Source organism: Pseudomonas trivialis, from assembly GCF_001439805.1.
GTDB classification, from domain to species: Bacteria; Pseudomonadota; Gammaproteobacteria; order Pseudomonadales; family Pseudomonadaceae; genus Aquipseudomonas; species Aquipseudomonas trivialis.
The window spans coordinates 222,943-280,613 of sequence record NZ_JYLK01000007.1 but is presented as its reverse complement, the minus strand read 5'-3'; the positions used below and the strand labels follow the sequence as shown (position 1 = coordinate 280,613).

Here is a 57,671-nt window from a genome sequence, read left to right as displayed (position 1 = left end):
CAACGTGCATATGAAACACGCTGCGGATAAATAACTTCCGGCCAGTAACCAGCTCGACAGAAATTGTAAGCGGATAACGCTGTTGTCCGTCGCGCCCAGGTGATTGGCGATGAGTACGATGGGAAACATCAGCATCAGGACAATACCGCACACGAACCAGGCGGCCAGGAATTTGCCGAACACACGTTCGAATGGAGTGATGGGCAGGGTTTTCAGCAGCGTGCGAAAGCTTGTGTCGTGCTCATCCGCCCATAGCTGGATCGATAGCGCTGGAACCAGCATCAGGTACAGCCAGGGATGCAACTGGAAAAAGACCTGCAAGTCGCTGCTGTCCCGCTCAAGCCACTGGCCCACTTGCAACCCCAATGCCGCGCACAGTACCAGAAAAACCGCGGCACTCAGGTAAGTGCCGGGCGAGCAGGCATACCGGGTGAGCTGATGCATAAAAATAACCGGAAGCTGTTTCAAGGACGGACCTCCTGAGTCAGGTGGTGAACCACATCATTCAGGCGACCCTGCTCCAGGCTCAGTGACGTGATATTCCAGCCGCGGCTGGCAATGAGCGCGTTGATATGGGGATAGATGGTTTGCCCCGGCAGCGCGAGAACGGTCACCGTACCGGGTGCATGCTGGTCTTCTTCGATGCCCGCAACACCGGGTAAAACGGCGAGCGCCAGTAAGTCCAGCGGTGCTTGCGCAGCCAGGGTGACCGCATGGTAGTGCCGGGAGTTGCGCTGCAACTCTGGCAGCGGTGTGTCCGCCACCAGTTGGCCGTCCGCCATAACCAGCGCGCGGGTGCAGAGGGTGGACAGTTCGTCGTAGCGGCGAGAGGCAATGATGATGGTCATCTCGTCGCTCAAGGATTTGATGAGCATTTTGAAGTTGAGCAGTTGGTCCGGCGACATGCCCTCGGTCGGCTCATCCAGCAGCAACAGAGCAGGCGTGTGCAGGACGGCTTGGGCGATGGCGACCTTGCGCTTCCATGGCATGGACAGTTCGGCCAGGGGAGCGTCCATCACTGGGAATAACTCCAGGCGCGTGGCGGCTTTATTTATCCGCTCGCGCTTTTCCGCGCCGCTGAACCCGCGAAGGGCCGCAATGAAGTTGAGGACGCTTTTGACCGACATACGGTGATGATTGAGGCCACGCTGAAGTTGATAGCCGAGGGCTGCCTGGGCTTGATACGGGTGGGTTTGCGTATTGAAACCGGCAACGCTGATTCGCCCGCCCGACAGATTCGATAAGCCGGCGATTAAATTCAACACTGTCGTCTTTCCCGCACCACTGTCCCCGAACAGGCCAATGCATTCCTGGCGTTGCGCGGAAAAAGAAAGGTTATGAATCAGTTTTCTTTTGCCCAAGTACTTTGTAATACCGTCTATCTCGAGCATGTTCTTACCGAATAGTTTTACAAAAGCTAATGTAGGTAATGCCGTTCAGGCATTGTCCAGCGCCCGAAAAAGGGTACGGTTAAACCTGATGCTTGGGAACGTGGGGGTGGATCAATAAGACAAGTCCTACGCTCGGCTGCCTGGCTAACTGAAACAATAAATTGACTGTTGGCTTGTCCATGACCGGACGTCTGTCTGGTGTTTGTTTATATAAGGTGTGCCCTTTTTCAGTGAGGCCTGATTATCATGATGTTGTTACGTACCCTTGTTCTTGAACATGGCGATCAGGGAGCGCCGGTCAACGGCGCACTCCTGTGTGGGTTTGCCGTGGCGCAGATTCAATCCAACTTCCTGGTCTACAGTCTCGACGAAGAGGTGGAGCCCGGAAATTCCAGAGTCTATATTGCAGCGTTGCGTAAAAAAGCTGATCGGCACTTCCTGAGTGGCGTCGAGTCCACTGACGACCTGCAAGTGGCTATGCAGGCGTTCAAACAAATTCTAATGACGGCAGCGGCCTCTGGAGCCAAGGCTGCGTCTGTCGAGGCTACGGTCCCGTATCATTTCATTGATATGAAAGGTTGCAAGTTGCCTCCCGCCAGGCCTGAGGATCATCACTCGATGATCATCAAGAAGGCTCTGGTGATGAAGGTCATCACCTTGGGTATCTCTGCGCCGGTGTTGCCAGCGATCGAAAGTGCTTCGTTGATCGTGCCGTCCATTCGTTTTTCGTCACAAATGGTCTCGCCTCCCAGAGTCGCAAAACCCTCGAGGCAGGCGGAAGAGCCGTTGAGCGAGCCTGCCGTTAACATGCCGTTGCAGGCTATCCCCGCATTGGCGCAAGTCTCGACCCGCGTTGAGCCCACACCGGTCAGTCAGTTTGAGCCAGAGGAGTCGGCATCGCAGCAACCTGCGGCCCAAACGGAGCACGCCACGCTGGTTGAGGTGGACAATACGCTGACGAATCTGGCAAAGGTCGCTCAGGAGTTGGCGCAGAAGCAGCTCGCCGTTGTCGAGCGAGAGCAGATGCTTGAGCAGTGGGAAGCTCGATTGCAGCAGGCTCAGGTCGCGCATGATGAGAAGAACCGTGAGCTGGAGCAGCGCGAAACGCAACTGCACCAGCGAAATTTGCAGGTTGACCAGAAAGCCGGGCGACTTTCGCAGGCGACAGCGCAGGTGTCGGATATGCGACAGCACCTTCAGGAAGTGCTTCTTGAGCTGGACCGATCCCTGGAGGGCTAGTCTGGAGCCAAGATGTTCTCTCACGTGTTTTCCACGGTTCATTTATCATCAGCCCTTGCTGGTCGACGTCAGGGCATGAAGCTGTGGCGTATCGGCACCATTGGACACTGCCTGGGGATGCAAGGGTTTGAGCACCAAGCTGATTACCAAAGAAGGCCACGAAGCGCTGAAGAAAGAACTGGATTACCTCTGGCGGGAAAAGCGCCCGGACACCACGCGAAAGGTGACCTGGGCCGCTTCCCTCGGGGATCGCAGCGAGAACGCGGACTGGCGCGAAACTCCCCTCAGGCGGTACTGAAACCAACTGCACCCCTTACCTCTCTTGGCCTCCAGTTTCAGTACCGGTACCAAATCACTAGTACTGAAACGATAGGCGTTTTCCATCTTCGATCAGCTAGATTCTGGTGAGAGATCCGAGATGCTGGGCGGTGACGTCGACGATCAATACAGTCATCAGAGGGAGATTGACGTCGCTCGTGAGAATGAAATTTTTGCCTTGATCTTTGTTCGCAAAATTCGACTTTAGGAGGCTAAAGAAGGCTCCGTCATCCTGCCAAGAAAATGACAGGTATTTGAGAGCGATGGTGTCCCGGACGCGAGGCGTGAGGATTTCCTATCCCACTGCTGCATGCAAAATTTCGTTTGCGGCCAGCGTAAGGCTGGCACGTTTTTTGTGCGAGACTGTAAACCCTCGATCCCAAGGCATTACAACCGGTAATTTTTCATACTATCTAGACCCTCCCTGCAACTCCTACCCCCTGAAACGGCGAAAAAGTAATCAACTCCTCTCGTGATCATGAGTTTCCAAGCGAGGTTGCCCTCGCTGCCTCGACCCAATCTCCACAAACTATGTACTATGTACTAACAGTTCCAGCACCCCATTAACTATTACCAGGCTCTCCTGAACGTAATCGCTCAGGGGTACCCCAGGAGCGTATTGCCAGAATAGCTCCAAGCGCTCACTCAGGCAGGCATGGTTCACCCCAGTGAAAATGGTTCATCAAAGAGTAGGTTGGTACCCAACGCCCTCTATGTGTTTCAAAGAGCTCCACCAGTGCGCGCAATACAGACCAAAATTTATCGAGTCATGCATTGATTTTTGCAATAAAATTCTAGGGATTTAAAAGGCTTGAATGGTTATGAAGGAAGCAGAACTGCAGGACGCTGTGGTAAGAATATTGCAAGATCAAGATCTCGCGAGTCGTATAACCAATCTGGGCTATTTCAGGGGTCGAAAGAAAGGCAGCAGGCCAGGCTATAGAGAGTACTCCTATAGAAATATTCTGACAGACCGCTATGACTCGTCAGTTATTTGGATTTGCGATAGATTTGCGAAGTGGGAGATTTCTTTGGTGGGGGGTATCAATCCCACCAATATATCGCTGGATAAATCAGATCGACTTTATCCAGATATCATAGCTTACGATGAGTGTAAAAATTTCTTCTTATTCGAGTTGAAAGTTGGATCAAAAACTGAACGGGAAGCGGTGACTGAGCTTTTTGCATATGTTTTTGAACTCCGTACTCTCATGCCGACATTAAATAATCATGAGATATCACTGATAATTATAAGTGATGAATTCGGCGTCTTGCTTTCGCATGCTGTACTACAGGTTTTGAGTTTTTTTGGAATGAAGGTCTTGTGTCTCAGACCGAAAAATAAAATATACTTAAACTTTGAAATCGTTGATCCACTAAAATCCCTAGGGATGAAAGACTATAGGCTGTCGGATAAAGCAATTTCCGTTTATTCTCTTAGTCTATATCAGCATAAGAAAGTCAGTCTAAAAGCAAATGAAAATATCGAGATGATTCTCAAAGTCGTCGACGACATGCTGTTGGATAGAGCTAATAGACTCGGGTCAAATGGCTTTTATTTCCTGCATAAAAATGAATACACAGAAAATACATGTGGCCCGGTCGCTACGTACTTTATAACCATCGGTCTGCTTGATCCGTTCAAGCTATTAGATGTGCCATCCTTGCTATCGAGGAAAACCAATATTTCTTCTTTTTTACTCGACATAGCAAGCGACCATGATAGCCATCTTCAGAATCATTTTTATGAACTGGTGAGCGAGGCGGAGCAGTTTCTTAAAAAATTTTACCATGTCACATATGAAACGCCTGCATCCTATCGTCAATTTTCAAGGGCGTTTGAGTCATGGCAAAATGTATGTGCTGTTTCTTGCAATGTTTGGGGTGAGTTTGGAGAGTTTGTCAGGGAGATATTGTATTCGAATAAAACTGGAGAGGATTTTTTCAATGAGGAACTCGATCACACCAACCCGTTTTGCCTCTGGGAAGCACTGGAGGTAGTGTTTTCGGGTAGCAATGGTATAGATTTTGATGACTCATAAGTTCATGGTCTTTAGAGAAAAGCAGGTTGCTGCAAATATCATCAATGTATATGAACGTCAAGGAATATAGCTGATGCCATTGGCTTGAGGTTTCTACAAAGTCTCGGTGTGCGAACGGCGGCGATTAGCTTCATCAGGATTTCGTATTGAGTTTAGACGTCTAACCCTTTCGCTTCGAAAGGATGCGGGATGCCACACACAGCATCCCGCGCCCAAATCACGGGTAGAGCTTGAAGGAACTATCGGGATAGCGCTGGTCAGCCCGTAGCTTCCGGGTATCCAGGCCGTAGGTACGCAGCAGCCACCGTGAGTCACCACCTGCCTCGCCGCCTACTACGCCGCGCCCATGCAGCCCAATGCGATTGTTTACGAGCAGGATATCGCCAGGCGCAATGACCACCGACGCGGAGCATTCCTGGCAGGCCTGCTCGAAGCGCGTTATCGCTTGGCTCGCAAGCTCGGAGTCAAAATCGGTTTCCGACGCACTGTGGCTGTAGCGAATCCAATATCCATCCTCGGTTTCGAACAGCAGTTGGATGCCAGCCATTACCTCCAGCAGCGGACTGTCCTTGCCGAAGAGTTTGCGCAGCCCACGCTTGAAGGTTTTCTGAGGGCGTAGGATGTACTGAGGCTTCGTCAGCTCATTGATCTCCTCGCTTGTCAGCCTCTGCAGGACAGCAGAGAGTGGCATGACCGTGGTGGTAGTGCTGTTGGGATTACGAAGACCGCTCAGGCAAACGAAGTCAGGGGAGGGTGCTACGCGCTGGTCGAACTCATGCGGCTGTCCGCGAACGGGGAACGACACACCGTCGGTGTGGCCGCGCATATTGCTCTTCGATTTGTCAGCAAAGTCACCATCGCCCGGAAGCACCACTAGGTTCACGAACAGGTGGCCGTCATTCTCGGAGCCATATGAAATGGTGTCCGAATTGAGCGCGGCAATGCAGACCACTGCGCTGGCCCTGGCGGAGACAGTGGTGGCAACGTCAGGCACGGGGATGAACGCAGTTGGCGTTTCTGGCAGATCGTGAATGTCAAAAACAGCGCGCAGATGGATCAACGGATTCGTCCAAGCACTGCGCTGAACGTCGTATAGATCGACGTCGACATCCGTGAGAGCAGCGATGACCTGGGGTAACAGGTGCGCACCAAGCTGCACTGGATTGTCGAGCGCTGCGAGGCAGTATTCGAGCGAGTTATCGCGCATCCATTGGCTCACTGAACCTCGGATAGCCTTGGAAAAATGAGCGTCAATCAATTGTGTCCCTACCATCGAAAGTGATATAAAGATGATATACGAGCGCCTTTTGGCGCGCCACTGCTTCCGTCCAGATGCCCAGAGTCTACCATGAAACGTAATGTCAATTTGCCGCCTCCAGCCCTCAACGCTCCGCTCAGGGCGTGGTCGGATTACCTTGGATGGGTGTCTGCGGCGGCGGATTTTCAGATGGTAGGGGACATTTGTCAGTGTACGGTTGCTATGGCACAGGGACAGATCCTAGAGGTGCAGGCGGCGACCCCAGATCTTCTTGCCAAGCAGGTCATGGCCGACCTGACTGCCAACATGGTTGTACCGCCGACCATGGATCGCTCAGCAACATCATCCCTTCAAGATGCACCGAAGCAGCAACCGAAGCAGCACCAGAAGCAACAGCAACTGCAGCAAGGTGAGCTCGGGCAAGATAAACCCAAGCCCGTGATTCCCGAAGGTCTACAAACCCAAGCGTCGCCACAGGAGGTGTCTATGCGCAGTCATTATGAACCCGCTTTGCCTCGTGCATCGCAGGCGCCGCGATCTGCACCCGTGACCAGCACCAAGGGCACATTGCAGACGGTAGGTGTATATGTGCCGGTAGCTATGCATAAAGTGCTAAAGGCCGTTGCGGAGGAGCAGGGCAAGAAATTCTCTGTGCTCGTTCGAGAGATGGTTGAGAGTGGCTACGAGCGTTTTGAAGATGCGATCGAAGAGCGTAGCGGGAGAAAGGTGCTCGATAGCTATGAGCAGAAGGTGGCGAGCTATGATGGCCAGCCCGAGCAATGGATGGCCCGACTTGATCGCAAGCTCAGTCTGGAGCTCAAGTTGACCGCGAAGGAATACGGACGGTCGGCTTCTCAAATCGTCGGTGGGCTATTGGCTGAGGAGCTTTCTCATTGCCCACAAGCCCAGACGGTTGCTTCACCCATCTCTGCCACTGCCCAGGCAGTCTCTACTACCGCTGCCCGAGTAATCGCTGATCCAGCTGAAGTGGCACGTGCTCAAGCCGAGATCGCAGGTCTTGTAGGCCCGAAAGCCAACGAGCTGGCCAATCACCTGGGCCTTCCCGGCAAGCGAAAATTGGTCAACGAGGTGCTGGTTGGGATAGTTCGTGCACCGGGTGTCTTGATGAGAAATGTCGCCGAGTATTTCCAAGTTTCGCCAGAAGCTATGAATGAAGCGGTGAGTCTGAATTTCCGTCAGCTAGCGGCACCTTCCTTTAAAGCGCCCAACGGCCAACCAAGGGTGCTAACAGAGCCTGTTTCTTGGGAGGAGGCGGTGAAATCGCTCCACTTACCTCATGACGAAGAGGCGCAACTGTTGGCCTTAGGGGACTGATATGAATCCTTTCGACCGTGCACGAATTCAGGCTATCAATGCACGGGCGAAACTCATCGCTGCGTGCGGTGAACAGTATCCGACCAGCCAGCAACTGATTGACGTTGCTGAAGCGACGTTGGGCATTGCGATCGAGTGGGAGTCACCCGATGACTATGCGTTGGGCGGGGCAGATGCGCTCCTGCAGCGGTCGATGCACACGATCCTGATTCGTGATGACGTTCGACAGGAGGCGAAGGCTTATCTATTGGCTCACGAACTGGGGCATTGGTATCTCGACTCACCCCAACCTGCTCCTGGTACTTCTACCGTGTCTTTCATCGCCGCCCCCGACGATGAAGCTGATACCACCACTGCTGCTAGCACTCCCAGCAGCACCAGTCCCGTAAGTGCGGTGGTGGAAGGGTATGGTGCATGGGAGCGCAACGAGCTCCAGGCAAACGTCTTTGCACGAGAGCTGTTGCTACCCAGGACGGCGGCCAGAGCATTGTGGTCAGCAGGATGGCGTTCTCGATCGATAGCGTCGCATTTTCTGCTGCCTCTAGAAGTCGTAAGGCAGCAATTGGCTGACGCACTGCTGCTCTCAGATGTCCCTCCAGTTCCTCCGGCGCCTGCACATCCCCCGAGCGATGCCCAGCGTCTTGCGGCTGAGGCCCCAGAGAAATTCGTCAATGTGGTTGCGGGGCCAGGAACGGGTAAAACCACGACGTTGGTACATCGAGTAGCCCATTTGATCGCCAGTGGGGTTCCCGCCAATAGAATTTTGGTGATGACCTTTACCAACCGCGCCGCCCAGGAGCTTGTGGAGCGGTTGACTGCAGCCAATGTTCCGAATGCTTCACAGGTATGGGCTGGTACCTTCCATTCGTTCGGACTTGAGCTCCTGCGAAAGCACCACCTTCTCTTCGGTCTGACATCTCAGATCAAGATCGCAGACGCGCTGCAGCAAGTCAGAATGATGGTCGAAGAACTGCCCACCCTGCAGCTCGAATATTTCTTCAGGTTGAGCAACCCGTATGACTGGTTGCCTGATGTGTTGAGAATCATCCATCGTCTGAAAGAAGAATTGGTCACCCCGGACGAATACGCTGCGATTGTTCGAGCATTGCCAGCGGTTGAGCCCGATGTTGAACGAGAGCGGAACGACATAGTGACCCTCTATAGGGCCTACGAAGCCGTACTACGGCGAGAAGGGTGGGTGGACTATCCAGACCTTCTGGTTCGACCCACTGTGCAGGCACGTGATGATCGTCCGTCTCTTGCGCCTTTCCTAGAACAGTACGACCACGTCCTGGTGGATGAGTACCAGGACGTCAACCATGTGATGATCGAGTTCGTCAAAAAGATCGGATCGCCGCAACGTTGCCTATGGGTAGTCGGTGATATTCGTCAGGCTATTCATCACTGGCGTGGTGCGTCGATTCAAAGTCTGCTCAAGTTTGACGAGGCGTACGTTGCCAGAGGACAGGCTGCCTCTATCAGGCGATATAGCTTGGACATCAACCGGCGCAGCTCTCCAGAGATTCTTCGTCTGGTTGAACGGGCTGGAACCGACCATGTGTTGCAGCCACTTGTGCCGCTGGATCGCGTATCACCTTCTCGCTCCGTGAGCGGAGTTATGCCAGCTTTACTCCACACCCAAAAGGATGCTCAGAGCAGTGTCATCGTCGGCGAGATTACTCAGTGTCGAGCGGCAGGGCACTCGTACGGCAGTCAGGGCATCATCAGCTCAACGAATGCCCAAGTAGACAAGCTTGCTCAAGACATCGAGGCGGCTGGCATTCCTGTTTTGCACCTGGGTGAGTTGAACCAGAGGGCTGAAGTCAAAGAATTCATGTGCCTGATGCAATTGCTGACGCAGCGTTCGCCTGGAGCGCTCCTCGGCTTGTTCAGACGTGCAAACTTACGGATGCCTGCAGCAGACATCGAGTTGCTGACGAACCAGTCCAAGCTAGGTTTCAACCACCAGCGTGGTCGTTGGCTGAGCCGTCCCACTGCAGTCCTCTCGGCGCTAGGGCAGCAGGTTGTCCAGGAGTTGAGTGACTTGTTGGAAGGGGCTACGCGAAGTTCTCGCCCTTGGGTTTTTGTCTGTGACCTGCTGTTTGAAAAAGGCTTTGGGTTGGAGTCGCTGGCTGACCAGTCTGCTGCTGCGCAGATCAATCGCCTGGCGTTGTGGCAATTCCTCTACGGGGTTCGCAACAGCGATGGTGTAGGTAGCCAGGCGACGTTATCGAAGTTTTTGGTCAGAGAAGATTTTCGGCGGTATATCGGGCAACGATCAGCGGAGCGCGCGCTTCCACCCGAGGCGGCTGCGATCGACGCTGTGAGGCTCATGACCGTCCATGGCAGCAAAGGACTTGAGTTCGACGTCGTGCACATGGCCAACGTTGAAAAGACCAAGTTTGGCGCAGAGGCATCGCCACGTTTTGATGAGCGCCAGGCGTTGCTGCTGCCCCCTGAAGCGCTACACAGCACGCAAGCCCTGCGGCTCCAAGGTGAGGCCATCGAGCGGAACAATCTGTTGTACGTTGGCCTGTCTAGGGCGAAAGATCGGTTGAAGGTCTACGGCGGCACTGACGCAGCGACGATTCCCGATCCCTTGCGTGATCCTTCAGTAATTCCTGCCAGCGTCGCGCGAGCCTCTGTTCCAGTAGCGGCGCCTGTCTCGCGCGTACCCATGACACCACCTGTGGCGATGACCTTCGCTGCCCTTGATGGGTTCATGACCTGCTCCCTGCAGTATCACTATGCTCAAGAATTGAATCTTCCCATCGAACAGGATTTGGATGTCTCAATTCGGGCTCGTCGAGCAGTGTTGGCAGGGCTTGAATACTTCTACCGGGATGGAATGAAGACCGATGAAGCCTTCCTGCAAGCTTGGGGCGAGAAGTCGCTGCCGACATGGGAGGAGGACAAGATGCTGATGGAGCACGCTTGGATCGCCTTCAATCGAGGTGCTTCATGGCAGCCGGGTAGCGCGTCTTACGTTCCCGAAACAACTGCCAGCGTGAATGGCCAGGCCATTACCATGCCCTGGATGCTTCGCGAGGCGAGTGGTGATGTGATTTGGCTGCGAACGGGAGTTGGCCTCAGTGCTGTAGCGCGAAATGTTCGACCCATCCTGGAGAACTTGGGAGGCAGACGTTGCAACCGAATTTCAATTCATTCGCTCGTCACGGGGCTTTCTGAAGACGCAGTTCCGTCTGCCAGAGCGAGCACTACAAATGTGTTTAAGTCGATCGGCGCATTGCGTGCTGGTGAGCGCAAAGCAACCCGAGGCAAACACTGCAATCGATGCGCCTATTCGACGATTTGTGCTCAGAGGCACTGATTCGAATGTTGCACATAGATGTGCTTAGCCCCTTTTTTCTTAGGTGGTGAGTTGGGAGTTTGACTAAGGTTTTCCAAGACTTATGAGAGCTTTCTGGGTGGCTCTCATTTTTTTAAAATTAATAGCAATTTTTATATCTGGTAGCTTTATTATGGGCAGAATTTTTGCGACGTCAAATGAGTTGGGTTACTTCGATTTTTACACAAATCTTATAGAGATAAGAAACTATACGGCGCCTGCTAAGAGTGTCCTGGAGGAGGCGCTGAGAGAGACACTCCCGAACAAGTGGGATGAGTATTGGCCCGTGCGGGTTAATTTCCGGTCTCTAGTGGTACATGAGGCTACTCATTTTAATGATTGTGTAACAACATCGTGGGGCTTGGAATTTTTATTCAGAAAGTTAAATCTGATGAAAAGGATTTCAGAGGGTTTGAGCGTTGAGCAGGCTTTGTCCGTATTCTATTTGAACGTATCCGAGTTGCGGTCTCACAAGGAGCTGCTGGAGCTGGGTGAGTTCCAGCTTTCCCGAACGACATCTATGACTCATGAGGTAGTTGTGGATGATCGATTTGGGCCGCTAATATTTGTTATTTATAATTGCGGTGATGAGGTTATTCAAAAAGTCCCGCTTAGTATGTTGGCTGTTCTTGAGGCTAATGCTCTTGCTAATGAGACGCTAGTCAAGATAGTTGCAGCCGAAGCCCTTGAGGCTTGCTCAGAAAAAGATGAGTATCTTGATGAAGTGAATAGGGGCTTTCAAAAAATACTGGATGATAAGGAACGTTCAGAATACACAGTGCTGATATCTCTGATAAAGCTCCACTTTAGGGAGCTTACGCTGAGGGAGCAACTAGTATTCACTGCTACGCTTTGTCGTTTTACTTTGGATGTAAATATGATTGCATGCTCTGCTATAAGTTCGTATATCGAGAGATTTTTTTTGAACGAATATGCGGGCGCGACACTCTCTCAGGATATGCGGAGGGAAGGGTCGAGGGCAGTGATTTTTTTCAAAACGGCACTATTTATTTATGGGTGGATGCAGACCTCTAACTACTCAACTCGTGTCCATGTCCTTAAGCTTCTAAAAACGAATCCACTGGCTGTCATATTGAAGTTCTGGGCTTCACGTGTTAATGGTTTTTTGATGCATTATGGGATGACTGATAGTTTTATGTTCTCAAGCTCTCTTAAAAATATAACCGAGTTATCCAGCGCAATTGATGAAGAAATTATACGTTCGTGTAGTTTGTATAATCGAAGTGTTTTGAGTGAGCGGCCACTAGGGGTTTGTGACCTTTCAGAGGTTCGGCTCCTTGATGTGTTTCTCTCGGATGAGACTGAGATCTGTGTCCCTAATCGGGTTGATTTTAGTATTTCTGATTATTTGATTGGCAATGTTGATATATTTAATAAGACAGAGGAATACTGTAGGTTGGCGGTTTCTAAGTTCTTTATGCGGCCTGAGGATTTTATTCTTCATGTCAGTTCTCTGGAGGATTTTGGGGAAGAGCCTGAGTTGCATTGAGGTTTCTTATGGTTCGCTTTGAGTGAGTGGTTTATGGAGCGCTTGAGCAGATATAGGCATCGTCTCGGTAAACGAGTGAGTAGCTGCGTATGCAATCAAGTTCAAGGAAGCCAAGTTCAGGCCAATAGTTTTCATACTTAGCGTAGTCAAGTTTTGTGCCAGCTTGCGCTCCGCAGGCGTGAGGTGGCTCCAGGCGAGCGCCATTCGTGCATCCCATCGTTTAGCGTTCAGGAGTGCTTCGCTCTGAATCTTGTTTAATCCGAGATTTAACATGTCAGCAAAAAAATTTTGCCTTCCAAGAATAAGGGTTGTTTGGAACGCCGTAAGCGACAAAATCCGCCATGCTATAGGCCAGACCAATGCGCTGAAAACGGATCGGTTGATTGATTCAGTTTTGCTCGTCGTGTGATTTGCGGAAAAATTTGCTGAGTGGTCAATGTCAACTGAAAGGGGTAGAGAGTGCGTCATCAGCTAGTACCTAAATTCCTTATTGTTATAGGTAAATGATGTCACGGCGTAGAGATCGCGGCGATACTCAGAGCTTTTGACGGCGCTGGTCTTTGAGGTATGTCGGCTTTACCAAGGCGCGAGGGCATTCCCTTTACCTCTATATGCAGTGATTGCCCGGACGACATAGTGTTCACGCCCAGCTTCGGAAATGAGTTGACTGGGTGCAACTAGGATTTTCTGGATAGTTGCCTAGGTTGGACGGCACTCGCATTGCTCTGCGACATATAATATCGTACAGAGCCTAGAGCTGTACGCAGTGCGTTCCAGCTGGCTCCGCAGACCCTAGGCCTTAATGCGGAGGCCCGCAGGTATCGAGCGGAGCTGCATGTCCCCGACTGCAAGAGAGATTCAAAAAGCCATGCGAGCAGCGGATTGCGAGGATCTCTATTTTAATGGCGCCTCAAGCATAGGACTCGGCTTAGCATTGCCAAGCTGGAAATGCTTCACACCATCTAAAATATCCAGTGCATCAGCTCCAGCAATTTGAATCTCTAGCCTATGCCGCCTCAGATCAAAGGTGAACGCCGCTTCACCCGTGGAGTATGTGACGCGCATGGTTCTGTCGTCATCATCAATTTCACCTCCGTGAGCATCACGGACGTCCTCCAGGCTGTCCACGAGGTCATCGAAGGAGAGCTTCAGTCGAGCGAAATCAATCACTAGATGATCAAAGTCACGGTCGAAGATATCTTCGATGGCTTCTCGGTGATTGTGCCATCCATCCCTGAGCTGCAGAGTCCTATAGATCACAAACTCCGAGTGATCGTCAGGATTTTGTCCGCTGTTAACCGAATACCTGAAGTACTCGTACGCTACATCGCCGGCACCGTAGTCTTCACCTTTTTGCACGTCTTTTCGGCGCGCACCGAATGCAGCTATCGTTGCTTGATAAATTTCCTGTATTTCTTCCTTGATTTGTGTGTCTAGCAGCGTTCTGCAAAATTTATCAGCGGATTCGGAAAAGCCGATTGGCTCGCGGTATTTGGAACTAAATCCGGCTAGAGAGCGAATTCGGCCCGTCTCAGCGCTCTCCAAAAATTCAGTATTGTTCTGGAAGATGATCTTCGCCAGTACGTCGCTGGCAGGAGCAGTCGCGATGGAAGGCTCCTCAATATAACGAATGCGAAAGCTACCGCTACCAGAAAGTATTGCCTGAGGTGTTTGGGAAGCCTTGATCGTCATTTCATGCGTGATGTACCGGCGTACCTCGTACTGCAGATAGTCACGAAGACTAGCATCTGTGAGCCACCTGTCACGTAGAGCGCCGTCGGCTCGTCCTTCCAAGGCTTCCAGCAAAAAATGAGTCCAAATACCGTGACCTAATGGCTGTGCCGGGTATGATTTTTCCTGAGGGGAGCAGGAGAGGAACACACCACAGTACCAGTTGCCGTCTAGGAAATTCTCGACTTCCAGCGGCTCAAGATTTGAAATCACGTCGCGACAATTGATCACCTGCGCGAAGTTTGCTGCGCATGCGTCGACAAAGATAAGAGCCTGGCTGCACTCGCTTGCCTCCAAGTGCTCAAGCAAATCAGATTGTAGACTTAAGGTAGTACCTTCAAAGTTGAAACGGTTGGTATCGAACGCACTTAGCCGGTTCTGTCCGGCGCCATGGAAGCCATGCCCGGCATAATAGAAGATGAAAAGTTCATCCTCTTCGAGATTTTGAATGGTATAGCTCACCGCTTGAAGCGCCGACAGCGTTGCGTCTTCATCTTTGATTACGTCGAGGTGAAGGATTTCAGCCGGATAAATCTGGCGAAGCGCGGCAGCGAAGCCATCTGCATCGGCATGCGCAAAATCTACAACCGGCAATTCATCCCTACGATAGTTTTCGAGGGCGACCACGACCGCAGTAACACGCTTCGGTGCTCCGCCAGAGCAAATCTCAGTAGTCTCAATGGCCTTCCCAGCAGATCTTCCCGTAACCTTCTTACCCATCCTTGCTCCCTCCGCAAGCGAGAACCGCCTGACTTTGATAATTGCCAACCCTGCTGCGGGCCAAACTAAGACATGCTAGCGATTAGCTTTCTTTTGCTCAATCGTCGTGGCGGCATGTGCTGCCCCGGCCTTCCTCTAATTGGCTGACCTACTGTCAAGTTGACGCTTCGTTGAGTCCCTACGGACATTCGGGTGCAACGCCGCGCCATGTCGCGAGCATCAAGACAATTTCTTCAGGCGATTACTGACAGTCTGACGAGAAACGCCCAGTCTCCTCGCCACCTCGGCCTGACTAAAGCCCTGATCAATCAACTCCCTGATCTGCGCTCTCAGCTCCAAGGACGCTGCCACCACCGGATGCGTCCTTTTAGAAGGCAAGGGCGGTATTTCACTACCGAGCAATCCGGTTGACTCAAGGTCTCGCACAAGCTGATCAACAACCTGTCGAGGCGTTTGTCCTCGCTCTGCAGCGTACGCCAGTGCCAGCAAGGTCAGCGGGTCCACTCCTAGTGCCTTTGCAAGCTCATGACTCACGTCCAGCGTTACTGATCGAGTGCCTGCTTCCAACCGGCTGACATAGCTAGGGTCGACTGCGTCTGCTAGCTCCCGCTGCGAAATCTCTCCTCGCGTACGAAGCAATTGCAGAGCTGCGGCATAGGCGGTACGAAGCGACATTGACGTTCCTGGCAAACGCAACGATATGCTGAATTTGCTCTGTCACATGCAAGTGTCTATAGTCATCGTCTGTCTCGTTTGAGGTGGCGGCCTTGCCTGCATGCTGCTGCCTCAAGCGGTTCTTCAATATATGCAAAAGTCGAAATTCAGTCCGGCAGCGATAGAGCCAGTTCCTGGCTGGGCTAACCGTACCGGCAGTAGCACGACCTGAAAGGCCTACCAGGAATGAAAGTACTGATCTACAGCGACCTTCACATCGAGTTCACGCCTTTCGATCCGCCAGATGTTGCCGCTGATCTTGTCGTGCTCGCCGGCGACATCGGTATCCAAGCAAGAGGTGTTTTGTGGGCAAACGAGACATTCAAAAGCAAGGTGATCTACTGCGCCGGCAACCATGAGCACTACAAGGGCAACATCGACCGTACGGTCGAAAAGATGAAGGCCGCAGCCGCTGTCAATGTCCATGTGATGGAGAACGAATCTGTGATTGTGGGCAATGTGCGGTTCTTGGTTGCAACGGCGTGGACGGATTTCGGTAGCACTGGCGACGCGGTCGCAGCGAGCATGACGTGCGCCCGCGAGATGAACGACTTCAAAGTGATCAGGGCCGACTCCAATTATCGGCGCCTACGGCCAGCCGATGTGATTGCCAAGAACGCAGCCAGCAAGGATTTTCTCAGTCGAGAACTGAGCAAGCCGTTTCCTGGTAAGAGCTTCGTTGTAACACATCACTGCCCAATACCTGAAGTGGCGGGTGACGAACATGATGGGCATGTCAGTGCCGCCTACTTCAACAGATGGCATGGGTTGGTCGAGCAAGCGGATTTCTGGGCATTTGGTCACACGCACCACTCGATCGACAGGGTGCTGGGTGGGTGCCGCTTACTGTCAAACCAGCGCGGGTATCCGCAGGAACAATGCGGGTTCGATCCTTGCAAAATCATTGAAATCGTTTGATGAGTGGAGAGTAGTGAGTGTGTGAATTGACCGAGTTCCCCGTGCGGGTTGTGCGAGCGACCGTGATCGAGTGGGGCGTGACTATCGATGCATATCTTTTGGACGCCGCGATGGTGGGTAACCGCTACACCGGCCTGGTGTATCAAGATCTCTCTGGGGTCAACGCAGACGGCATGACTGTAGTGACACCTGAAGTTCGGTCTGTCCGTCAGCAGGGCGGTTTTACTCTGGTGCGTAGTCTAGGTGGCCACGATCATTACGTGATCGTATCCAAGCTTTCGTAGATCGGGGCAGGGCCTGAACCTCCGTCTAGTCAGGCAAGGTCTCCATGGAAAATCTTATTTGTAACACTGCAGCCAGGGGCGCTGTCGCTGCCTGAATCTCCCTCGGGATAGCAACGGCGCGGACGGTGGAAGTTTATTCGGAGGGGCAGGTATGCCAGCCAGACTTTCGGCTGCTCAGCGCCTCGGGCAAAAGCTCAATTAACTACTGAAGGAAAGGTATGTCTGGCCTGATTAAGAGGACGCTCACTGTCAAGAATTACGATCTGCAGGGCAATAGTGATCTTGATGTTCTGTATAGCATGGTTCGATGTGAAGATGAGGAAGGTAATAATGTCCACTTTAAGCAAGTGGTAATGCTTGAATACCTGAGAAGGCATGGTGCCAAGAACACCGATACGCCGCGCATTTGGTATTACAAGCATCTTAATAAGAAATCAATCATACTCATTGCAATTGAGAAGTCTAACGGGAAAGTTGAGTATGATATTGATCAAGTGCGACGTGTCGCTAGATCCACTATTCTTAAAGGTCTCGTCTATGGAGTTGCTGCAGTTCCTGCGGGTGTGATTATTGCGACTGCTACCTACGGGTTTGGTTTGTTGTTCATCCCTTATGCGTTTTATTTGAGTTACAGGAATATTTTCAAGTTTCCGAAAATGTTGCGTCGCCAAACATTGGTAAATGACCTAGCTGCGCATGGTGTAGTAGTGCGCTAGCCTAATTCACCCATTACAGCTGGCTTTGCCTGATAGCGCGGTGTAAAGCGGACTTCGTCGCGATAGGAGTGAATCATGGTAACGGCGGCGGTGATTTTCGATCTGTTCGGTACAGTCCTTGAAATCCAGGATCGCCAAAACCCCTATCGGCGTCTCCTTCGCATGGGGGCAGAGCAGGGGCGTTCGGCTTCCCCTGGTGACATGCGCGTGATCATGAAGTTGAGCGGTGGGCTCAAGGAGGCCGCAGCGACCCTAGGCATCACGCTGAGCCCTTGGGCACTGGCAGAGCTTGAGCACGCTCTAGAGGTTGAACTGGCATCGGTTCGGATCTTTGATGACGCCTTGGCAGCAATAGATTTGTTAAGGGCCAGTGGCATCAAAATCGCTGTGTGCTCAAACTTGGCTGCGCCTTACTGTGACGTTGCGAGGCGACTGCTCCCCGATCTTGATGGTTATGCGCTTAGTGCTGAGTTGGGGGTAATGAAGCCTGACCCAATGATTTATCGATCTGTGTGCAGTCTGTTAGGACTTGAGCATGCTATCGATACTAAGCAAGGGCAGGTCATCATGGTGGGTGACTCAAAAAAGTGTGATGAGCGAGGGCCGCGTGTTTGCGGGATTCAGGGCTTTCACCTCGACCGCGCTGGTGGAGGGCGCTTTATTAACTTGGTGGAATTCTACAATGAAATAGTCACACAGAACTGAGCCTCATGCCAAGGTTAGATAGTGAGAAAAGTCGGGCTGTATATTATCAGCTTACTCCTGCGGAGTTCGAGAAAATGATGGATGACTTCAATCAGGAGCAGGCTTGGATGGTGGAGCAACTGAAGTCTCGCGCTTGTTTAGACCGAGCCGAAAGTTCTAAGTCTCTCAAGACTGACAGGGAGCTCCAAGCAACGAGCGAGCTTGGAATTATTGCATGTTGCGTTCGAGCACCCGTGGCCTGTTGGAGTGTGGAGCACCGCTGCTTCAAGGTGAGGTATGAGCAGATCTCCGTGATCGCCGTGCAAGTGTTTGGCGGAAATGAGCTTGCAGACGGCTGGATGAGAAAGCCCAAAGTTGGGCTAGGTCATAAAGCCCCGTGCGTCCTGCTGTCCCAGCCTTCAGGGTACTCAGATGTCCTTGATTGGTTGATGCGGATTGAGCATGGCAGCTGCATGTAAGCTGAGGTCTCCAGCAGGCCTTACCCATGAGATAAGGCCCACACCAGGATTAGCGCACGTTCGTATACCAATTACTGTCACCGGGAGCAATTTGTCCCGGGCGGTACCCGTATCTGGTTTTGAGCTCGGCTTTCAGCTCATCATAGTTGTCGGAGAGCGTATCCTGGATCATAGACACGTAGGCGTCGAACGTCGGATGTTTGCGCCAGTATCCGCGGTGGATCGCGCTGGAGAGGGAACGGTCGAACCAGCCACGTAGTGCCAGTAGTAGCCCTTCGATCCTTGTTTCCAGGTCTCCCGTAGAAAACGCCTGCACACGTCCGTCACGCTTCATCCGTTCGCGATCCATCAAACCAGCCGGGACATATCCCAACGCTTCGCTGACTTCATGGTAGCGCTCATGGATCTCACGATGATCATCACGATCCTGCTTGAGGTCAGCTGAGAAGCTGAACTCACAGAACGAGCATTTGCTAACGCCAGTGTCACCTGGGGGAGTGTGGACATGCTGCATGAGCCATCTGTCATACAGACGCATCGCCTCATGGTAATTCCGGACACCAAGCTCTTGGACAGCAGCGATTTCTTGCCGTTGGCCGAGTTTGAGGGAAGGGTGGGTGTGCTTCAGTTCTTTCGCGACACGCTTGATTTTCTTGATGTGGCTGTAGGTAATCTGCATGGAGCAGCTCCTGAAATGCTTGCTCGGCGTCCACTACAAAGCAACCTGATGAGATTCAGGCTGGGATATTTCCAACGGTCACGATAGTGCTAAAGCTTCACGAGTGTGGACTGCAGGCACCTACCGAGCACCTGGTGCTGACACTACCATCGCCGCTACTGGCTGACAATGCCGCTTGATTGCAACTCTGCTTTTCTTATCACTTCGCACAGTGGTCGCTAACATTCATCGTCTGGGAGTAGCCGCATGCTAGTACCGCATTTTTCCGACTACGCTCTTTGCCGAGCTTCCCAAAGAGGGGGTGCGGTTACTTGATCAACATACGGAGCGGTCATGTCGAGTTTACAGGCGGAATATCAGCGGTTTTTGGTCTATCTGGCCGGCCAGCCCGTGCACGATGACGTCCGGCGCATCGCGAACCTGGTCATGGAAAATCTTCAAGTTCTCGCAGAGGTAGGCACCCAAAGACGCGGGCGCTCCACGAGGCTGGCTCCTCTCGCGCTTCAGCAGCTTGCTCAAACACATGCAGACCTACCCGGGGCCACTCAGCTTGCTCAAGTCGCTCGCAGTCATCTGCGCCTGGATCGATTGGAGGTCGGCCCGTTTCGAGGGTTCATGCAGTCCGAGTCATTCGACTTAAGTCGTGACATCACCTTGATCTACGGGCCGAACGGGACAGGGAAAAGCAGCTTTTTCGAAGCGCTCGAAATGGCCATGCTCGGCTCGATCAGTGAGGCCGAGGCCAAGCGATTTGATAACCGCGCCTACTGTAATAACGCACGCTTGGGGCGCCATGTAGCGCCGCGGTTGATGGGTTCGCTAAACGGTGCTCCCGCGGCTCAGGTGCAGGCAGACGAAGCAAGCTTTCGCTTCTGCTTCGTGGAGAAAAACCGGCTCGATGACTTCGGTCGCATCGCCGCAAGAACTCCAGGTGATCAGCGCCAATTGATCGCGACCTTGTTTGGCGTCGACCAGTTCAGCGAATTTGTCCGGGGCTTCAATGCCACGCTGGATGAAAACCTTAGTATTTCCAGCATCAAAGCACTTCAATTGGAGGGAAGACGCAACCAGGTTGCCGCCTCTCAGCAGACCTTGGATGCCTATCCACAACGGCTCGTAGGGATTGCTCAGGAAGAGGAGGCCTTGGCCGCCAGAATTTATCCGGGCAGCACTTATCAAGGCTGCGTCGACTGGATTTTTGGCACACAGGAGAGGCAGGGCCAATTGGCGTATTTGCAAGGTGTCCTGGAGTCACCGTTACCCATCATCCATGGGTGCACTGCTGTGAGCCTATGGCAAATGCGCGCACAGGTCTATGAGTGGCATGGGGCAAGCCAAGCAGCGCAGCAGGCGCTCAATGCCAGAGCGGCGGACGTTTCATTTTCCAACCTCTACGATTCCCTCCTGCAGTTGGCAGAGGGTGCAGCAGCGTGCCCGGCGTGTGGTACGCCACTGGATCGGGTTGCTTATGATCCATTTGAACGCGCGCGAACGGGATTGGCGCAACTCGCCGAGCTAAGAACCTTGCAGCAGCGGTCAGTGGACGCCACCAATAACTGCAATGAAGCCTTGCGGTCGTTGCTCATTGAGATGCGGCGGGTGTGCGAAGTCGCGTCACAGGTATGCCCAAACGAATTCCAGGCAGCTCAATTGCCCGTACTTCCTCCCAGTTCTGTCGGTCAGTGGCTGCAGCCCTGGATGAGTGACAATGAGAGGTCGTGGCAAGCGCTGATGCAACTGATGACTTTCATTGAGCAGGCGGATGCTGCTAGCCGTCAGGTCGTCGAGCAAAGACAAACCTTTGCACAGCAACGTCAGACGCTCGATGGGTTCAGAGGTGAAATCGAGCGCTGCAGGCTGATGCGCTCTCAAGCACTTCAAGAGTTCACTCAGGCGCAAGCGACGATCACTCAATTCGAGGCTGATAATCAGCAATTGATCGAGGAGGTGGGGCGCGAGGCGCTGGCGCTTGAGCACAATAGGCGGATCAAGGTGGCCTACGATGCCTATCTACTCCAGCTGCAGGCGTACCTGGCCGCATTGCCTGCTCAATTGCTGCAGGGGCTGGGTGACAGTTCTCGGAATCTCTACAACCTGTTCAACCGGGAAGATCCACGGCCAGCTCAGATCCATGCGCTATGGCTGCCGTTGGCTGAAAACGGGAAAATCGAAATCGAATTCGTAGGTCAGCCAGGTGAGCGTTTTGATGCGTTGCTGATCTTGAGCGAAGGGCATATCCGGTGCCTAGGTCTGGCGATTCTTCTGGCAAAAAATCTCGCAGAGGACTGCCCGATCGTTATCTTCGACGATGTCGTTAACGCGATCGATGATGAGCATCGAGATGGCATCTGGCGTACCTTCTTTGAAAGCGGTCTGCTCGATGCCAAGCAGGTCATTCTCACCTCGCATGCCGAGGAATTTTTGCACCGAATCCAGCAGGAGATTGGCGCCCAGCGGGCAGCGCAGATTCGTCGGTACCGCTTCCTTCCCCACCATGGCGAGCACCATCTACGCATCGACACCGACCCACCCACAAAGAATTACGTTCTGCTTGCCCATGCGGCGTTGCAAGCTGAAGAGAAGCGCGATGCATTGCGCCATTCACGGGCGGCAATCGAGAGTTTGACGGATCGAGCATGGACATGGTTTGGGAGACGTCAGGATGGACGATTAGAGCTGAAGCTTGGAGGCCCCCGAGCCAAATGGGAGTTGAACAACAAATGTCTCAAGCTTCGAACAGGGCTTGGTAGGATTCCGAATCCTACCCAGGGCCTCCAGGACTTCCTCGCTGGGCTTGACGCGTTGCTTCACGTAAGCGGCGCCTCGATTGAATGGAGCTATCTGAACAGTGGGACACACGACTCTCAGCAAGATCATGAGTTTGATCGAGCCGCCGTCAACACGATCGTTACGGCTGCCTTGGCAATGGATCGGGGTCTTGAAGCGCTGAGGAGCGGTTGAGGGGGAGGATGACCAGCAGGTACATCCTGCTGGCGTCGTTCTGTACCTTTGAGCGGGCCGTCCCCAACCATTGAATTGGTGCTGGCTTTTCACCTGGACAATCATACTCCCGGATTGGAAGCGCTCCGTCAGGTTTTCTGAGGCGTGGCCCCTGCGTCACTCTCGTGGAGGTGGCGGGCATGGGCGGGTGAGAGCATCTCGAAGTTCGCTGTGAAAACCGCTATTTCTGGAAATCTGTTTTTCAGGACTTGGGCCTGTTATTCACCTTGAACTACCACGTGGAGCCCTCTTTAGTATGAGGCCCAATACCGGGTCTCGATGAGAAATGCCCCATGCCAAGGATTACCAAAAGCGACCTGCGTTACGATTACAGCTGGAAGGCAACCGCGGGCGATAATCCGCATCTGATCCACAAAGATGCTAGCCATCTGAGTCGTAAAGAAGGCTATGAAATGCTCGAATTCCTGAACCACCTGGGCTGGGCGGACGAAAAAAAACGGTGGTTTACAACAGCGGTGAGGACATGAGCGCACAGTTCCGCCTCTACGTGGAGTGGATGCTCAAGGAGAAATTCAAGTCCACGGCGTCTGGCCGCCCCAAGGTTGTTGACTGGATCAACGACAACTGGGAGTCGCAGAAGACCTCCGTCATCGCCCTGAAACCTCAGAAAGCTTGAGGCTGAGGTCGATGGTGGCATGTGGGGCTTGTAGATAGAGCCCCACGCTTGCCGCCAGTAATTAAGCCGATAGTACTTCACGGCAGAAAGCGTCGAACACAGGGTCAGTTTTTCTCAACTGATCAAGGTCGAGTTGTTCAACTGCCTGCAGCGAACGATTCAGGCGAGAGGCACGACGCAGGCGACGCATTTCTTCCTCAGAAAGCCCAAGCCATTCTTCTATTTGCGGATCGATGATGATAGGTGCCCAGTTGGTGGGCTCTATGTTGTTTGACAGAAGGAGTTGTGAGCCTGCAACGTCATTATCACTGTCAACTACCGTAAGTACTCGTACTTCGGGATTAGCCATCAGCAAGCTGTTTGCAATTCGTGGTACTGAAATTTTCCCCAGGGCTGAGATGATTTCGATTTTCTTGGTGGATTTTGAGCCGCTCAGCAGGCGTTGGACAATATTGGCCAGTACCTCACGGTCAGTGTCGCTTTCGCAGACAATGATCAGATCTGTTGGTGTTGCAGGTTGGGTGTCATTGCGCAGCACTTTCCCTGTTACTCGATCGTAGTGAGCCCTTTCAATGTGCACGGGCTCCGAAGCGGAGGCTTTCACCAATTCGGTCACGATAGGGTAAAACGCCAAGCCTTCCTCTGCTGCCTTGCGCAATTTTTCCTTCAGGATTTGCTTGAATCCGATCTCTTGGATTATGGCCGCATCCATGTCTTCTTTGGTGAAGAGAATCAGATTGAGCGATTTGCCGGCGATGAGGGCATCAACCGCGTCGGCAGAGTAGCCGGACATCGAAATGAAAACGCCTAGCGTCCCGACAAGCTTGCCATCTACCTTGCCCTTGAACTGGTACAAGGTGGAGGCTGGGATGGGATCCGCGTGCCATTTCGCTTCTAGGAGAAGGAAGCCTCCATCCAGGTAAAGCGAACCGTCGATTTGCTCGCCGGGAGATTTGTAGCTGGAGCGGGGCTCCAGTCCCTCTGACTCCAGTAAGCCCTTCAAGACCTTTTCAAAGTCATAGCCGCGGCGGCGTTTCGCGACGGCATCAGCATCTGGAGCAAGCTCTGAAAGCTCTGTGTACCACTGACGAAGACTTCGCTCCTGCTCCATGCCATTTTCCTTGCGGGTAAAATGGCGAAAACCTAACACATCATGCCGGTGTGGGTAATGGATCTTTTACCTGGAACTCATGTCTAGCCCCCTAAGGACGGAGGTTGCGGTGCCGGGACGCTTTCATGTCCCCGGTTTTTTCGGAGGTGCCTGGATGTTGCGCTCCATGTGCCGACAAGAGCCCTCGTCCAGCCCTCGATAATCAGAACACCCCCAACTCTTGGCCTTGTCTCGAAACACCATGCTTCCACCGCTTCTGGGGCAAACGGCGACCCAGCCATTGCAAGAAGGGGAGACGCAGACCCGGTATCTCCCAGAGCGTGTCATGGGGGCATTGCAGCGCCGGCAGCCGCTCTCGATATGGGTGCAGCGCGGCCAGTTTGAACAGGCAATAAAAGGTGCGCGGGTAGTTCTGTTTACACGGTTTACCAGGCTTCCCTGAGTGCAGACAGGGCAGTTTGCGAGGATTGCGTTCACTTGCTCAGGGCTTGCAGCGAGCTCTTCAAGCTCCAAGGGATAATCGCCTTGGATCAGCTCCCGTACGAAAGGTGAGCACCTCATCATGTCGCAGACCAGGTAGACCCTATGTCTCGCCCGCGTTAGTGCGACATAGAACAACCGCCGCTCTTCGGCATGGGGGTAAGCCTCGGCTTTCGGCTGTAGGGCTTCAATGAGGGGGTGATTAACGATCTCTGAGGGGAGGCCGTACTTACCTTTGCTCAGCCCGAGGATGATGACGTAATCCGCTTCTTTGCCTTTGGAGCTGTGGATCGAGTCCTTCTTGAAGACCAGGTTTGGGAACCTTCGACTCACGGGATCAAGGTCGGGCAGGTTGTGTTTGAACCTGGCGAGGAAGTAGACCGAGGAGCCGGGTTTCGCGATGGTACTGAGATGCGCCACAGTGCGCTCAAGCACCTCGTCGATAGCCTTGTCGTCCGCCATCGAAGCGCGGACGAGAGACACGGTCGGTGTGTCAGCGACCGTATGGGATTGGATATCCTTGACGATCTGGCGAGGGTTCTGCATCACGAAACGGCTGGCGACTGCACCGATCTTGCTGTTGAAGCGAAAGGTCTTCCTGAGCTCGCTGGACTCCGTTGGCCCGAATATTTTTTTGAAGTCAGCAGTGAAGCTGATATCGCTGCCCGTGAATCTGAAGATGGACTGCCAATCGTCGCCCACGCAGAACAGTGACCCATCGTCTTGGCCCCTGCGTAGGGCCTGCACGAGATCGGCCCGAGACTTGGCAATGTCCTGGAACTCGTCCACCACGATGTATTTCCACGGGCTCTTGAAGGTGCCGTCGAGGACGTACTGGTTGGCTTTGTTGATCATGTCATCAAAGTCCATCTTCTCTTCGGCCTGCAGCGCATCGACGTACGCATCGACTATGGGGGCCAGCAACGTGATGGCTGCACCGACCTGGCCAGGGTCAGCGCTTCCGGCGATCAATTCAGCTTGCTGCTGATCGGAAAGATTCGCAGCCCTGAGCAATCCCAGCATATCTGTCAGGATGAGCGAGAACTTCGAGATGACACCGAACTCCCGGAGGGTTTCCAAGATGGCTTCGGGAGGAAGAGGATTGAGCACTACGCCGGCGCTGGTCAGGCGTTGCTTCAGCACCTTGAGCAAGACGCCTTCTTGTTTTTCATAGTGGAAGGTTTCGATCAGCGGGATGCCTCGCTCTGCGTGAACCTGGCGTTTCCAGGCCATGTCGGCTTGGTATTTGGCCTGGTCGATGTAGGGAGCGGTGTTGCCTTGCCGATCTGTACCGAAGTGCTCGATGTAGATTCCGAATTCCGGAAGAAAAAAATCGGGCCGATACGTGGCTCGGTCAGGGGATTGCAGTGGGGTTTTAAGCGTAGCTTCGTACTGGTATTCGATACCATTCTTGAAGAGGAAATTCGCGATGTCGCACTCGCCGAAGCCTTTGACTGCCTCGCCCTTCAGCGTGCGAATATCGTTGTCTTCCAAGAAACGGTAGTAATCACCCAGCGTCTGGAATTCGAATGGGTTGCGTACCGGATGCAACCATTGCTCAAAATAGCTGAGCAGCAGCTCTCGGTATTCCGGTTCACGCTGTTTGGCCTCGAAAGCCGTGTTGACGAATTTGGCCTTGGCCTTTTTATCCGTCGCCATGGTGCTGATGTCGATCGACTTGTTTTCTGCTTTCTTCACGATGCACCGGCCTAGCCGGTGGAAGGTTTCGGCTGTTATGCCCTGGATGCCCAGTTTGCTTTCCAGGCGCTCCCTCAATTCGATGGCAGCCTTATTGCCGTACGCCAAGATCAGGATCTCTTCGGGTTTGGCTTGCCCACTTTTAACCAGAAACGCGACTCGCCCGATGACGGTGCTAGTCTTGCCGGTACCGGCGCCGGCGAGAATCAGGTTGTTGTCCTCGTCGATGATGCACGCCTTGCGCTGATCAGTGGTCAGCGGTTGGCTTTCTACCGTTTCGAAGAGATCGTGATAGTCGACCAGCGCTTGATCAACGTAGGATGCACGGGAGTTCGTAAGCCAATCTTCGGGTAGTTGAACAAGCCGCTTCATCTTGACCAACAGCCGGTGGTGCTCTGGAGTGAGAATGCCCTCAGGTGGAATGGGAGGGCAGGTGCTTGCCCAGGACAGCGCTTGCTGCCTATAGGGCTCCCATTTCGATGTCCGAAGGTAGCGTTCCTCCTTAAGGCCTTGTTCGAACATTTCCAGGCGTGCCTTGGTTTCGATGATGCGCGGGATGTACCAAGATCGAACGAGCTCCAGCCAAGCGGCATCGCGTTGCTTAGTTGTTCGAAAGTAAAGGCGCCAAGTGCCCCGGGGCGTGGTGACGTACGCCATGTGCAGAAATACTATGGGCGCACGTTTCGGCGGTTGACCGATGGCCGCCCAGTCAAAGCTCTCGATGCCTTTGGGTGTGCGAATCTGAATGCCGCTACTGAATATACCCAGCGCATACGCTGCTGATGGAAGCCATCGGGCCCACCAGGGTGGATTAATGTCTGTCAACTTCTGTACCAGCACCGGCATCATGAACTGAGCCTGGTGCACTTCCTTTCGAATGATGGGCGGGTCTTGCCCACGACGCTGTCTGGGCCTGAACTGTTGGCGCGTTACGCAGAGCGCTGTATCACCAGTGAAGTGGCATTGTGATATGCCACCTCGATGCTCACAACATTTCAAGACCATGGACGGGATTTCGCTGGATCCCTCAGGAGCGGCGCACGTCGTCGCCAGGCGAGCGGAAGTGCTTGATCAGAGGCCTGGCGATGCGCTTGGAGCCGTATGTCAGACGCCTGGCGATGCGCTTGGAGCCGTATGTCAGACGCCTGGTTGTTCCTGGCATCAACGCCGACTTGCCGTGGAGCGCCCGAGACGCCTGCATCTAACGGCTAAAGCTCATGAACGACGCAAACTGTTTACCGGCACGCTTCGCACCTGCAAGCACGCATGACAGAAAACGTGTAAACCAGTTTTTGGTGGTGTAAACCACGCAGGTTTACAGTGTGAAAAAATGGTTTACACGCCGCTGTCGCAATAGCGCGTTAGGTCATCAAGTCATTAGGCTTGGAATGTGACTGAGGCGGACGCGATGCCCCCCAAACGGGAGGGCATCAAGGTGCTGGTCTACCTTACTCGACCCGCTCGAATGTCCTCGATCAAGCTCAGTTGGGAGTCAAACTCATTGCGTTGGGCATCAGTGAGCCCTGCGCGAAACGGTGCGATTGATGCCATCTCGCGGTCGGCGGCTTCGAAGTCTCTGCAGTAGGCCAGGATCACAGCGTAGAAGCTGCGAGCACTGGAGAGCTCGCCTAGTAAGTGTGCTTGCTTGATGAGAGGGATAATGTTGCTGCCCACTATCGTCCGGGCAGCGTGAAAATCACGCATATCCAACATGTCCTGAGCAGCGTCCAGGCCAGTTCTCACAGCCGAACTGAATGACTGGGTGCACACAAAAAATTTCCATGCATACAGACGATAGAGCTGTGGGTTCACCCCTCGTTTTTTCAGTAGGATGGCTTTGACTTCGTAGGCATTTGCAAGGTGGGTTACCAATGCTGCCTCCGGAGATAACTTGCTGAGGTGGTCGACGACTGAGCTGGTCGAGCGCCCCAGCATCCACTGCTCACTTATCTGGAGCAGCTTGAGGTGTTCATTGATGACTTTCTCGATCAGTGCTTCGGCAGCCTTGTTTTCATGGATTCGCCATAGCGCCACTGCGGTGTTGTAATCCAAAGTAAGACGTCGGTCTGGGGTCAGGGCGGGTGATTTTTTGATGAGCTCGATAGCATCGTGAACACCTTTGGCATTTTCTTGTAAGCCCTGCCACTCCATATTTTTTTGGTGATAGGAAAGTACCGCCCGATCTGATAGCTGATGGTTGGCTACCAATTGGGCCATTGAGGACAGATAGATCGATTTCTGTTCTGGGTTCTCCGATCGATTCGTAATGAAGAAGAGAGAGTCGAACGCCCAAAATCTAGTCTCTGCATCAAGATCAGAAGAGGTGGACGCCTTTTCTAGATAATCGATGAGCAGTGGCCCTAGCCCCGTTTCCTGGAAAAGCTCTTCCCCGGCCAGCTCAATGAGAAACTCGCTCTCTTCAAGATCGATCAACGTCTTGATGAGCAGCCTGAGCTTATGGTGGCTACGCGTTTGCTTCAGGGAAGTCAGAAGCAGATCTTTGAGCACCACCTTGGTTGTCAGCAAGCGTGAGTCTGCCACGGCGTGCAACTCGCCCGCTCCGACCAATCGCATGGCATCGTGGAGTTTGATTTCGAGGCTGCCTTGCACTTCCAAAACGCCAAGCGCACGAAGTGCTCGGATGGCCTGATTGACCGCAGCAGGAGGTGTTGTTGCGTAAGCTGCCATCAAGCTCTGCAGCTCGTTTTGAGTGATGGCGACATCGACCATACTCAGAAGGGTAACGATGTGCTGGCTGGTTTCTGGGAGGCCCTGGTACACCTTGGTAAGAATGAGTTCCTGTGCTGTCGTTTCCAGCGTGGCCTGTTGCTCCAGCGCGGTACAAAGCGCGGATAGATCCCCCTCATAGTCCTTGGCTGCGAGTCTGGCGGCGCTTTGGAGATATAGCGGCATGCCGGCTGTCAGTACGCGCACCCTTTCCATGGTCTCAACATTGCCCTTGGCACCCAGGCGAGAGGCCTCTGCCGCCACGGAGTCCAGGTTCCACCCCTGGAGCACTTCCCGACGCACCCCCGACAATTGCTCCACTTCCTGAATCGACCCGACGGGTTGGCAGAGGAGGATGAACCGCATCTGCGTGGTACACCCGAACACGGCTTGTAGATCTGCCGCAGGAATTTCGTGAGCGTTGTCGATGATCACCAATGGCTCTATGCCTTGGATCTCCAGGTGACGACCCAGTGCGGTCATCGAATCGATGCCAGATGCGTCCGGGGCAAAGAGTTCGCCAATTTCATGGGGCTTGTCGACTAGCCCGCCGGCAATCTCCCTCACCAGGGATCGTGCGAAAGCCGGGCCCGCGGTCTCACGTGCGTCGAAATAGATGCACGATTCCGGGGTATGCATTGCGGCCTGAGCGCACCATGATGTCTTGCCCGCACCGGAGAAGCCGCAGATGATCCGAATGCGCTCACGGTTGATGAGTGCAGGCTCGTCAATCTGCGGGAGATAGTGGGTTTGAAGTGCCGGCAATCTTTGCAGCTGCGTCAGTAGCTGCTCGAACAGGGCAGGTAGCGATTCTGAGTGGAAGGTGTAGCCACCTAGGTTCTGGTGGCCAGTGGCGGCGGCTTGCACCTTTCCCGCCAGCTTCCATACCAGCGATTCGGGTACCAATGCCCCATGAGGAATCGTCTCTGCCAGCTTCACACAGTCGGCCACTGCGCTACTCAGATCAGTCCAGCAACCCGGCAGGCACGCAAGCTCCGCAGGGAGAATCTCGCCCGGATGGATGAACTGCACATCATCACCCAATTCACCCTGCTTGATACGGGCACTAAGTTTCGGGCCAGGGGACTGGTTAGAGGCAACCACGAAGCGAGGAGTGCCATGTCGAAGGCCCTGCTCGTGTTGCTCACGGATTAGCTGAAACCGATCTAGGGCGGTACCGAGGTCGCTCGGGATTAGGGGATCACTGCGAGTTTTAACCTGGACATAAATCCGGGTATCGGCGAGCACGACTTCCACGTCTTCATCTCGCTCGATCACCACGCTCAGGACGTTTGATGTCTTGGCTTTGAGCAGGCAAGCCACCGCGAACAGATGCTGATACAGGAAGCCTCCATGTACAGCAGCGATCCGCTTTTCCTGGGCTTCATCAAGGGTTGGGTAATCGACTGACATGATGTGTCTTCCTGCTTTCCTTGGCATCAACCGCGGAGTGCGTTATTGCATTCTGCTTGACCAACCGTTTGCATTGCCACCGACCTCTCAATTGCATTCAACCTGACGAGTCGTTTGCACTGGATTAGGCCAGCGCGCTGGGTGTGCATGACCAGACCCCAGCGCTACGGTCATTCATGGTGGGCGACGGTTCGCGCCTTACCATGCAGAGTACTCAAAAAGGCTTACTGCCCAGGCCCTAGAGCTCGTGGATATCCACCTGGTATCGTTTGGCATTCTTGCGAGCTTGGAAAAATTTTGGCTTGAACCCATAGCTCTCAATTGTGTTGATGTGGTCTTTCACGTCGGATTGACTCATGCGCATGCCAAACACGACTTCCTTCAGAGCACTTTGGTTGAAAACCCCTGGCCCAGAACCTTCAGCCGTCACATTACCCACCAGGAATGTGTATTTTTCTTTGAGTTGCTCTTCGGAGTAGTAGGGTGACTGGCTTGGATTCGACCTAAGCACCTCTAGCTCTTGTTCGTAGTGTTCGTCAGGCGCAAAGATGCTGGTGTACTCCATTTCTGGTTTAGCGACAGAACACCATTCGCGTTCATATGCCCAATCTGCCGATTTCTGCAGAAGAGAGATCGCGGCGAGTTCAGCTTCAGTGTGCGAATAGTATTCGAGCGTCCGATAGCGGTTCTGGTAGATGACCTCTTCAGCAGGTGGTAAGCCAGTCTCGTCCCACTCGAACCCTAAGCACATTCCGTTGTGGTTGGAGGCGTAGTGAGCCCAGAGCAGAAGATTGTCGGGATTTTCCGCCAACGGTGAAGACTCAAAACGAAGGGGAGCGAAATATGACTCCCCGTCTAGTCATCTAAGGCGGCAGCGGGGATCAATGGGAAGAGTTGTCTTGGTCGTAGGAAATACGTGCGATGAACCAAGTCGCTTCGCCTGTCGGTGTTTGCACCGTGACCTCATCACCTTCCTCTTTTTTCAAAAGTGCACGCGCCATTGGCGAGTCAATAGAGATATAGTCATTGCGTCCGTAGATCTCGTCGTAGCCGACAATTCTGAATCGTTTGCTGTCGCCTTCCTCATTGTCAATTTCGACCCAAGCCCCGAAGAATACCTTGCCTTCCTGCTCGGACGCATAATCCACAACGCGGATATCCTCTAATCGCTTACGAAGGTATCTGATCCGACGGTCAATTTCACGAAGCAGCTTCTTGTTGTATTGGTAATCCGCGTTCTCACTGCGATCACCTAGGGACGCCGCCCAAGTCACTTTTTGAGTGATCTCGGGGCGATAGGTGTGCCAGAGATGATCCAATTCTGCTTTGAGGGCATTGTGGCCTGCGCGGGTGATGATATTGGTTGGCAATACTGGCTCCAAGAATAATCAGGCTGATCAGTGCCGCTAGTCGGCAGGCTATCAGTGCCGGCGGGAGTCCGGCGCCTTCATAGAAGATGGGCTCTTGCCGGCTGGCTTAAGGCTCAGGCTACCATGCATTTGGTTTAAATTTTTTGAGGTTTTGAATCCCGTCCACGGCCTGGTCTGGCGTGGCCCAGGTCGTGGTGACGGTATGGCGAGGAGAGGATTTAGTCTCGCCGCTGGTATCCCCCAGTATTCACAAATGTTTCAAGGATTTTTCCAGGGCATTGAGGGTTCCTGGCCAAAACAGCTGCTCGTCATTTGGCCCAAGGATGTCGCTTCGTGGCCCGCGTTTTAGGTTGTGCTCAATGAGAAACAAATCTGAATTGAGATACTCCAACGCATCTCGTTCACTTTCTGTAAGTTTGAAGGTCGCACTGGGGGCGGAACGCACATCAACCTCATAGACCACATTAGGCGGTAACAACTCTTTCGTCTTTCGTTGTTCGGCTCTCAACTGGGCAAGCAGACCTCTCGCCAGCAGCTGATGTCGACCATTGAGCTCGTCGATCCAGCTGTGAGGGCCACTAACGGGTTTTGGTTTCAGTGGGACTTGATCAGCAAAGGCTCCGATCAGTGTCCGGTACTTCGCACCACCAGAATTCTTGACGGTTTGCAGCGACGGCGCGCCATATACAGCCCCCAAGCGTGCAATCATTGCTAACGTGAAATCAGTGCTGCCGCGCTTTTTCTGCTCCATGCAGGTTTCATATATGGCGTGAAGGCTTCTCCGCGTGCGTGTTGAGGTTCCTTCGCTCAGTCGTGCCAACGTTTCTTCAGGGGTCACCGCGCCATCTCCTGGTTGTCTTGGTGAGTGTCAATTCCTTGCTGAGAGGTGAGCGTCATTAGGCGAGTATCACGTTGAGGTCTGGAATCATATTCAATGCGCAGCACATCCTGCGCGTTGTCGCCTTTAAGCAGCAATTGAAGCGCTCCGGGAGTCATGCGTTGATCCCTTGGAAGATCTTTCATAAGAATCGTCCCATCCATTACTGCCTCTACTGTCGGCCAACTCATTCGCGCGGTCATGAACTTGACGATTTGGTTACCAATAACCAGCTGGCTATTTTTGTCTAGTTTGTACATGACCGGCGCCATCCGGTTAAGTTCTGCCATCCGGTCTATCATGTTGCTGCGCTCTGGAGTGGCAAGTTCCGCACTGGCAGATGTATATATTTCAGCGTTTTCGCACACTTCGTTAAGCTGTCTGAAAAGTGAAACTTCTTCGAACGCGATAACCGTTTCGTGGCCGGACTTTATGATAAGCTGAGTTGAGTCGTTGCTCTTGTCATTATCGGCTCGTTCCACAATTAGTGCTTGGCATTGCTGCGTGAGCTTGTTAACGATATTCAAGTCTGCAAGGTACATGTCTGCTGTGACTGAAGCCGAGCTAAGCAGGCCATCTAGTGATTTCAATTCAGAGATTGCTGCACCAATCTGAGATTTATAGTCAACATCAGAGCTATCAGATAACTGGGCAGCATCAAATCGCTCAGCGGTCAACTTCTTAATTTTCTGTCTCAATTCAATCTGCTTGTCCTGCATGTCCCCCAGCTTCTCCAAGTGGGAGCGGCAGCATAGCGATATCTCATTAGCAAGGGAGAGCAGTCCGCCTAGGAACACTGGCCCAGTTACGAAGTGTCTGCAGTGGATACAGTTCTCACGCCCTAGATATCCAGCCGGGACGGCGACAAATTTCCCGTTGCTTGACGCGCCATCTCCGCAACGACTTGCTGCTGTCAGGCAGATGCCATAGTCTCGGTATAGAGCACTGCCTGCAGCGACTTGGCCTGCCAAAAGCTTCAGCGCTTCTTCATTATTAGTGAGGAATGCGTGCTGCTTGTCTCGGCCTTCGACAAGTGATTGGTAGGCTCCTTTGGACTGTTCGTGTAGATAACGTTTTTCCGCCTCGTTGAACTTTTGGCGCAAAAACTCTCCGGTCGTTTTTACATAGTAAATGGTCATGATCATGGAGGCATGACCGACAATCTTGACCAGAACGTTTAATGGCAGTCGAAAATCCATAACATACGCCGTGATAAGGCTCACCCTCATCGCATGCGGCGTAAACTCTGAGTGGTAGTCACTGACGTTTTCTGGGGAGCCTGTCATGGACGCCAGCTCTGGCGCAGTGTTGTAGAGTGCGATAGCGATACGTCGATAGAGTCTGCTACCGAAGCTTCCTGCACATTCTTCGGTACCGAAGTCTCTGAACAAGAAGCAGTTACTCCCTTTGCCCAAGCGATCAAGCTCTGAATAATTGGTGTTCTCGCACTCACTCCAAGGCATAGGACGATTGACCGGATTGTACTTTGACTGCCAGTCTCTAAACCGAATCATCCATTTGGCGAGTTCCTCAGGCATCCAAGGGACGTCGTAGCCTGTAATGCCTTCAGCTGTTTTATTGGTCGTGAGACGCATCCCAAATTCATCGTTTGGAAGGCGCTTGATGAAGCCTTCTTCTCCTGTCTGACCTCGCAGTGGTGAAGGGTTATCAATCCACACCAGCTTCCCATTCTTCATAATAGGAATTTTGAGATCGCACTCTCCTGAGTCCGCATACGCAAGCTGCACTCCTCGAATTGGCACTGAAGCTAGTGCAAAGGTGTGCATCCAATATCCTGGGAACCAGATTCGGTAGCGGCCATTGTTCTCTACATACACACAGTCGGGATCATTCTCATCAATGAGTGATTTATCAACATCTACCCAGTCATTCTCGAATCCCTGTATGTGCCTGAGGTCAGAGAAGGAGGCTGCCGCTGGCGGTACTATCCATTTCCTCATGGTGTCGACGTGGTGGTAGGCCAGCGGCGGCTTGGTAGTTTGACCAGGAGCGGCGTGCTTAAGAGAGGGTAGAGAAATTTTGAGAAATGGATTTACAGCCCCGGCCATGGGCACGATCTCATTTGTGTCCGGGCAGCGAGCGCTGAGATGCTTCTCAAGAAACCATTCCGAGAACTCCCGAAGCGTGGCCAAGTGCTGCTTTGCTTTCGAGTCCGGCATCGAAAGCATGAACTCTTTATAGTCTTGTCGATCAAAGTCTGGTGTTGTAAAGAATGTTAGAGGGTCTTCGCTCAAGTTGTTGGGCTTAACGTAATCTCTGACAAATTTTACCAAGTGGTGAACTTTGAAGTTACCTTTCGTCGTGCGGAGAAACTCTGCGAAAGCAAAGCGCCATTTTTCGTAAGGTTCTCGCAGGGTGACCAGCGTGTATGGTTCTTCTTTTCCAAGATAAGCTTGCCAATTGACCCATTCATCTTTATAGACCTTGTCGGGCGTCAATGGGAATTTTTTGTCGCCTGATTTTTTTACATATTTTTTATAGGCCCCACTGGTTGGGAGATTCAACTTGCGAAGGAGGGCGATAGCGTCCTCGTAGCAATAGGGGCGAATGATGTTGCACGTGTCATACCAGTCAAGCCATTCTCCGGCAAAGGCTCGTTCTGGATGCGCTGGCAGGCACGCGTATTTTTTATAGTTGTCGCGATACTCACTGCTGTCTTTGATTCCAATTGCTTTGATGGCAAATTTAACTTCTGCGAGTAAAGTGCATTTGCTTGGGAGGATGAAGTTTAGCCAGGTTGTATAGTTTCCATAAAACTGCCTAGGGCTGGCCGGGAGCCTGGGGTCAAGATGACGCAAATTGTTGTAGTCATTGAGAGTAGCTAACCCAAGTGCGCGAGCCGCAGCTGCAGCTTCTGCAACGGTCTCATAGAGAGGCGTTGCCGTTAAGAATTGAGCCCACCCGCCGGCTGGCCAGCTGCCCTCGTAATAAAGATCGGGCCGCTTAGGCAGCATTGGATCTAAAGCATGTCCATCCTTATACTCTTGGCGAGTGGTGAGCCCCATAGCACACGCTTGCTGACTGGCCAGCTCTATCGAGTCGTACTTTTCTTGATCTGAAAGGAAGTCATCCCAACTGCTCCAGTCGAATTCATAAGCCCGATAGGGATGTTTGGGCAGTCTTGGGTCATCTAGATAGTGGGCCCTATATTCTCTATCCGTAGTTAGGCCGAGCGCGAGTACGGCCTTTTTAGCCTCTCGGTAAGTTTTGTAGGGCGCTTCACGCAGGCCGAGGAAAGTCGGCCAATCAATCCAGTGGTCACGATAAACGAGGCTTGGTGCGGAAGGCAACTTCTCGTGGAATTTGCGAAACGATGTATATTGGCTATGAGTCTGCACATTGTTCTCGCGAACAAGTTTCATGGCCGAATGGTAGTCGAGGAACTTCAAATCGTCGTCTAGCCCGAGATAGTCATGCCAGCTTGTCCAGTCTTCATATTTTTTATCAGGCTCAATGCACAGGGAGCTGTCGAGTGCTTTGCAGCGTCGCACATAGTCACGCTTGCTACAGAAATCTAAAGCCCGGGCAGAACTGCGAGCCTCTTCGAAACTTTCGTAATGATCTGGGCGTCGATAAAATCTGTTCCAGCTTTTCCAGATAAATTTATATTCGACTTCTGGTAGGCGAGGAAGCATCGGATCGAGATAGTACCCATTCTCATAATCCAGTTGGGTTGAGAATCCAAGTTTGCGTGCTGCTGTGCTTGCTTCAGTGAGCGTCCTATATTTATGGTTGCGAATGGTATAGTCTTCCCAACCTTTCCAGTCCGCCTCATAAAGGCGATATGGATGTTTAGGAAGCAATGGATCGAGCAGGTAAGCAGTGAGGTATTCTTCTTTCGAGGTAATGTCGAGACGCTTCACTGCTTCCTTGGCATGCTCATAAGTTGAATACGGGTCAAGCCGTTGTCCTAGGAATGTTGGCCAGTCGATCCATTCCTCTTTCCACGTGATCTGCGGCATCCGTGGCAGGCGAGACTCAGTCTCACGAAGTTTGAGATATCCTGAGTTACTCTTGATGCCAAGCTCTTGCATCAAAGCCTTGGCTTCTTCATAGCGTAAGAATTCCGCCTCGACATTAATGCCGAGATAGTCCTCCCAGCCGCTCCATTCTTTGAAATATCGGTCAGGCGCCGTACGAAACCGACTGTCCACTTTCAAGCAGTTGCGTATGTAATGCGATTGCGATTTAAAATTATGCAATCGCGCAGCGGCTCTCGCTTCATTGAAATTGTTGAATTTTCTTCCTTCTGGGCCTGGAGGCTCATTACCCAAGAAGGTGAGCCAGTCGACCCACTGATGGCGATAGACTTTCAGAGGTTGTGACGGCAGTTTTGGGTACTTTGTGCGTAGAGCTTTGTACTGCTGTTGTGATTTAACACCATTTTCTGATAGAAGCTTTCTGGCTTCCTCATAAGTCAGATAGATAGCCTCCAGGCCAAGGTAGTCCTCCCACCCTGACCATTCTGGATAGCAGCGCTGTGGGTCGTGAGGGAGCAGGCGATCTTGCTGATGGTGACTTGCTAAGTAATCCTGTCTGCTGGTGAAACCTAAAGCCCTCGCTGCATGCTTGGCAGCCTCAAAGTTTTCGTAGATTTGATGATGATGCGAAGGATGCGTCGGATCCAAAAGGCACAGCTGGCTCTGTTCAGGCTCTGAAATAATACTGGTATCTCGACCGTTCTTAAATTCACCTACGGCCTGATGCGGAAGGTCGTGAGTAGAGGATGGATCTGCCGCGTGGTGCAGGAAACTAGGCCAGTCGACCCAGTCAACTCTCCATGTGAGTTCTGGGGATTTGGGTAGCAGGGGGGGCGCTCTCGCAGCATTTAAGGTATTCAGCTTTGTTCTTAACCTTGCGCTCCTGTATTAACTGCCTAGCTTCTTCATAACTAAGATGCTCCACATTGTCGCTAATACCAAGATAATCATCCCAGCCTGTCCATTCCGTTAAAAAATGTCGATCTGGTGCGGTGTGCAGGCGATCATCTACCCTCAGGCAGCCTTGGATGTATTGGTGTCGTGAGCGAAAATTGAAAGAGCGAGCTACGCGTCTTGCCTCCTCATAGCTTCTGAACTTTGGATGATGATCAAAGAAATCATTGCAAGACGTCCAGCTGTTGGCGTAAACCAAGCGGGGCTTCGTTGGCAGGCGAGAGTCGGTAACTTGGAGTGTGTGGTATTCTTTCATCGAAGTGATGGCTGCGTCCCGCACAATCTCAGCTGCCTCTTCGTAGCTATAGAACTTACCCCTGGGATCTTCCGGGCAGCCGAGATAGTCGCTCATGCTTACGAAGTCTGGATAGTATCTAGAGGGGTCGCCTATTAACTGCGGGTCACGGCGATAGTTCTTAATATAATCAGAACTATTTTTGAAATTGAGCGCGCGAGCAGCTGTTTTGGCTTCTTTGTAGGTTTGATAGATTTTTCGGCTTTTCATTGTCTACTTTAGCTTTCCGGCTTGCTGCTGAGTTGTTAGTGGTTGGGCGTCAGGATCTTGTTCTTATTGAGTTTCGTCGACCTTCAGAAACTTTGGAGTGGGGGGTGCTGAATTGGGATTCCTACGTTCGGTTTCTCGCATGATTTCGCGAATCTCTTCACCGGTTTTCGAAATATAAACTAGGCAAGAACTGGGGCTTTTGTGGTGCATCATTTTTTGAATGTCCACCATTTCAAAGTCATGCTCGAAGAGTCGATAGCCATAGGCATGCCTGTGTCCGTGCTCAGTAGTCCCCATTAATTTGGAAGGCGTAAGACCAATGCGCCTGACGGCGGCCTGGTGGCGTCGCCTGAAATTTTTTTTAGTTTCAGGTTCGCCATAGATATTTGTGAAGGCGTACGGCTGAGAATTCGTTCGTTGTTCTACGTGCTGGTATTTAAGATATAGCTGAAAAATGGCTAGAAATTCTGCGGCCTTAGAAGGCGGGAAAAATGAAATTTCCATGTAATTATCGGTGTGATCGAGCAGCGGGCTCTTCCAGCCAGCATGGAGGCTCTCGGTCTTTAAATATGCTGTGCGAGGTTTGAGTCCGTACTTTCTTTTCAGATAGTCCTCGCGATTGCTATAGCCGCGCTCAGGTGCCTTTCCGTCACGAGGATGGTAAATTCTAATCACGGCTTCGTTTCGACTCATATCGATTCCGATGTCGGAAAGGAATATATGAAATAGCTCGCTTTCTCGTACGCCACCGTAATGCATAAGATATGTCATGGCCTGGGATTTGTAGTCCCAGTAATAGGGGCTATTCGGGTCTGAGATTTTAGGACTTATAAATCCTTTTTCGATAAGGTCGTTGAAGCGACTTTCAGGGAACCGCTTCACTTCCTCTAAGAGAACAGTATCTTCGGAGAATTTGGCGATCTCTCTGGAATATTTGATTTGCTCAAGTGCACTATTGCTTTTTAGATGTTTCAGCAGGCTGTTATTCTTTTTATGGTGATAGGCGCACCAATTTAGCTTCTGTTCATGATTGGTTGCTTCCCGGATTGGGTTGATAATCACACCGCTATGGCCTGGCTGCAGAATTAGCCAGTCGGTATAGTTAGTTAGATAACCAATGATACGGTTTGCCTGCTTCTTACTGCGTGGTCTCCAGAAGAGCTCGGTCGGATCTTCACCTTTCCAGTCAACGGTTCCGTGATCCAATGCGAATCTGAATGCTTTCATCAGATCTACAGCAGAGCTAAACGGTATGTCTGACTGTTCGGTGAACTCCACCAGCATTTTCACTGCGCGATTAATGGCTGCCTGGCCGGAGCTGCTGCTGTCTGTCTCAGTGTGGTACTGAAGGAGCGAGACAAGCACGCCGTGCTTGGTGAGCAAGCCTTGAATCGTCTGGCCGGTATGACCTGTCGTATTGCTTCGGTACATGACCTTGATGTAGGCAACGCTCATCGTTTTGCAGCCCTCGCTTTTTCACTCGCCTGATCAAAGAAGGGGAGGTGGGCAAGGGGTAGGGAGGGTTCGATCACCGATGCGTGATCGAAAGGCAGGATGAGAGTCGTAGGCCTTGAGAGAGGGCTCAGAGGTAGTGGGTATCCGAAGGAGAAAGGAGTCAGAGTCATCGCGCGTGCGCGCCCGCTTACGTTGGCATATTCCAAGGGTCGGCCAGGGTTTCCAATTTTTCTGGGGCTGGGTGTTGACAGCATTGGTATACTCAGTGTACTATCTATTTGATTAAGGTTTTAATACTAGCACCGTGCTTTTTTTTAGGGCAAGGTGCTTTTTGCGTTCCTGGGCAGAAATAATCGCGGCGCAAGCGCGGTCACTAGGCGCTGATTCTCGCCGCCCCCGTTGGCGCCCCCCTCTTTATCTTGCGTCGCCTCCTGACTGACACTCCCTGACTGCATTGCGGGTCAGTGAATCGGGTCTTGCTGAAATGTGATTCACGACATCGTGCTTCGCGGCCTGTACCGGGATGACTTCCTCCTCCGCGATGTGGGTCGCTCTCGGGTTGAATCACTTTTCTCGCTCTCACGCTTCTCGTCAGTCCTGCTCCTCTCTTTCGGTTCTGTAGCCTCAATGGCTGAATAGTCAAATATTGTCAGTGGGCTTTGTCTCGATGATGCCTTTATGGGTAGCTTGTTGTGGTTGTGCTGGGGGAGCGCGTCACTCAGGGTAAGGTCGGGCACGTTCACTTTAAGGGTGGCGAGTGGGGGTGGTTGGGCAGTGATGGGGAGGGGGATGGATGGAACGTCGGGACGTGAGGCTAGGTGCGACGGGGGGGGGCGGGGTTTTAGTACCTTGGGGGTAGGGGAACTAATACCAGTACAACAAGAAGCTGTTGCGTGAAATTGACCGACGGGTGCGCTATTTGCGCAAACGTCTGGAAGACATGCGCGTGGTCGAGTACATGCCTGAACAGGAAGGGCGGGTATTTTTCGGCGCGTGGGTGGAAATCGAGAACGAGCAGGGCGAAACCAAGCGTTTTCGTATTGTGGGCTATGACGAGATTTATGAGCGCATGGACTATATCTCCATCGACTCACCCATGGCCCGGGCATTGTTGCGCAAGCAGGTCGATGACGAGGCCATCGTGCAAACCCCGGGCGGCGAAGTCTGCTGGTGGATTACCGCTATCGACTACGTGAAGTAGGCATCGATGGCCCGCCGTCTGTAAAGACGTCGGGCCATCGAATTTTCAGCCTTCGCGCAATACCGTCAACGGGCTGGCATTCAGCGCCCTGCGGGTACCGAATACGCCGGCGGCGCCGATCAGCACGGCGCCGATCACTGGCAGCAGCAACAACCATGGATGCGGTTGCCAGGGCAGGTCAAATGCGTAGCGATACAGCACCCAGGTAACCAGTTCGGTGCCCAACGCTGCCAGCACCCCACTGACCGCCCCCAGCAAACCGAACTCGATGCGCCGCGCCTTCACCAGCAACTTGCGTTCCGCCCCCAGTGCACGCAGCAACGCCCCCTGGCGGATCCGCTCGTCAAGGGTGGCCTGCAAGCCGGAAAACAGCACCGCCATTCCCGCCGCCAACACAAACAGCAATACGTATTCGACGGCCAGGGTCACCTGGGCGAGGATGCTGCGCAGCTGCTCCAGCAGGGCTTCGACCTGCAGGATAGAGACGGCCGGGAAGGCCCGCGACAGGTCGACGACCTGCTGGTCGTGTCCGGGCGCCAGATAGAAGCTGGTCAGGTAGGTCGCAGGCAGGTCCTTCAGGGTGCCAGGCTGGAAAATCATGAAGAAGTTGGGCTGGAAATTGTCCCAGTTGATGGTGCGCAGGCTGGTAACCCGCGCTTCACGGTTTTCCCCGGCAATGGTAAACACCAGATGGTCATCGAGCTTGAGCTTCAGGCTTTCAGCGACCTTGGCTTCCACCGACACCCCCGGCACTTCATCCGTGGGTTGCGATGACCACCAGGCGCCTGCCGTCAGGGCATTGCCCGGCGGGAGGTCAGCAGCCCAGGTCAGGCTGAGGTCACGCTGCACGGCGCGGTCGCCGCTGGAGTCCTTGCTGACAATATCCTGCACGGCCTCGCCATTGATGCTGATCAGGCGGCCGGGCACCACCGGATACAGAGGCGCCGATTGCGCCTGCACCTCCATGAGGCGGGCGCTGAAGGCGTCCTTGTCGGCGGGCAGAATGTTCAACGCAAAATAATTGGGCGCGTCCTCGGGCAACTGGTTTTGCCAGGTGTCGAGCAGTTCGCCGCGCAGCAGGGCGATCAAGCCCATGGACAGCAGAATCAGGCCGAACGCCAGCGACTGGCCCGCCGCCGCCAGCGGGTGGCGCAACAATTGGCCCAGGCCCAGGCGCCAGGGCAGGGACGCGCGGGCCAGCAGGCGACGCAGGCTTTGCAGCAACAGCAGGAGCAGACCGCCGAGGATCAGCGCAGCGACGACACCGCCGCCGAGCAGGGCGAAGGTGAGGACAAGGTCCAGACTCAGCCGCCACATGATCAGGCCAAGGGCAAACAGCGCGGCGCCGTACACCATCCAGGTGCTGGAAGGGATCGGCAACAGGTCGCGCCGCAATACCCGCAGCGGTGGTACGCGACCCAGCGCCGCCAGGGGCGGCAGGGCGAAGCCGGCGAGCGCGACCAACCCGGTACCGATACCGGCCACGGCCGGCAGCAGCCCGCCGGGCGGTACATCGGCCGGCAGCAGGTCGTGCAGGAAGTAGAAGAGGCCAAACTGCGCCAGCCAGCCCAGCAAAGCGCCGGTCAGGCTGGCCAGCAGGCCCAACACGCTCAGTTGCAGGCTGAATAGCAGCATCGCTTCGCGGCGTGACAAACCCAGGCAGCGCAGCAGCGCGCTGGCATCGAAACGGCGACTGGCAAAGCGGTTGGCCGACAGCGCCACCGCCACACCCGCCAGCAGTACCGCGACCAGGCTGGCCATATTCAGGTAGCGCTCGGCCTTGCCCAGGGCGCCGCCGATCTGCTGGTTACCGTCCCGTGAATCCTGCAGGCGCTGGTTGGCCGCAAGGCCCGGCTTGATCAGATCGCGGTACGTTTGCAGCGCCGTGCTGCCTTGCGGTGCGCGCCACAGTTCGCGGTAGCTCACGCGGCTGCCGGGCTGCACCACGCCCGTGGCGTCCAGATCGGCCAGGTTGATCATGACTCGGGGCGTGAGGCTGTAGAAATTGCCGGCGCGGTCCGGCTCGTAGGTCAGGATGCGACTCAGGCGCAGGGTTTTCATGCCCACGTCGATGCTGTCGCCTACTTTCAGGTCCAGCGCGGTCAGCAGCCGCGCCTCCACCCAGGCTTCGCCGGGCTTCGGCTCGCCTCCCGGGGTTTCATCACCGAAGGGCACCAAAGCGCTTTTCAGCTCGCCACGCAACGGATACTGATCGTTGACCGCCTTGATGCTGGAGAGCTGGATACCGTTATCGGTGGCGATGACGCTGGAGAACTCCACCACGCGTGCATGATCCAGCCCCAACTCGGTGCCGGAGCGGATTTGCTCCTCGCGTGCGGGTGAGCTCCCCTCAAGCACCAGGTCGGCGCCGAGAAACTCGGTGGCGCGCAGCAGCATCGCGCCATTAAGGCGTGCGCCGAAGTAACCGATGGCTGTACTCGCTGCCACGGCCACCAACAGGGCGAAGAACAGCACGCGTAATTCACCGGCGCGGGCATCGCGCAGTAACTGACGCATGGCAAGGCTGAACAGACGCAACAGCGGCAAACGTGCCATCAAGGCTCCAGGGGCGCGACCATCAGGCCGGCTTCAAGGCGGATCAGGCGCCGGCAACGGTGCGCCAGGCGTTCGTCATGGGTGACCAGCACCAGGGTCGTGCCGCTCTCTTTATTGAGTTCGAACAGCAGGTCGCTGATGCGCTCGCCGGTGTGGCTGTCGAGGTTGCCGGTGGGTTCGTCGGCAAACAGCACATCCGGTTCGGCGGCGAATGCGCGGGCAATCGCTACCCGTTGCTGTTCGCCACCGGACAGCTGGCGCGGCGAGTGGGTGAGTCGCTGGCCCAGGCCGACGCGCTCGAGCAAATGCGTGGCGCGCTCGCGGGCGTCCTTGCGGCCGTCCAGCTCCAGCGGCAGCATGACGTTTTCCAGGGCATTAAGGCTGTCGAGCAACTGGAATGACTGGAACACGAAGCCCACATGCTCGGCGCGGATGCGCGCGCGCTGGTCTTCGTCGAGTGTGCTCAGGGCTTGCCCGGCGAGGGTGACCTCGCCACTGCTGGGCAGGTCGAGGCCGGCCAGCAGACCGAGCAGGGTGGATTTGCCGGAACCGGAGCTGCCGACGATAGCCAGGCTATCGCCCTTGTTCAGTTCCAGGCTCAGTTCGTGCAGGATAGTCAGATCACCTTCCGCGCTGGGAACCACTTTGCTGAGGTCCCGCGCGGTGAGAATGCTTGCGCCCATGGAGAATCCGATGCGAATGTGGTTTTTGAGTGCTGGCCTGGCCTTGATGTGCATGGCCCAGAACGCAGCGGCGGGTACAGTCCTGATCGTTGGCGATAGTATCAGTGCCGGTTTCGGGCTGGATACCCGCAAAGGGTGGGTGGCCTTGCTGGAGCAGCGGCTCAAGCAGGAGGGTTTCGACGATAAAGTGGTCAACGCTTCGATCAGCGGCGACACCAGTGCCGGAGGCCTGGCGCGGCTGCCGGTGGCGCTTGCAGAGCATAAGCCGGACGTTGTGGTGATCGAACTGGGTGGCAACGATGGCCTGCGCGGGCAGCCGCCAGCGCAATTGAAACAAAATCTTGCGTCGATGATCGACCAGTCCAGGGCCGGCGGTGCGAAAGTGCTGCTGCTGGGCATGCAGTTGCCGCCCAATTACGGCCCGCGATACGCCACGGCGTTTGCCGAAGTCTATGGCACGCTGGCCAGGGAAAAAGACATCCCGCTGGTGCCGTTTTTCCTTGAGGGTGTGGGCGGGCATCCCGAGCTGATGCAGGCCGACCAACTGCACCCGGCGGTCAGCGCCCAGGGCAAGTTGCTGGAAAATGTCTGGCCGACGCTAAAACCGCTGCTTTGACGCTTTTCTACCGGCAGGCTTTCGGCTAAGGTGGCGCCCCCCCGATCTGGAGCCCCCGATGTCGCGTCCTGCCTGGTCCCTGTTTAATTACCAACTGATCGAGCCGGACGAGCAGTTGGACCTGTTCGCCTGCCAGGAAGTGCGGGTGCATCTGGTGGCGCGTCAACTGGAACTGGGCGGCTCAATCGATCGCACGCTGTGCGGCACGCTGCTGCCTGCGCAGCCGCGCTGGTCATCGGTGGATCGGAGGGTGTTCCAGGACCAGCGCCTCTGCCCCCTGTGCCGGGCGATCCTTGAGTCGCAGAAGCGCGGCACGCCGCCGATCTGGCCCGAGCTGCGTTTTGAGTTATAGGCGTTGCCACAGGCTTGCAGCCAGGCGCCCGCTTCACGTATACAATCGAGCTTTACCTCCCCGTCGTTCTGCGAAGGATTTACCGGATGTTGTCGCGCCTCTCCGTCGTCACCTGCTGCCTGTCTCTTGCTGCCCTCTGCGCGGCCGGTTCTGCGGCGGCGTTGCAGTTGCCCTTGCCGCCGGCGGGCGAAGACATTGTTGGCCAGGTCCAGGTGATCAAGGCCAAGTATGAAGACACCTTCGCCGACCTCGGCACCACCTATGACCTGGGTTACTCGGAGATGGTCGCCGCCAACCCCGGGGTGGATGCGTGGTTGCCGGGAGCGGGCACCGAAATCGTGCTGCCGACCCGCTTCATCCTGCCGCCGGGTCCGCGCGAGGGCATTGTGATCAACCTGGCGGAGTACCGTCTCTACTATTTCCCCAAGGGTCAGAACGTGGTCTACACGTTCCCATTGGGGATTGGACGTGAGGGCTGGGGCTCGCCGATTGCCCACACCAGTATCATCGCCAAGACGCCGAACCCGACCTGGACGCCGCCCGCGTCGATCAAGGCCGAGCACGCCGCCAACGGCGATCCGTTGCCCAACGTGGTGCCAGCGGGGCCGGACAACCCCCTCGGGCCGTTCAAGTTCACCCTCGGCACACCGGGATACCTGATTCACGGTTCCAACATGAAGTTCGGCATCGGCACCCGCACCAGCCACGGTTGCTTCCGCATGTTCAATAACAATGTGCTGGAAATGGCGGACATGGTGCCGGTGGGCACTTCAGTGCGCATCATCAACGATGCCTACAAGTTTGGCAGCAGCGGCGGCAAGGTCTATCTCGAGGCGCATACGCCGCTCAACGATGATGGCACGCCATCGGTGGTCGACAAGCATACGGCGGTGATCAATGCCCTGCTCAAGCGCGAAGACCTGGCCAACACGTTGCGGGTGAACTGGGATCAGGTGCGTGACGTGGTCGCCGCAGAGGACGGCCTGCCGACTGAAATCGGTGTGCCGGGCGGGGCGCCGGTGGCGTCGAGTACGCCGATCGATCTGCAGCAATAAAAAACCTGTGGGAGGGGACCGGTGCAGGCCCGGAACCTTACACAGGAAATCCGGGCAATAAAAAAGCCGATCCAAACAGGGATCGGCTTGATAACAACCCCGAAGGATTATTACTTGCGGCTTGCTTTTTCAAGCATGCGCAGAGCGCGCTCGTTAGCTTCGTCAGCAGTCTGTTGTGCTTTTTGAGCAGCAGCCAGCGCTTCATCGGCTTTACGATAGGCTTCATCTGCACGAGCCTGGGAGCGAGCTGCTGCGTCTTCAGTTGCAGTCAGACGAGCTTCGGTTTCTTTGGAGACGCTGCTGCAACCGGTAGCCAGAACTGCGGCCAGAGCCAGAGCAGAGAATTTCAGAACGTTGTTCATCGTGTTCCCCTTCAAGGACTTTCTATTAAATGACTATTGTCTCAGAGTGAGCTAATAGCCGGCGTACATACTACCCATTACTTGTAGTAAGTAAACTGACGTTGCGCAAGAAGCAGCAAAAATTCTTGCGCGGAATCTGTCCGGGCGGGTCATGGGGCGGTTCGTATAACAAACGTTCGCTGTTTTACAGTCCGCTTAACATTGGATCCAGCCTGAAAGGGCCGGCCCGTAGGCTTCAAGCCGTGTTCATAGATGAAATTTTATATAAGGAGCCTGGCACTTTCGTGCGGCATGCCTTTACCGTCGGCAGCCTCTTTCGCGTATCTAGAGGTGACTTTAAGAGCGGCAGTTCGTCTTAAGGTTCAACTGCCGGCGTTGTTCGGGCTTTCGGTCACGCGTATCGGAGCCCCTTCTATATCCGCCCAAAGCAGGGGATGACGAGCGCGCCTTGAGCGATTGCAGGTTTGGCGCCTGCTATTCCCAGGTGCAGGGTGTGAGCGCCAGCGGTTTTCTCGTTGTCGAAACCGGCACGGGGTGGCATAGATGTTTCTTCGCCGGAAAAACATCGGTAAGGTATGGGTCAGAATCAAAGACCCGCGAGGAGTAGTGATGAGCGAGGCGTTGTCCATCCACCATGACCAGGCTGGTCATCAGTTCGAGACCAATGTGGACGGTCATCGTGCCTACCTGACCTACATGGACCTCGGGAAGCAGACCCTGGATATCTATCGCACGTTCGTGCCCAACGCGTTGCGCGGTCGTGGTATCGCGGCGGCGTTGACTGAAGAGGCGCTGAAGTTTGCCGAAGAGTTCGGCTACACGGTGATCCCATCGTGCTCCTATGTGGAGCGCTACATGGAGCGCCACCAGCGCCACGCCGCCAAACTCTGAGCGAGCCGCACACAAAAACGCCGGGACAAGCCCGGCGTTTTTGTGTGCGCAATTCAGGTTCAGATGCGTTTGCGCTGGGGCAATACATCCTTGAGCTTGGCATGCATGCTGCGCAGGGTGGTCTCGGTGGCAGACCAATCGATGCAGGCATCGGTGATCGACACACCGTATTGCAGGTCGGCGAGGTCTTTCGGAATCGCCTGGCAACCCCAGTTCAGATGGCTTTCGACCATCAAACCAATGATCGACTGATTGCCTTCGAGGATCTGGTTGGCGACGTTTTCCATCACCAGCGGTTGCAGGGCCGGGTCCTTGTTGGAGTTGGCGTGGCTGCAATCGACCATGATGTTCGGCTTGATCCTGGCCTTGTTCAACGCTTGCTCGCACAGCGCAACGCTGACCGAATCATAGTTGGGCTTGCCGTTGCCGCCGCGCAGCACCACGTGGCCGTAGGCATTGCCCTTGGTGGTGACGATCGACACGCCACCTTCCTGGTTGATGCCCAGGAAACGGTGCGGGCTGGACACCGACTGCAGCGCATTGATCGCCACGGTCAGGCCGCCATCAGTGCCGTTCTTGAAGCCCACGGCCGAGGACAGGCCGGACGCCATTTCCCGGTGGGTCTGGGATTCGGTGGTCCGCGCGCCAATGGCCGACCAGCTGATCAGGTCCTGCAGGTACTGCGGGGAGATCGGGTCCAGCGCTTCGGTCGCGGTCGGCAGGCCCATTTCGGCCAGGTCCAGCAACAATTTGCGACCGATGTGCAGGCCGTCCTGGATCTTGAACGAGTCGTCCAGGTACGGGTCGTTGATCAAGCCTTTCCAGCCGACGGTGGTACGCGGCTTCTCGAAATACACGCGCATTACCAGGTACAGGGTGTCGGACACTTCCGCCGCCAGTACCTTGAGGCGCTCGGCGTATTCGTGGGCAGCCTTGAGGTCGTGGATCGAGCAGGGGCCGATCACCACGAAGAGGCGGTGGTCGGTGCCGTCGAGAATGTCACGGATGACTTCGCGACCCTTGGTGACGGTCTGCAGGGCAGCGTCGCTCAGGGGGATTTCGCGCTTGAGCTGATCGGGCGTGATCAGGGTCTCGTTGGATTCGACGTTCAGGTCGTTGATCGGTAAATCAGCCATCGTGTTACTCGTCAGGGTCACGGGTGCTGGCCGCCAGCCATCCCCGTGCGGCGGAGCACAGCATGATTTGGATGCAAGGGGGGAGGAACCTTAGCGCGTAACCGGGCTGCGCGACAATGGGCAATTGTGCGCCGCGTGGGCCGTCCTGATAGTGTATGGCCTGGTCGACGTCCCCCACAGGAGAGTGTGTGGAAGAGTTGCAGCTGTCCGATTTTGATATTGATCGTCAATTGCTGGCGTTGCCAGGGGCATCGCTGGTGATATTCACCAGTGCCGGCTGTGCCAGTTGCCGCTGGGCGCGCCAGCAGTTGCCAGGCTGGCCTCTGCCGGTGACGCGGTTGTGCTGGGTCGACGCCGGGCACAACGGCGGCGCAGTCGAGCGCTACCAGATCTTTCATTTGCCCGCGTTGTTCGTGGTGTGCGAGGGTCAGTTCCTCGGGCAGATTCACACCCGTCTCGCGCCCGCCGACATCAGCGAGGCTATCACGACAGCGCTCAGTCGCACTCCGGAGGATTTGCCATGACAGCACAGTCGCCACGTATAGGCATTATCGGTACCGGCGCCATCGGCGGTTTTTACGGCCTGATGCTGGCACGCGCCGGGTTCGACGTGCGCTTTTTGCTGCGCAGTGAATACGCCGCCGTCAGAGACCGCGGCCTGCACATCAACAGCAGCATCCACGGACCGTTGAAACTGCACCCGGTGCAGGCCTACGCCAATGCTGCCGACATGCCACCGTGCGACTGGCTGCTGGTGGGCACCAAGTCCACGGGCAATGTGGAACTGGCGCCCACCCTGGCCCAGGTGGCGGCGCCAGGCGCGAAAGTGGTGCTGCTGCAAAACGGCCTTGATGTGGAAGACAGCCTGCGCGAACACTTGCCGGCCTCGCTGCATCTGCTCGGCGGCCTGTGTTACATCGGTGTGTACCGCTCGGCGCCCGGCGTGATCGAGCATCAGGCGCTGGGCCGGGTCAATCTGGGTTATCACAGCGGCACGGCCGCCAATGACGAGGCCCTGCAGCAGGCAATCGTGGAAGAGGGCGCGGCGCTGTTCCATCAGGCGGGTATCGAGTCCCAGGCCATGGCCAGTGTGCACCTGGCGCGCTGGCACAAACTGGTGTGGAACGTGCCGTTCAATGGTCTTTCTGTGTTGCTGGGCACCGGCACCACGGCGCTGATGGCGGATGAATCCAGCCGCGAGTTGATCCAGGCCCTGATGGTCGAAGTGATCAAGGGCGCCGATGCCTGCGGCCACGAAATCCCGGCCAGCTATGCCGGGCAGATGTTTGCCATGACCGAAACCATGGACGATTACCTGCCCAGCATGTATCACGACCACCTGCACAAGCGTCCGCTGGAACTGGCGGCGATCTACGCCCGGCCACTGGCGGCCGCCAGGGCAGCCGGTTGCGAGTTGCCGCGCATGCAGGCGCTGTACCAGGCCTTGAGTTTTATTGATCGGCACAACCGCTGATTCGGGGGCAGAGCATATGACGAAGGGATTGGGCGACAAACTGGTGCTGGCGATTTCATCGCGGGCGCTGTTCGACCTCAGCGAGAGCCACAAGGTCTACCTCGCCGAAGGAGTCGAGCCGTACCGCAAGTACCAGATCGAACACGAGGAGGAAATCCTCGAACCCGGCGACGCGTTCCCGCTGGTGAACAAGTTGCTCAGCCTCAATGCCAGCCTGGGCCGCGCTCGGGTTGAGGTGGTGCTGGTGTCGCGCAACAGCGCCGACACCGGCTTGCGCGTGTTCAATTCGATCCAGCATTACGGCCTGGATATTTCCCGCGCCGCCTTCGCAGGCGGACGTAGTCCCTATCCTTATCTGGCCGCCTTTGGTTGTCATCTGTTTCTTTCCACCCATGCTGAAGATGTGCGCAGTGCCCTCGATGCCGGGTTCGCTGCGGCGACGATTCTGTCGGGCGGCCCGCGGCGGGCCATGAGCGAGGAGCTGCGCATCGCGTTCGACGGCGACGCGGTGCTGTTTTCCGATGAGTCCGAGCGGGTCTACCAGACCGGCGGGTTGGCGGCATTCCAGGCCAATGAGCGCGAGTCGGCGCGCCAGCCGTTGCATGGCGGCCCGTTCAAGGGGTTTCTGGCGGCCCTCAATTTACTGCAGCGCGAGTTTCCTGACGAAGCCTGTCCGATCCGCACCGCGCTGGTCACCGCGCGTTCGGCACCGTCCCACGAGCGGGTGATTCGCACCCTGCGTGAATGGGATATCCGCCTGGACGAGTCGCTGTTCCTCGGTGGCCTGGAAAAAGCCGCGTTTCTCGAAGCGTTTGCCGCCGATGTGTTTTTCGATGACCAGGCCGGTCATTGCGAGAAGGCCAGGGAGGTGGTGGCCACCGGGCACGTGCCCCACGGCATCAGCAACGAGATCAAGGTGTGACTCGGCCGAACTCTGCGGGGCGCTGCTAAGCTGAGTCAATCTTCGCCATCCTGGCAGCCCAGGAGGTTCTATGATTCGTTCGATGCTGTACGCCACGGACCTCGGCCTGTATGCGCCTTACGTGATGCAACATGCGCTGGCACTGGCGCGCACGTTCAAGGCTGACCTGTATGTGATTCATGTGGTCGAGCCCATCGGGTTGTTCGCCGAGTCGGTGTTGCAGAGCTACCTTGACGAGCAAGCCTTGAGTGAGTGGCAGAGCCGGGGGCTGACCACTGTGATGGCGACCATCGAGCAGCGTGTGCTGGACAGTTTTCGCGAGGAGTTGGGGGATGGAGAGCAGGACCTGAAGGTGATCCGCTCGGTCAAGGTGATCCAGGGCGATCCTTGCGACGTGATACTTGACCAGTTGCGCAAGCTGTCCGTCGACCTGCTCATCCTGGGCAGTCACAGCCATGCAACGACAGCGGCGACGCCTCTGGGTCGCACTGCCACGCGGGTATTGCAGTTGTCGACGGTGCCCGTTTACATGGTGCCTTCGCTGCGGCGTCGACGCAGTGAAGAAATGTGATCGCTGCAAATAGATAAAAAGTTCTAGATTTATCTGTCTGACCTTTAATATAGTTATATATCGTCGCTGATACCCGTGGCGTCTATCTGCTTTGAGGGACACATATGAAGCTCCAACAACTGCGCTACATCTGGGAAGTGGCGCACCACGACCTCAACGTTTCCGCTACCGCTCAAAGCCTTTACACCTCGCAACCGGGTATCAGCAAGCAGATCCGCCTGCTCGAAGACGAGCTGGGCGTGGAAGTGTTCGCACGTAGTGGCAAGCACCTGACCCGTGTCACTCCCGCCGGTGAGCGCATTATCACCACTGCCGGCGAGATTCTGCGCAAAGTCGAAAGCATCAAGCAGATCGCTCAGGAGTTCTCCAACGAGAAGAAGGGCACGCTGTCCATCGCTACCACCCATACCCAGGCGCGCTATGCCTTGCCGCCAGTGATCCGCGATTTCATCAAGCAGTACCCGGACGTCGCGCTGCACATGCACCAGGGCTCGCCGATGCAGATCGCTGAAATGGCCGCTGACGGGACCGTGGATTTCGCGATTGCCACTGAGGCGCTGGAACTGTTCGGCGACCTGGTGATGATGCCGTGCTACCGCTGGAACCGCTGCGTGGTGGTGCCCCAGGGCCATCCGCTGGCCAAGTTGCCGAAATTGACCCTCGAGGCCCTGGCCGAATACCCGATCGTGACCTACGTCTTCGGCTTCACTGGCCGCTCCAAGCTCGACGAGGCCTTCAGTCATCGCGGTCTGACGCCGAAAGTGGTCTTCACCGCCGCCGATGCCGACGTGATCAAGACTTACGTGCGTCTTGGCCTGGGCGTGGGGATCGTGGCAAAAATGGCGGTCGACACCCAGCTCGACAAAGACCTGGTGGTGCTTGATGCCAGCGAGTTGTTCGAGTCCAGCGTGACCAAGATCGGTTTCCGCCGTGGCACCTTCCTGCGCGGTTTCATGTGCGACTTCATCGAGAAGTTTGCGCCGCACCTGACCCGTGAAGTCATGGCCAAGGCCATTCAGTGCCACAACAAGCAGGAACTGGAAGCTTTGTTCGACGGCGTGGAACTGCCCGTCCATTAAAGCGTTTATCTGGCCTCGGTAACGGTAAAGTGTTGCCGGGCGCCTGCCACCAGAATCTCTACCTCATCCCCTTCGAACTTGCCCAGCAGGCTTTTGCCCAAGGGGGAGCGCGGGGTGATGACGGTTACCGGTTGCCCGACCACATCCACCTTCAGGCCCGCCGCCTCCGGTGCGAGGAACAGCCATTGCTGGCGTCCGTTCTCGTCTTCCAGGCCCAGCAGCGCACCGACCTCCACCCCACGTCGATCATCGTAGGCCCGCAGTAACAGATTCTGGCACAGCGCCAGCGATTGCTTGATTTCCTCGACCCGCCGGGCTTGTCCGGCCGCGAGGTAAGACGCCTCCAGGCCCAGGGTGTCGTACTTGTTCTCGGCGATGTTTTCTTCGTGGGTCGCTGTTTCGTAGGCGGTCTGCGCGGCGCGCTGGGCGATGTCCAGGTCGACGGCGAGTTTATCCAGAATCAGCTGGAGCACGGCGTGTTTATTCATGGTAGTCAGTCGCAGAGTTGCAGCACATTGGCGCGGGTCTTTTCAGTCGGTGCGTTCTGATCCTGTTGCAGCCAGAACTGGCATTTGGGGTTGGACAGGTTGCGCGGGTTGTTGCGCGCCTGCTCCAGGGTCTGTTGCTGTTCCTGTCTCTGCAGGTTCTGCTGGTACTGCTCGAACATGCGGTTGGGCGGCTCCGGCGCAACGGCTGCCGGGTTGCCCAACTGTTGAACCGCCTGGGCCACGGGCGCGAGGCTCTGCGGGAAGAGGTAGCGGGACGCCAGCCAGGTGGTCAGCGCAATGGCGATAAACCCCAGCCACACGCCCAGGGCGATGGCGATGCAGAGCTTGAGCAGCGACAACGGACGATCAGTCATGGTGGCCTCCCGGCGGGCATTGACGGCGTAGCGGCGATTGTCGCACAGCCACTGTGCAGAATAATCGCGATCAAGCCTTCTGCATGCGGGCATTTATGCGGACAATCGAGCCTTTGAGCGTTGGAGCCCGGAATGAAAGCCCGCTGGGATATTTTTTGCAGTGTTGTCGACAACTACGGCGACATCGGCGTGACCTGGCGCCTGGCCCGGCAATTGGTGGCCGAACACGCGTGTGATGTGCGCCTGTGGGTCGACGACTTGCGCGCCTTCGAGCGCATGTGCCCCGAGATCGATGTGCAGTTGAGCCAGCAATGGCAAGCGGGCGTGGACGTGCGCCACTGGCCGGCCGAGTGGCCGGCCACGTCGGCAGCCGATGTGGTGATTGCCGCGTTCGCCTGCCAGTTGCCGCCGGACTATATGGAGGCCATGGCCGCCTGCGCGCGCACGCCGTTGTGGATGAACCTGGATTACCTGAGCGCCGAAGACTGGGTAGTGGGGTGTCATCGGCTGCCGTCGGTGAAGTTCAAGGGCGTGCAGAAGTACTTCTTTTTCCCGGGCTTTCGTCCAGGCACCGGTGGCCTGTTGCGTGAGGCCGGGTTGCTGGACCAGCGTCAGGCGTTTCAGCGGGATGCCGTGGCACGGGAAACCTTCCTGCAGGACATGGGCGTATTTCCCGCCGCCGATGCGCAACTGATCTCGCTGTTCGCCTACGAAAACGCCGGGCTGGCCGCTTGGCTCGACGTGTTGTCGACGGACGGGCGTGCCACCCATCTGTTGGTGCCGGAAGGGCGCATCCTCGGCGACGTGCAGCGCTGGCTCGGCGTTCAGGGACTGGCGGCGGGGGCTGTGCATCAGCGTGGCGCGCTGACCGTGCAGGTGCTGCCGTTCGTGCCCCAGGCGCACTACGACCGACTGCTGTGGTGCTGCGACTTCAATGCGGTGCGCGGCGAAGACTCGTTCGTGCGTGCCCAATGGGCCGGGCGCCCGTTGTTGTGGCACATCTACCGCCAGGATGAAGACATTCATCTCGACAAGCTCGATGCCTTCCTGGCGCTGTACACCGCGGCGTTGTCACCGGCCGCCAGGACTGCGCTGATTGCGATGTGGCAAGTCTGGAACGCCGGGGGCGATATGGCCCAGGCGTGGAAAAAACTGCTGGAACACTGGCCTGAAGTCAGTCGACACGCCGAATCCTGGTGTCTGGAACAAGGCTTGCAGGCCGATCTTGCGACGGCGCTGGTACAGTTTTATGAAAGTTGGATATGATACGCCACCTTGATTTTTGTAAATCCCATCCAAATTTCGGATATATGCAATGAAAACTGGTAAAGAACTGAAACCCGGTACAGTGATCCGTCTCGAAAACGACCCTTGGCTGGTTCAGAAAGCTGAGTTCACCAAGTCTGGTCGTAACAGCGCCATCATGAAGACCAAGCTGAAGAACCTGCTGACCGGTTACAAGACCGAGATCGTCTACAGCGCCGATGACAAACTGGACGACGTGATCCTCGACCGCAAGGAAGCGACCCTGTCCTTCATCAGCGGCGACACCTACACGTTCATGGACACCACCGACTACACCATGTACGAGCTGAACGCTGAAGACATCGAAGCCGTTCTGCCGTTCGTGGAAGAAGGCATGGACGACGTCTGCGAAGCCATCTTCTTCGAAGAGCGCCTGGTTTCCGTAGAGCTGCCGACCACCATCGTGCGTAAAGTCGCCTACACCGAAGGTTCCGCTCGCGGTGACACTTCCGGCAAGGTGATGAAGCCTGCCAAGCTGGCTAACGGTACCGAGCTGCAAGTGGCCGATTTCATCGAAATCGACGACCTGATCGAGATCGACACCCGTGAAGGTGGTTCGTACAAAGGCCGCGCCAAGAAGTAATTCCGGCCCCGCCGCGCTAAAAAAAGCCCGACCCTGCGTCGGGCTTTTTTGTGGGCGTCTGGCAGGCAATCACTTTCCGCTGTGTCGGTTATTTCAAGCGAACCTGCTTTGCCACGCAAGATTGCACTGCGTAGCATGCACGCCTTGGGATTTGTGGAGTGATACGCGGTGTGGGATTTGCTGATGTACCTGGTATTGGGCGCGGCCCTGGGCACGGTGGGCGGCCTGTTTGGCATTGGCGGCGGGTTGATAGCGATACCGGTGCTGGGCGTGTTGTTCGGGCTCGATCAACAGATTGCCCAAGGCACCGCGCTGGTGATGGTGGTGCCCAATGTGATGCTTGCCCTGTGGCGCTACCACCAGCGCAACCGCATCGAATTGCGCCACGCCCTGCCGCTTGGGGTGATGGGGTTCAGTTTTGCCTGGCTCGGGTCGATCTGGGCAGTGGGCCTGGATGCCGCTGCGATGCGCATCGGTTTTATCGTGTTTCTGGTGGTGCTGGCGGCCTACAACGGGGTGCGCATGTTCACACGTAACGCGCCACCGACGGCGCAGATGCGTTATTCCTGGCCCTGGCTGGGCGTACTGGGCGCCGCGTCCGGCGCCATGGGCGGGCTGTTTGGCGTCGGTGGCGCGGTGGTTGCCACGCCGGTATTGACCAGTGTGTTCGGCACCACCCAGGTGGTCGCGCAAGGCTTGTCACTGGCCCTGGCATTGCCCAGCACCGGCGTGACCCTGGTGACTTACGCCTGGCACCACGAAGTGGATTGGGCAATCGGCGTGCCCCTGGCCGTTGGCGGCCTGCTGAGCATCAGCTGGGGCGTGAAAGTCGCCCATGCGCTGCCGGAGCGCGTATTGCGCGGGCTGTTCTGCGGATTCCTGGTGGTGTGTGCGGTGATGCTGACCTTTAAAGTCTGAAGCCTTCGAGGATGTATTGCGCCAGGCACTCGGTGATGGGCGAGGCCATCGCCGGGTTGCGCAGCAGCCGCAGGTTCATCGACGGCAGCGGCGGAAAACCGTCTTCGCTGCCGAGTATGCGCAGGTCTTCGGTCACCAGGCTTTCCAGGCTGACCATCACCGCCAGGCCGGCGCTGACCACGGCCTGGATCGCCGCCACATTGGAGCTGTGATACGCCAGCCGGTAATCGAGCCCCACGCTGTCCAGCGCGGCCTGGCTCCACTGGGTGCCGAAGCACTCAACGCCGGACACCGCCAGGGGCAGGGTATCGTGTTCGTCCACACAAAAGCACGCGGCGGCGGCCCACACCATTCGCTCGGTGCGCAGCAGTTCACCGACATCGTCGCCGGGCTGGCGGCTGATCACCGTCAAGGCCAGATCACGGCGCTGCATCAGCACGTTCGAGGCCTCGCAGTGCATCTCGATCTGGATCAGCGGATAAGCCTTGGAAAACCGCGTGAGAATCCCTGGCAAGTAGCGCATCACGTAGTCATCCGGTGTGCCGATGCGCACCAGCCCCACCATATGCGGCTCGCGCAGGGTATTGAACACCTCGCTGTGCAGTTTCAGGATGCGCCGCGCATAGCCCAGCAGCACCTGGCCTTCGGGCGTCAGGCGCACCTGTCGACCGTCACGCTCGAACAGCTTGCGTTGCAGCACATCCTCTTCAAGGCGTTTCATCTGCATGCTCACCGCCGACTGGGTGCGATTCACCCGTTCGGCGGCGCGGGTAAAGCCGCCCTGGTCGGCGATGGCGACGAAGGTGCGCAGCACGTCAGTGTCGATGCTCGGGTAGCCGGACAATTGATCAATCTCCGAGATGTATCGCATAAGAAACATTCGTTGGATTGATCATAAAGCCAGGCACACACTTTCGTCATCCCCACAGGAGGGCGAGAAGATGAAAGGTCAAAAAGGTTTTGTGTTGATCGCGAAGCGGCCTTTGGCCGGGCTGTTTCAGGGCATCGTGCGTTGGCACACGGTATACCGGGAGCGCCGCTTACTGGCGACCCTGAACGACGACGCGCTCAAGGACATTGGGCTCAGCCGCGCCGACGTCGAGCAGGAAAGCCAACGGCATTTTTGGGACGACCCGCTGCGAAAGTAACTCGGGCTGCTGGAGGGCCTGATTGCACTTGATTGTGGCGAGCGGGCTTGCCCCGCGTTGGGCTGCGAAGCAGCCCCAAAAACCAGCCACCGGGATTCTGCCTGGAGAAACTTGATACGCCAAACTGGGGCTGCTTCGCCGCCCAACGCGGGGCAAGCCCGCTCGCCACAGACAGTCCGTCAGCGGGCCTTTCCAGCCACGGCCTTAGCGCTTGACCTGCTTTAACGTCTCGGCAATCAGGAACGCCAGCTCAAGCGACTGATCGGCATTCATCCGTGGGTCGCAATGAGTGTGATAGCGGTCCGACAAACCGTCTTCGGTGATCGGCCGCGCGCCGCCGATGCATTCGGTGACGTTCTGCC

General features: G+C 55.3%; 50 protein-coding genes and 2 pseudogenes (2 of these 52 only partly in view). 28 read left to right on the top strand and 24 right to left on the bottom strand.

All coding sequences use genetic code 11. From position 1 onward, the window contains the following. Together TU79_RS13490 and TU79_RS13485 are read right to left on the bottom strand one after the other, a co-directional pair. Positions 1-468: the 5' portion of an ABC transporter permease gene (locus tag TU79_RS13490; protein ID WP_057008430.1), read on the bottom strand. Its footprint begins 258 nt before the window's first position; the window shows 468 of its 726 coding nt (coding positions 1-468); the start codon lies at positions 466-468; its stop codon lies off the left edge, out of view. Further along, a complete protein-coding gene (locus TU79_RS13485; RefSeq protein WP_057008429.1) occupies positions 465-1,391 on the bottom strand; it encodes an ABC transporter ATP-binding protein in 927 nt (308 codons plus the stop codon). The genes TU79_RS13490 and TU79_RS13485 overlap by 4 nt, the downstream gene beginning before the upstream one ends. Positions 1,392-1,637: 246 nt before the next feature. On the opposite strand from TU79_RS13485, the gene TU79_RS13480 reads away from it, so the two are divergent. From TU79_RS13480 to TU79_RS13475, 3 genes and pseudogenes are all read left to right on the top strand, one after another. Beyond that, positions 1,638-2,630, top strand: coding sequence for a hypothetical protein (locus tag TU79_RS13480; protein ID WP_057008428.1), 993 nt, complete (start codon positions 1,638-1,640; stop codon positions 2,628-2,630). 127 nt (positions 2,631-2,757) lie between these two features. Next, positions 2,758-2,904 (top strand): annotated as a pseudogene (gene greB / locus TU79_RS25305) (transcription elongation factor GreB); the annotation flags it as partial. Positions 2,905-3,769: 865 nt separating this feature from the next. Further along, positions 3,770-4,990: a hypothetical protein gene (locus TU79_RS13475; protein ID WP_057008427.1), complete on the top strand. Its 1,221-nt coding sequence runs from the start codon at positions 3,770-3,772 to the stop codon at positions 4,988-4,990. Positions 4,991-5,207: 217 nt separating this feature from the next. Here the strand turns inward: TU79_RS13475 and TU79_RS13470 are convergent, their stop codons facing one another. Further along, on the bottom strand, positions 5,208-6,197 hold the full coding sequence (locus TU79_RS13470; RefSeq protein ID WP_057008426.1) for a Fe(II)-2OG oxygenase family protein: 990 nt from the start codon (positions 6,195-6,197) through the stop codon (positions 5,208-5,210). Positions 6,198-6,338: 141 nt separating this feature from the next. Here TU79_RS13470 and TU79_RS13465 point away from each other — a divergent pair, with 141 nt between their 5' ends. From TU79_RS13465 to TU79_RS13455, 3 genes are all read left to right on the top strand, one after another. Continuing rightward, the gene (locus TU79_RS13465) at positions 6,339-7,583 is read left to right on the top strand and encodes a hypothetical protein (protein WP_057008425.1); all 1,245 of its coding nucleotides are present in this window, start codon (positions 6,339-6,341) and stop codon (positions 7,581-7,583) included. A gap of 1 nt (position 7,584) precedes the next feature. Beyond that, the gene (locus TU79_RS13460; protein ID WP_057008424.1) at positions 7,585-10,914 is read left to right on the top strand and encodes a UvrD-helicase domain-containing protein; all 3,330 of its coding nucleotides are present in this window, start codon (positions 7,585-7,587) and stop codon (positions 10,912-10,914) included. A gap of 82 nt (positions 10,915-10,996) precedes the next feature. After that, on the top strand, positions 10,997-12,442 hold the full coding sequence (locus tag TU79_RS13455) for a hypothetical protein (RefSeq protein ID WP_057008423.1): 1,446 nt from the start codon (positions 10,997-10,999) through the stop codon (positions 12,440-12,442). Positions 12,443-13,336: 894 nt separating this feature from the next. Here the strand turns inward: TU79_RS13455 and TU79_RS13445 are convergent. Both TU79_RS13445 and TU79_RS13440 read right to left on the bottom strand, forming a co-directional pair. Continuing rightward, positions 13,337-14,893 (bottom strand): caspase family protein, encoded by a 1,557-nt coding sequence (locus tag TU79_RS13445; protein ID WP_057008421.1) that lies wholly within the window; start codon positions 14,891-14,893, stop codon positions 13,337-13,339. 219 nt (positions 14,894-15,112) lie between these two features. Beyond that, positions 15,113-15,568: a helix-turn-helix domain-containing protein gene (locus tag TU79_RS13440; RefSeq protein ID WP_057008420.1), complete on the bottom strand. Its 456-nt coding sequence runs from the start codon at positions 15,566-15,568 to the stop codon at positions 15,113-15,115. 225 nt (positions 15,569-15,793) lie between these two features. Between TU79_RS13440 and TU79_RS13435 the strand changes: the two genes are divergently transcribed. The 5 genes from TU79_RS13435 to TU79_RS26745 all read left to right on the top strand — a co-directional run bounded on the left by TU79_RS13435 (position 15,794) and on the right by TU79_RS26745 (position 18,688). Further along, a complete protein-coding gene (locus tag TU79_RS13435) occupies positions 15,794-16,525 on the top strand; it encodes a metallophosphoesterase (protein WP_057008419.1) in 732 nt (243 codons plus the stop codon). A 17-nt stretch (positions 16,526-16,542) separates the two neighbouring features. Then, positions 16,543-16,809, top strand: a complete 267-nt coding sequence (locus TU79_RS13430) for a hypothetical protein (protein WP_057008418.1) — start codon at positions 16,543-16,545, stop codon at positions 16,807-16,809. A gap of 218 nt (positions 16,810-17,027) precedes the next feature. Continuing rightward, on the top strand, positions 17,028-17,525 hold the full coding sequence (locus tag TU79_RS13425; protein WP_057008417.1) for a hypothetical protein: 498 nt from the start codon (positions 17,028-17,030) through the stop codon (positions 17,523-17,525). Between the two features lie 75 nt (positions 17,526-17,600). After that, a complete protein-coding gene (locus TU79_RS13420) occupies positions 17,601-18,230 on the top strand; it encodes an HAD family hydrolase (RefSeq protein ID WP_057008416.1) in 630 nt (209 codons plus the stop codon). A 5-nt stretch (positions 18,231-18,235) separates the two neighbouring features. Next, on the top strand, positions 18,236-18,688 hold the full coding sequence (locus TU79_RS26745; RefSeq protein WP_346240021.1) for an antitoxin Xre/MbcA/ParS toxin-binding domain-containing protein: 453 nt from the start codon (positions 18,236-18,238) through the stop codon (positions 18,686-18,688). 49 nt (positions 18,689-18,737) lie between these two features. Here TU79_RS26745 and TU79_RS13405 read toward each other — a convergent pair whose 3' ends face one another. After that, positions 18,738-19,367, bottom strand: coding sequence for a hypothetical protein (locus TU79_RS13405; RefSeq protein WP_057008415.1), 630 nt, complete (start codon positions 19,365-19,367; stop codon positions 18,738-18,740). A gap of 333 nt (positions 19,368-19,700) precedes the next feature. Between TU79_RS13405 and TU79_RS13400 the strand changes: the two genes are divergently transcribed. The 3 genes from TU79_RS13400 (at position 19,701) to TU79_RS26600 (ending at position 23,004) form a co-directional block, all read left to right on the top strand. Further along, the gene (locus tag TU79_RS13400) at positions 19,701-22,328 is read left to right on the top strand and encodes an AAA family ATPase (protein ID WP_057008414.1); all 2,628 of its coding nucleotides are present in this window, start codon (positions 19,701-19,703) and stop codon (positions 22,326-22,328) included. Between the two features lie 332 nt (positions 22,329-22,660). Then, entirely contained in the window at positions 22,661-22,855 is a 195-nt protein-coding gene (locus TU79_RS26605) for a hypothetical protein (protein WP_231986787.1), read from the top strand. Next, a complete protein-coding gene (locus TU79_RS26600; protein WP_231986788.1) occupies positions 22,852-23,004 on the top strand; it encodes a hypothetical protein in 153 nt (50 codons plus the stop codon). Before TU79_RS26605 ends, TU79_RS26600 begins: the two co-directional genes overlap by 4 nt. Positions 23,005-23,065: 61 nt before the next feature. On the opposite strand, the gene TU79_RS13390 is transcribed toward TU79_RS26600, so the two are convergent. From TU79_RS13390 to gmtY, 10 genes are all read right to left on the bottom strand, one after another. After that, entirely contained in the window at positions 23,066-24,115 is a 1,050-nt protein-coding gene (locus tag TU79_RS13390; RefSeq protein ID WP_057008413.1) for a restriction endonuclease, read from the bottom strand. A 123-nt stretch (positions 24,116-24,238) separates the two neighbouring features. After that, positions 24,239-27,142 carry a UvrD-helicase domain-containing protein gene (locus tag TU79_RS13385; protein WP_231986789.1) on the bottom strand — a complete coding sequence of 968 codons (2,904 nt, stop codon included), beginning with the start codon at positions 27,140-27,142 and terminating at the stop codon, positions 24,239-24,241. A gap of 178 nt (positions 27,143-27,320) precedes the next feature. Continuing rightward, the gene (locus tag TU79_RS26740; RefSeq protein WP_269457971.1) at positions 27,321-27,455 is read right to left on the bottom strand and encodes a hypothetical protein; all 135 of its coding nucleotides are present in this window, start codon (positions 27,453-27,455) and stop codon (positions 27,321-27,323) included. A gap of 281 nt (positions 27,456-27,736) precedes the next feature. Then, on the bottom strand, positions 27,737-30,433 hold the full coding sequence (locus TU79_RS13380; protein WP_231986790.1) for an ATP-binding protein: 2,697 nt from the start codon (positions 30,431-30,433) through the stop codon (positions 27,737-27,739). Positions 30,434-30,671: 238 nt separating this feature from the next. Next, complete coding sequence (locus tag TU79_RS13375; RefSeq protein ID WP_057008412.1) at positions 30,672-31,244, bottom strand: DUF2971 domain-containing protein; 573 nt, start codon at positions 31,242-31,244, stop codon at positions 30,672-30,674. A 70-nt stretch (positions 31,245-31,314) separates the two neighbouring features. Continuing rightward, the gene (gene greB / locus TU79_RS13370) at positions 31,315-31,803 is read right to left on the bottom strand and encodes a transcription elongation factor GreB (protein ID WP_057008411.1); all 489 of its coding nucleotides are present in this window, start codon (positions 31,801-31,803) and stop codon (positions 31,315-31,317) included. Between the two features lie 247 nt (positions 31,804-32,050). Continuing rightward, positions 32,051-32,641 carry a gamma-mobile-trio protein GmtX gene (gene gmtX / locus TU79_RS13365; protein ID WP_069665359.1) on the bottom strand — a complete coding sequence of 197 codons (591 nt, stop codon included), beginning with the start codon at positions 32,639-32,641 and terminating at the stop codon, positions 32,051-32,053. After that, positions 32,638-37,329, bottom strand: a complete 4,692-nt coding sequence (locus TU79_RS13360) for a VPA1269 family protein (RefSeq protein ID WP_082638490.1) — start codon at positions 37,327-37,329, stop codon at positions 32,638-32,640. Before TU79_RS13360 ends, gmtX begins: the two co-directional genes overlap by 4 nt. A 142-nt stretch (positions 37,330-37,471) precedes the next feature. After that, entirely contained in the window at positions 37,472-38,140 is a 669-nt protein-coding gene (locus TU79_RS13355) for a hypothetical protein (protein ID WP_057008408.1), read from the bottom strand. A gap of 63 nt (positions 38,141-38,203) precedes the next feature. Next, on the bottom strand, positions 38,204-39,595 hold the full coding sequence (gmtY, locus tag TU79_RS13350) for a gamma-mobile-trio recombinase GmtY (protein WP_057008407.1): 1,392 nt from the start codon (positions 39,593-39,595) through the stop codon (positions 38,204-38,206). An 868-nt stretch (positions 39,596-40,463) separates the two neighbouring features. On the opposite strand from gmtY, the pseudogene TU79_RS13345 reads away from it, so the two are divergent. Continuing rightward, a pseudogene (locus tag TU79_RS13345) lies at positions 40,464-40,796 on the top strand (GreA/GreB family elongation factor); the annotation flags it as partial. Positions 40,797-40,841: 45 nt separating this feature from the next. Here the strand turns inward: TU79_RS13345 and TU79_RS13340 are convergent. Together TU79_RS13340 and TU79_RS13335 are read right to left on the bottom strand one after the other, a co-directional pair. Further along, the gene (locus tag TU79_RS13340; protein WP_057008406.1) at positions 40,842-43,352 is read right to left on the bottom strand and encodes an ABC transporter permease; all 2,511 of its coding nucleotides are present in this window, start codon (positions 43,350-43,352) and stop codon (positions 40,842-40,844) included. Then, positions 43,352-44,035: an ABC transporter ATP-binding protein gene (locus tag TU79_RS13335; RefSeq protein WP_057008405.1), complete on the bottom strand. Its 684-nt coding sequence runs from the start codon at positions 44,033-44,035 to the stop codon at positions 43,352-43,354. Before TU79_RS13335 ends, TU79_RS13340 begins: the two co-directional genes overlap by 1 nt. A 10-nt stretch (positions 44,036-44,045) precedes the next feature. Here TU79_RS13335 and TU79_RS13330 point away from each other — a divergent pair, with 10 nt between their 5' ends. The 3 genes from TU79_RS13330 (at position 44,046) to TU79_RS13320 (ending at position 46,058) form a co-directional block, all read left to right on the top strand. Continuing rightward, positions 44,046-44,651 carry an arylesterase gene (locus TU79_RS13330; RefSeq protein WP_057008404.1) on the top strand — a complete coding sequence of 202 codons (606 nt, stop codon included), beginning with the start codon at positions 44,046-44,048 and terminating at the stop codon, positions 44,649-44,651. Positions 44,652-44,709: 58 nt separating this feature from the next. After that, complete coding sequence (locus tag TU79_RS13325; RefSeq protein ID WP_057008403.1) at positions 44,710-45,003, top strand: hypothetical protein; 294 nt, start codon at positions 44,710-44,712, stop codon at positions 45,001-45,003. A gap of 86 nt (positions 45,004-45,089) precedes the next feature. Continuing rightward, complete coding sequence (locus TU79_RS13320; RefSeq protein WP_057008402.1) at positions 45,090-46,058, top strand: L,D-transpeptidase family protein; 969 nt, start codon at positions 45,090-45,092, stop codon at positions 46,056-46,058. Positions 46,059-46,168: 110 nt separating this feature from the next. Here the strand turns inward: TU79_RS13320 and oprI are convergent, their stop codons facing one another. Continuing rightward, a complete protein-coding gene (oprI, locus tag TU79_RS13315) occupies positions 46,169-46,420 on the bottom strand; it encodes an outer membrane lipoprotei OprI (RefSeq protein ID WP_003172710.1) in 252 nt (83 codons plus the stop codon). Positions 46,421-47,029: 609 nt separating this feature from the next. Here oprI and TU79_RS13310 point away from each other — a divergent pair. Continuing rightward, positions 47,030-47,311, top strand: a complete 282-nt coding sequence (locus TU79_RS13310) for a GNAT family N-acetyltransferase (RefSeq protein ID WP_057008401.1) — start codon at positions 47,030-47,032, stop codon at positions 47,309-47,311. A 59-nt stretch (positions 47,312-47,370) separates the two neighbouring features. Here the strand turns inward: TU79_RS13310 and TU79_RS13305 are convergent, their stop codons facing one another. Further along, complete coding sequence (locus tag TU79_RS13305; protein WP_057008400.1) at positions 47,371-48,447, bottom strand: 3-deoxy-7-phosphoheptulonate synthase; 1,077 nt, start codon at positions 48,445-48,447, stop codon at positions 47,371-47,373. 155 nt (positions 48,448-48,602) lie between these two features. On the opposite strand from TU79_RS13305, the gene TU79_RS13300 reads away from it, so the two are divergent. The 5 genes from TU79_RS13300 (at position 48,603) to cysB (ending at position 52,493) form a co-directional block, all read left to right on the top strand. Continuing rightward, positions 48,603-48,971, top strand: a complete 369-nt coding sequence (locus TU79_RS13300; RefSeq protein WP_057008399.1) for a YbbN family protein — start codon at positions 48,603-48,605, stop codon at positions 48,969-48,971. Beyond that, the gene (locus TU79_RS13295) at positions 48,968-49,921 is read left to right on the top strand and encodes a putative 2-dehydropantoate 2-reductase (RefSeq protein WP_057008398.1); all 954 of its coding nucleotides are present in this window, start codon (positions 48,968-48,970) and stop codon (positions 49,919-49,921) included. The genes TU79_RS13300 and TU79_RS13295 overlap by 4 nt, the downstream gene beginning before the upstream one ends. Positions 49,922-49,937: 16 nt before the next feature. Next, complete coding sequence (locus TU79_RS13290) at positions 49,938-50,843, top strand: 5'-nucleotidase (RefSeq protein WP_057008397.1); 906 nt, start codon at positions 49,938-49,940, stop codon at positions 50,841-50,843. 70 nt (positions 50,844-50,913) lie between these two features. Further along, positions 50,914-51,414 (top strand): universal stress protein, encoded by a 501-nt coding sequence (locus tag TU79_RS13285; RefSeq protein WP_057008396.1) that lies wholly within the window; start codon positions 50,914-50,916, stop codon positions 51,412-51,414. 104 nt (positions 51,415-51,518) lie between these two features. After that, a complete protein-coding gene (cysB, locus tag TU79_RS13280) occupies positions 51,519-52,493 on the top strand; it encodes an HTH-type transcriptional regulator CysB (RefSeq protein ID WP_057008395.1) in 975 nt (324 codons plus the stop codon). A 5-nt stretch (positions 52,494-52,498) separates the two neighbouring features. On the opposite strand, the gene TU79_RS13275 is transcribed toward cysB, so the two are convergent. Further along, positions 52,499-52,981 (bottom strand): GreA/GreB family elongation factor, encoded by a 483-nt coding sequence (locus TU79_RS13275; protein ID WP_057008394.1) that lies wholly within the window; start codon positions 52,979-52,981, stop codon positions 52,499-52,501. A 5-nt stretch (positions 52,982-52,986) separates the two neighbouring features. Then, the gene (locus TU79_RS13270; RefSeq protein WP_057008393.1) at positions 52,987-53,355 is read right to left on the bottom strand and encodes a hypothetical protein; all 369 of its coding nucleotides are present in this window, start codon (positions 53,353-53,355) and stop codon (positions 52,987-52,989) included. A gap of 132 nt (positions 53,356-53,487) precedes the next feature. Here TU79_RS13270 and earP point away from each other — a divergent pair, with 132 nt between their 5' ends. From earP to TU79_RS13255, 3 genes are all read left to right on the top strand, one after another. Beyond that, positions 53,488-54,621, top strand: coding sequence for an elongation factor P maturation arginine rhamnosyltransferase EarP (gene earP / locus TU79_RS13265; protein ID WP_057008392.1), 1,134 nt, complete (start codon positions 53,488-53,490; stop codon positions 54,619-54,621). Positions 54,622-54,670: 49 nt separating this feature from the next. Further along, the gene (locus TU79_RS13260; RefSeq protein WP_003233368.1) at positions 54,671-55,243 is read left to right on the top strand and encodes an elongation factor P; all 573 of its coding nucleotides are present in this window, start codon (positions 54,671-54,673) and stop codon (positions 55,241-55,243) included. A 168-nt stretch (positions 55,244-55,411) separates the two neighbouring features. Then, positions 55,412-56,161 carry a sulfite exporter TauE/SafE family protein gene (locus tag TU79_RS13255; RefSeq protein ID WP_057008391.1) on the top strand — a complete coding sequence of 250 codons (750 nt, stop codon included), beginning with the start codon at positions 55,412-55,414 and terminating at the stop codon, positions 56,159-56,161. Here the strand turns inward: TU79_RS13255 and TU79_RS13250 are convergent. Further along, the gene (locus TU79_RS13250; RefSeq protein ID WP_057008390.1) at positions 56,151-57,032 is read right to left on the bottom strand and encodes a LysR family transcriptional regulator; all 882 of its coding nucleotides are present in this window, start codon (positions 57,030-57,032) and stop codon (positions 56,151-56,153) included. The two genes, TU79_RS13255 and TU79_RS13250, sit on opposite strands and share 11 nt — an antisense overlap. A gap of 70 nt (positions 57,033-57,102) precedes the next feature. Between TU79_RS13250 and TU79_RS13245 the strand changes: the two genes are divergently transcribed. After that, positions 57,103-57,309 (top strand): DUF1127 domain-containing protein, encoded by a 207-nt coding sequence (locus TU79_RS13245; RefSeq protein WP_057008389.1) that lies wholly within the window; start codon positions 57,103-57,105, stop codon positions 57,307-57,309. A gap of 204 nt (positions 57,310-57,513) precedes the next feature. On the opposite strand, the gene TU79_RS13240 is transcribed toward TU79_RS13245, so the two are convergent. Beyond that, positions 57,514-57,671, bottom strand: the 3' portion of a protein-coding gene (locus tag TU79_RS13240; protein ID WP_057008388.1) for a class II 3-deoxy-7-phosphoheptulonate synthase. It continues 1,189 nt past the right edge of the window; the window shows 158 of its 1,347 coding nt (coding positions 1,190-1,347); its start codon lies beyond the right edge, outside the window; the stop codon is at positions 57,514-57,516.

Excerpts from the sequence above, each read along its gene's own strand:
- TU79_RS13320 (WP_057008402.1), top strand. The coding sequence starts at position 45,090 with ATGTTGTCGCGCCTCTCCGTCGTCACCTGCTGCCTGTCTCTTGCTGCC.
- gmtY (WP_057008407.1), bottom strand. The coding sequence starts at position 39,595 with ATGAGCGTTGCCTACATCAAGGTCATGTACCGAAGCAATACGACAGGT.
- TU79_RS13325 (WP_057008403.1), top strand. The coding sequence starts at position 44,710 with ATGTCGCGTCCTGCCTGGTCCCTGTTTAATTACCAACTGATCGAGCCG.
- TU79_RS13445 (WP_057008421.1), bottom strand. The coding sequence starts at position 14,893 with ATGGGTAAGAAGGTTACGGGAAGATCTGCTGGGAAGGCCATTGAGACT.
- TU79_RS13300 (WP_057008399.1), top strand. The coding sequence starts at position 48,603 with ATGGCCTGGTCGACGTCCCCCACAGGAGAGTGTGTGGAAGAGTTGCAG.
- TU79_RS13340 (WP_057008406.1), bottom strand. The coding sequence starts at position 43,352 with ATGGCACGTTTGCCGCTGTTGCGTCTGTTCAGCCTTGCCATGCGTCAG.
- TU79_RS13485 (WP_057008429.1), bottom strand. The coding sequence starts at position 1,391 with ATGCTCGAGATAGACGGTATTACAAAGTACTTGGGCAAAAGAAAACTG.
- TU79_RS13290 (WP_057008397.1), top strand. The coding sequence starts at position 49,938 with ATGACGAAGGGATTGGGCGACAAACTGGTGCTGGCGATTTCATCGCGG.
- oprI (WP_003172710.1), bottom strand. The coding sequence starts at position 46,420 with ATGAACAACGTTCTGAAATTCTCTGCTCTGGCTCTGGCCGCAGTTCTG.
- TU79_RS13275 (WP_057008394.1), bottom strand. The coding sequence starts at position 52,981 with ATGAATAAACACGCCGTGCTCCAGCTGATTCTGGATAAACTCGCCGTC.
- TU79_RS13455 (WP_057008423.1), top strand. The coding sequence starts at position 10,997 with ATGAGAGCTTTCTGGGTGGCTCTCATTTTTTTAAAATTAATAGCAATT.
- TU79_RS13460 (WP_057008424.1), top strand. The coding sequence starts at position 7,585 with ATGAATCCTTTCGACCGTGCACGAATTCAGGCTATCAATGCACGGGCG.
- earP (WP_057008392.1), top strand. The coding sequence starts at position 53,488 with ATGAAAGCCCGCTGGGATATTTTTTGCAGTGTTGTCGACAACTACGGC.
- TU79_RS13385 (WP_231986789.1), bottom strand. The coding sequence starts at position 27,142 with ATGATGCCGGTGCTGGTACAGAAGTTGACAGACATTAATCCACCCTGG.
- TU79_RS13305 (WP_057008400.1), bottom strand. The coding sequence starts at position 48,447 with ATGGCTGATTTACCGATCAACGACCTGAACGTCGAATCCAACGAGACC.
- TU79_RS13400 (WP_057008414.1), top strand. The coding sequence starts at position 19,701 with ATGTCGAGTTTACAGGCGGAATATCAGCGGTTTTTGGTCTATCTGGCC.
- TU79_RS26605 (WP_231986787.1), top strand. The coding sequence starts at position 22,661 with ATGCCAAGGATTACCAAAAGCGACCTGCGTTACGATTACAGCTGGAAG.
- TU79_RS13435 (WP_057008419.1), top strand. The coding sequence starts at position 15,794 with ATGAAAGTACTGATCTACAGCGACCTTCACATCGAGTTCACGCCTTTC.
- TU79_RS13465 (WP_057008425.1), top strand. The coding sequence starts at position 6,339 with ATGAAACGTAATGTCAATTTGCCGCCTCCAGCCCTCAACGCTCCGCTC.
- TU79_RS13355 (WP_057008408.1), bottom strand. The coding sequence starts at position 38,140 with ATGAAAAGCCGAAAAATCTATCAAACCTACAAAGAAGCCAAAACAGCT.
- TU79_RS26740 (WP_269457971.1), bottom strand. The coding sequence starts at position 27,455 with ATGCCAGGAACAACCAGGCGTCTGACATACGGCTCCAAGCGCATCGCC.
- TU79_RS13390 (WP_057008413.1), bottom strand. The coding sequence starts at position 24,115 with ATGGAGCAGGAGCGAAGTCTTCGTCAGTGGTACACAGAGCTTTCAGAG.
- TU79_RS13380 (WP_231986790.1), bottom strand. The coding sequence starts at position 30,433 with ATGTCAGTCGATTACCCAACCCTTGATGAAGCCCAGGAAAAGCGGATC.
- TU79_RS13245 (WP_057008389.1), top strand. The coding sequence starts at position 57,103 with ATGAAAGGTCAAAAAGGTTTTGTGTTGATCGCGAAGCGGCCTTTGGCC.
- TU79_RS13480 (WP_057008428.1), top strand. The coding sequence starts at position 1,638 with ATGATGTTGTTACGTACCCTTGTTCTTGAACATGGCGATCAGGGAGCG.
- TU79_RS13260 (WP_003233368.1), top strand. The coding sequence starts at position 54,671 with ATGAAAACTGGTAAAGAACTGAAACCCGGTACAGTGATCCGTCTCGAA.
- TU79_RS13330 (WP_057008404.1), top strand. The coding sequence starts at position 44,046 with ATGCGAATGTGGTTTTTGAGTGCTGGCCTGGCCTTGATGTGCATGGCC.
- TU79_RS13405 (WP_057008415.1), bottom strand. The coding sequence starts at position 19,367 with ATGCAGATTACCTACAGCCACATCAAGAAAATCAAGCGTGTCGCGAAA.
- TU79_RS13310 (WP_057008401.1), top strand. The coding sequence starts at position 47,030 with ATGAGCGAGGCGTTGTCCATCCACCATGACCAGGCTGGTCATCAGTTC.
- TU79_RS13335 (WP_057008405.1), bottom strand. The coding sequence starts at position 44,035 with ATGGGCGCAAGCATTCTCACCGCGCGGGACCTCAGCAAAGTGGTTCCC.
- TU79_RS13270 (WP_057008393.1), bottom strand. The coding sequence starts at position 53,355 with ATGACTGATCGTCCGTTGTCGCTGCTCAAGCTCTGCATCGCCATCGCC.
- TU79_RS26600 (WP_231986788.1), top strand. The coding sequence starts at position 22,852 with ATGAGCGCACAGTTCCGCCTCTACGTGGAGTGGATGCTCAAGGAGAAA.
- TU79_RS13420 (WP_057008416.1), top strand. The coding sequence starts at position 17,601 with ATGGTAACGGCGGCGGTGATTTTCGATCTGTTCGGTACAGTCCTTGAA.
- TU79_RS13250 (WP_057008390.1), bottom strand. The coding sequence starts at position 57,032 with ATGCGATACATCTCGGAGATTGATCAATTGTCCGGCTACCCGAGCATC.
- TU79_RS26745 (WP_346240021.1), top strand. The coding sequence starts at position 18,236 with ATGCCAAGGTTAGATAGTGAGAAAAGTCGGGCTGTATATTATCAGCTT.
- cysB (WP_057008395.1), top strand. The coding sequence starts at position 51,519 with ATGAAGCTCCAACAACTGCGCTACATCTGGGAAGTGGCGCACCACGAC.
- TU79_RS13470 (WP_057008426.1), bottom strand. The coding sequence starts at position 6,197 with ATGCGCGATAACTCGCTCGAATACTGCCTCGCAGCGCTCGACAATCCA.
- TU79_RS13285 (WP_057008396.1), top strand. The coding sequence starts at position 50,914 with ATGATTCGTTCGATGCTGTACGCCACGGACCTCGGCCTGTATGCGCCT.
- TU79_RS13425 (WP_057008417.1), top strand. The coding sequence starts at position 17,028 with ATGTCTGGCCTGATTAAGAGGACGCTCACTGTCAAGAATTACGATCTG.
- TU79_RS13475 (WP_057008427.1), top strand. The coding sequence starts at position 3,770 with ATGAAGGAAGCAGAACTGCAGGACGCTGTGGTAAGAATATTGCAAGAT.
- TU79_RS13440 (WP_057008420.1), bottom strand. The coding sequence starts at position 15,568 with ATGTCGCTTCGTACCGCCTATGCCGCAGCTCTGCAATTGCTTCGTACG.
- TU79_RS13295 (WP_057008398.1), top strand. The coding sequence starts at position 48,968 with ATGACAGCACAGTCGCCACGTATAGGCATTATCGGTACCGGCGCCATC.